Below are 57,671 nucleotides of genomic sequence, written 5' to 3' on the forward strand. Positions count from 1 at the left end.
GATTGATCTTGAAAAAATGATCAAGGGATTAGTTTTATCTATTGACAGCCCCGAGGCTCATATGTGTTATGAGGCATTTCTTAAAACTTCCTCTAGAGCAATTAGCTCATTTTGTAATTGTTCCGGGTTTTCTTCTTTGACAATTACTCCGCCACACCACATTACATCTAGTTTGCCATCGTTTAATGAGGCATAAACAAGCATTGTTTGCCCCTCCTTGAACCAGTAACCAGTACAGCTTGCTCGGTTAAAATTTGTGTCCAAAACTACATCTTTATCTGTACCTTTGAATCGTCTTATTTGCTCAAATGTGACCTCTATTTCAGGTTCATTGAAAGCGTTAGTTGTCCCCTTATTTTTTATTTCTATTAGTTTGCCTAAAAACACTGAATCGAATGTAGCTAATTTGTCTTCCGGAGAACCTAAATCACAAGAACAAGCCTGAGTTTTAAAGGACATAGCAACAAACAAAAAAAGAGAAAAGACTTTAAACATTTACTGTGCCTTATAATAACCAAGATACGGGGCGAAATGCCGTTTAGGTATTTTGTCCCCGTCATCAGCTTGTTCTTGGGAGACAACCTCTTCTCTACTCATGTTTCTCCGATGCTCAGCTTATGCAGTGACGATCTTTGCATGTTACCTCGTCGCCCCACGGGCTTCTATCATAGTTTGATGCCTCACTTTTAGCGGCTGAGTTGTCCGACAGCAAAACGACTGTTTTTCTGCGTGCATCGCAGACGCTAAAAGCGTGTCATAAATGCTCAAACTTTTCTACTGTTCTTCGCTACAGAACGCCAATGCACAATCCTACTCTATAAACAAAAATTGTTCGTGCCCGTGGCCAAGAACGTCGCAATAAAAGGCCGGAGTTGTGTTGGTTGTTTTGTGCTATTAAAGCACAAAACAACCGATGCAACGGAGGTCCAGCCCGGTACGGGCGATTTTTGATTGCCTTGTTAGAAGTTTTTACTTGCATTGAATTGGTTTTAAAACCTCTTTGCCATATATGACTTTGAACTGTCTAGGCTTATCTGCATCAACCACCTTTAAAAATGGCTTTGCCTCATAAAGACAAAATTGTTGCTCATTATCTATAAATACTGGCAATTCATCTGGGTTTTTAAATTTGGCCAAGTTCCCACTGGCTAAAACTCTTAATTTCTCAACGTCAAATCCAACTGATATTTTTATTTTTGTATTATTCTCTATTGCCAAATCAATACACGCATTAGCCCCACAAAACGGAAACAAAAACAATACTGGAATCAGTCTAAGTATCTTCATATGTAACTTCTAACATTTGTTGATATCTGGCGCGCATTCAAAAGTCAAAACAACAACAAACATAGATACGCGTCCAGATTATCCAACTGTTAAACGAATACGAGACCAGCTATAAAACTGTTACTAAGATGCTGTTCCGGTAGGGCAAAAACCCTGCCTGTTACTCCGATGCCACACGGGCTAACGACTAAGTTTGACGCCACACTTTTAGCGCTTGCGGTGTCCGATTGCAAAGCACTTTTCGACGGCACCGCAAGCGCTAAAAGCGTGACATAAAAGCTCAAACTATTCCACTGTACTTCAAAACAGAATCCTTGCCTTAACGTCCCTGCGTCGGTTCCTTCTTTCCTAAGCCCGTGTCGATTTAACAATTTATTGTAAGCGTACCTGTGGATAAGTTTTCTGTCCCAAGGTCGCGTATAAAATTTATTCTTTCTTCACTATATTTCCTCACACCGCTAATCGCAAGCGTTCTGTGGAATGTCGTTTTTTCACATTACGGTGATTGATTTCTAATGTCGCAAAAGTGCTCTTATGCGACAAGGATAACTTTTTCATGGATGTAGTTAATTTTGTCTTCTACATTTTTGACTCAGATCTCTGATTTTATGTATCGAAAACGGTATGCTAAAAGCACGATTGAAAGCTATTTGTTTGTGATTAAGGGCTTTATTCGTTTTCACAACTACAAGCACCCTATAATGCTTACACCAAGCGAAGTAGCTGACTTTTTTGCTTTAGCCTCAGGCGCGCATAAATTACCTATAGCACTGCTTTATGGGAGTGGGCTTCGCTTAATGGAATGCCTTCGCTTGCGCTGCCAAGATATCGATTTTGACTACAAGGCTGTTCGTGTTTGGAATAGCAAAGGTGGCAGACATCGTATTATCACCCTGGCCGATTAACTTACCCTGCTTATTATTGAACAGCTTGAGCCAGCGCAGGTGTGTTTTAATCTACAACGAACAATCCTAACTACAATGGCGTGTGCTTACCACCTCGTCTCAGAAAGAATTACCCAAATGCCGCATATGATATTAAATGGCACTACTTGTTCCCATCATACAAATTGTCAAATGCCCAAGAAAATCGCTGGCTGGACAGATAAATTCAGGACAGAGCTAAATTTTGGGTAAAAATCTGCGGTTGCACCTCTCCTTATCTAGAATATTTATTATATTTATTTGCATATTTATCCATTTTAAATTACCATCCTTTTCCAGTTTAGACCTGTAGCGAGTAAGCCCCTTTTTCGCTGGCTGCAATCTTATTAGAGATTTTTTAAATGACTTTGGTTTCTCCCTCGATACGCTATACGGGTTGGTTGCGACGAGCATAGCTCTACTAACGAAGAATAGCGCTTGGTGCAGCGGTAACACATCACACAAAAAAGTGTTACCATGCACCGTTTTTACCCCTTTTTAAGCACATAGATTTTATAATGAAAGCATGTATTTTTGGTGCCAGTGGATATACTGGTGTAGAACTCGTCAAAATTTTGCATAAACACCCAACATTTGAACTAAGCAATTGCTATGTCTCTGAAGGCAGTGCAGACAAAGATAAACGAGTCAATGATGTTCATGCCTGTCTAGATGCAGATTGCAATTATGTTTTACAAGCTGCTTCAGAACGTGAACTGAGTGAAATAGCCGCGCAGCACGACGCCGTTTTTTTAGCGCTACCTCATGAAGTAAGCCACCACTGGGCACCTAAATTACTTGAACAAAATGTAAGAGTATTTGATTTGTCAGGTGCATATAGGCTCAGTGATTTAGCCATATTTGAGCAGGCCTACTGTTTTGCAAATACGTATCCTGATACAGTCCAAGACGCCGTATATGGCCTAGCAGAGTGGAATAAACAAGCTATTCAAGCAGCATCAATGGTTGCGGTGCCAGGCTGTTACCCAACCGCATCTCTCATTGGCATAAAACCAATAGTGGAAAGTGAGTTATTGGCAGACAATTGCATACCAGTAATAAACGCAACCAGTGGCGTGAGCGGAGCAGGAAGAAAAGCATCATCCACCACCAGTTTTTATGAAGTAAGCCTTACTCCTTACGGTGTACTTAATCATCGGCACACGCCAGAAATAGAAGAACACGCCAAGACAAAAGTGATATTCACGCCGCACCTCGGTGCTTTTAAGCGCGGTATCTTAGCCACTACAACTATGTTTCTAAAAGAAACGGCATGCGCTGAGAACATTGCTCAAGCATACTCAAACGCTTACGCAAACTCACCCATCGTGCGCATCAGAAGCAATTGGCCTAAAGTTGACGAACTTGCTAACACACCATATTGCGACATATATTGGAAATACGACACAGAAAAACGCTGCCTTGTTGTTTGCACTGCCATCGACAACCTACTTAAAGGCGCGGCATCTCAAGCAGTGCAGTGCGCCAATTTAGCATTTGGTATGTCTGAAGAAGTGGGGCTAATTTGATGGCTTCGCAATCTACACTTGCGCCAATTGTCATTAAAGTTGGTGGTAAATTTTTTGAACAACTAAGAGAGCACAATAGTGGTAGTCAACAGCTTTTAGATGCCATCCATGACATGCAACTACGCGGCAGACAAATAGTATTGGTTCACGGTGGAGGCGACCAAGTACAAGCACTCATGAGCGAGCTCAATCGTCCAAGTACTAAACACGAGGGTTTGCGCGTCACACCAAGTAGCGATATGCCTGTTGTGGCCGGTGTGCTGGCTGGCACCTTGAATAAACAATTGGTTGCTGAGATGAAGGCAAAATCTATTGTCGCAGCAGGCATCAGCCTCGCCGATGGTGACATTGCTGTATGTAGTCCGCTTGACGAAGCATTGGGGCAAGTCGGCACACCAGACAGTGGAGATAAGTATCTGCTATCTAGCCTACTAAATAACAATATAGTCCCCGTTATCGCGTCTATTGGCGCAAACGAAACGGGTGATCTATTCAACGTAAATGCTGATCACGCGGCGATTCATGTAGCAAAGATCCTAAGTGCTGAGTTATACTTTTTCTCCGATGTGAAGGGTGTACTGGACGCAAACAAAAACTTGGTGACAGAGTTAAGTCATTCGCTTTGTGATCAAATGTTGGCTGATGGTGTCATCACCGACGGCATGGTTGTCAAAGTAAAGGCGTCTCAGGAAGCCGCCAACCGCTTAGGCAAGCAAATTGTGATCGCAAGTTGGGATAATGCCAAAGTACTGCTGATCGACGGCAAAGCTATGGGAACCGCAGTGTTACCCACAATAAAAAATGCGACGCATTCCTAATTACAAAGGAACCGAAAAATGCACAAAGACTTATTAACGTTTCGTAAATGGACTTCGGAAGAAGCTACCGCGCTTCTGGAGTTAGCGGTCAATTTAAAACAGCAGCAAGACTTCTACCCTCAACCGCTTGCAGGTAAATCAGTTGTTGCCCTCTTTGAAAAGCCGAGTTTACGAACACGCGTGAGTTTTGATATTGGCATCAACAAACTTGGCGGTCACATGGTATACGTTGACAGCCAAGGCGAACCTTTGAAAAAGCGGGAAGATCCAGTAGATGTTGGCGCAAATGTGTCTCAATGGGCTGATGCGATCGTCGCTAGAGTATTTGAACACAATACACTTGAACAATTAGCTGAAGGCGCCAAAATTCCGGTCATCAATGCCTTGTGTGATATGTATCATCCTTGCCAAGCACTGGCTGACTACATCACCTTGTATGAACAAGAAAAGCAAGTCAAAGGCAAAACCATGGCATACATTGGCGATGGCAATAACGTCACACATAGCTTACTTATTTTAGGCATTCTTTTAGGTGTACATCAAATTGTTATCACACCAAAGGGACACGAAATTGATGACGAAATTCATCGATATGTGAGTGAATTAGCCGAACTAATGAACGTGATGGTGACATTTAGCAGCAAAGTAGCCGATCTTAAAGGTGCTGACGTGTTGTACACAGATACTTGGTTGTCTATGGGAGACGATACACCCTTAGCAGAAATCAAAGACGCATTAATGCCTTACCAAGTGAATAAAGCGCTAATGCAATCCTCTGGTGCAAAATACGTCATGCACTGCCAACCCGCACATCGAGATTTAGAAATAACCGGCGAATTGATGGACAGTGACAGTTCATTGCTCATGCAACAGGCAGAAAACCGCATGCATGCACAAAATGCCATTTTGACTTATTTATTAACAGATTTATCGTTAGAAAACGCGTAAGGATTATTCATGACATCCGTGAAAAAAGTTGTACTTGCCTACTCTGGTGGCTTAGACACCTCAGCCATTGTGCCGTGGTTAAAAGAAAACTATAACTGCGAAGTGGTCGCATACGCTGCCGATGTAGGGCAAGGTGATGAAGAACTAGAAGGCTTAGAAGAAAAAGCGAAAGCCAGTGGTGCAAGCGAATGCCACATTGTAGATTTGAAAGAAAAATTTGTCAGTGACGTTATCTACCCAACGATTACTACAGGGGCTATCTATGAAGGTGAGTACTTACTTGGCACGTCCATGGCTCGTCCAGTTATCGCACAAGCACAAGTCGATATTGCCCGTAAAGTAGGGGCAGATGCGCTTTGCCATGGATGTACAGGTAAAGGTAATGATCAGGTAAGATTTGAAGGGGCTTTCGCAGCTCTCGCTCCAGATCTTAAAGTGATCGCACCTTGGCGTGAGTGGGATATGGTATCGAGAGAAGATTTACTCGATTACCTCGCTGAGCGCAACATCCCGACAACAGCATCAGCCACTAAAATATACAGCCGCGATGCTAACGCTTGGCACATTTCTCATGAAGGGGGCGAACTAGAAGATCCATGGAATGCTCCGACCAAACAAATTTGGACGATGACAACAGACCCTGAAGATGCACCTGATACACCAGAAACCGTTACCTTGTCATTTGAAAAAGGCCGTTTAACCCAAGTTAACGGACAAACACTTTCTCCGTATCAAGCTTTAGCAACACTCAATAGTATTGCTGCACCGCATGGTGTTGGACGTATCGATATTGTCGAAAATAGACTTGTCGGGATGAAGTCACGTGGTTGTTACGAAACCCCAGGTGGGACAATTATGCTTAAAGCTTACAAGGCCATCGAAAGCCTAGTACTCGACAAATCCGCATTGAAATTCCGAGAACAAGTCGGTTTAGAGTTTGCTCACGTCATGTATGACGGACGTTGGTTTACCGCGCTCAATGACAGCTTGTTAAACGCTGCGGCTAGTTTTGCTGATTTAGTGACCGGTGAAGTCGTCGTCAAACTATATAAAGGTAACGCGAGCGTTATCCAACGCCAATCGCCAAATAGCTTGTATTCGGAAGACTTCGCAACCTTTGGCGAAGACGACGTATACGATCAATCGCACGCAGAAGGCTTTATCCGTTTATTCAGCTTATCAAGTCGAATTAAAGCGCTAAAAGCACAAGGCAAAGCTAAGTAAAGGGCTAAATAGGAGAAGTACCAATGGCGTTATGGGGCGGCAGATTTGCCGGTGACACCAGTGAAATGTTCAAACGGGTAAACGACTCTTTACCCTTTGACCAAGTCATGGCGAGTGAAGATATATTCGGTTCAATAGTGTGGTCAAGAGCGCTAGCAGAAGCCGGAGTCTTAAGCACTGAAGAACAAGCAAGCATTGAAACGGCGCTCACGGCACTCAAAGCACAAGCCGATGCTGGCGAGATCGATTTTACTCAATCATCAGAAGAAGACATACACAGTTTTGTCGAAGCTTGGTTAACAGAGCAACTTGGCGATTTAGGCAGAAAACTGCACACAGGCAGAAGTCGGAATGATCAAGTCGCGACTGATTTTAGACTTTGGGTCAAGCAACAACTACAAGGTTTAAAAAGCGATCTAGTTGCAATGATTGATGCCCTACTTCAATGTGCTTCCCGCAATACCGATGCGATTATTCCTGGTTATACTCATTTACAACGCGCACAACCCGTTTACTTTGCTCATTGGTGTTTAGCCTATGTAGAAATGCTAAAACGCGACATCAGTCGACTAGACGACTTGAGCAGCAGAATGAATCAGTCGCCGCTTGGTTGTGGCGCTCTTGCAGGCACAACTTTTGCGGTTGATAGACATAAAATAGCGGAACAGTTGGGCTTTGACAGCCCATGTTTGAACAGCTTAGATGCCGTATCGGACCGAGATTTCGTGCTTGAGTTGTTGTTTGTTGCAAGTACCGGCATGATGCATTTATCTCGTTTATCTGAAGACCTGATTTTTTATAACTCAGGCGAGGCTGGCTTTTTGGTCTTAGGCGACGATGTCACGTCTGGTTCATCCTTAATGCCACAAAAGAAAAACCCTGACGCACTAGAGCTTATGCGCGGGAAATGCGGACGCGTATTTGGGCACCTGCAAGCCCTATTGGTTACCATGAAAGGCTTGCCACTCGCATACAACAAAGATATGCAAGAAGACAAAGAGGGCGCAATTGACGCGGTCAGTCAATATCATATTTGTTTGCGTATTGGCGTAGAGGTGATGCAATCACTCGCACTCAACAAAGACAAATGCAGATTAGCCGCACAACAAGGCTACGCCAATGCGACTGAACTGGCAGATTACTTGGTTGAAAAAGGCATTCCATTTAGAAACGCGCATGATTACGCTGGTCAAGCAGTGGTATTAGCCATTGAAGCAAAATCAGCCTTGGAAGATTTGTCTGTTGAACAACTACAAAGCATCCATCCCGAGATAAATGAAGACGTTTATGACTGGTTACAGCTAGAAGCGGTACTAGAAAAAAGGAACCAGCTCGGTGGTACAGCGCATAAACAAGTCACTCAAGCCTTGTATTTGGAGTTAGAAAAACTCGACAAATTAAAGGCAACTAGCTAAGGCGCAAAGGAATGACGCTTTCTCACGACGACAGTATTCATTTATTTAGAAGCTCTGCTCCGTATATAAACGCGCACCGAGGGAAAACCTTTGTGATTATGTTTGGCGGCGAAGCAGCGCTGGATGAGAATTTCCCTCGCCTTATCCAAGACATTGCGCTACTGCATAGTCTTGGAATGCGTATAATCATCACACACGGCGCACGACCACAGATAGATGAAAGACTCAGATTACGCGGCTTACAGGGGCAATTTGTAGATGGCGTGCGTATCACCACTAAAGAAACCTTAGAGTGTGTGAAAGACGCAGCAGGCTCGCTACGCAGTCAAATTGAAGCGCTCTTGAGCATGGGTTTACCTAATTCTCCTATGCATGGTGCCCGTATTCGCGTTTGCTCTGGAAACCTCGTGATATCTAGGCCCATTGGCGTCCAAAATGGCATCGACTTTGAGCATACTGGCGTTGTTCGTCGAATTGATACCGAAGGTATTCAAGATCAACTTAGCGACGGCTCAATTGTGCTACTTTCACCTATGGGCTACTCAGCCACTGGGGAAGTATTCAATCTGTCGCATGAAGATGTTGCAGTTCAAGCCGCGATATCACTGCAAGCTGATAAAATCATCACGTTATCTGAACTCGACGGCCTGTTTACTGAGGAAAAAATGCTGCGTACTGTTGAGCTTGGTCACCTACAATCTCTCATTGAGAAAAAGCGTGTACGAGCCGAGTCTACTTGCCTATCAGCAATGGTTTCAGGCGTAGCAGCAGGTGTTGATCGCACCCACTGCGTTAGCTATAAATCTGATGGTGCCTTATTAAAAGAGTTGTTCACGCGCGATGGTGTCGGCACGCTGGTTATGCAAAATCATTACGAACAACTTCGTGACGCAACTATTGACGATGTTGGGGGTATTTTAAAGCTTATACGCCCACTTGAGGAATCCGGCGTTTTAGTTAAACGCTCTAGAGAGCGCCTTGAGAATGAAATTGATTTGTTTACCGTGATAGAGCGTGACGGCATGATTATCGCCTGTGCAGCCCTTTATACATATGAAGACAAAAGCGGTGAAATAGCCTGTGTCGCCACGCATACAGAATATCGAGGTAAAAGCAGAGGTGAACGTCTACTCGACGCTTTAAAGCGAAAAGCGCGTGATCAAAGGCTTAATCACTTATTTGTATTGACCACTGTGACTTCACACTGGTTTTTAGAGCAAGGCTTTGTTGAAATGAACATTGATACCCTGCCCGAATCTAGAAAACAGATGTATAACTACACCCGCAATTCTAAAGTGTTTAAGCTGACCCTTTAAGTTTTATTTTATTTGAGTGCGTTACAAACTGACTCGTTTGTACGCGCGATACTCGGGCTGCCAAAAGTTTTTGTCAATTCTGCGTTTTAAGACATCGTCGGCAACGGTCAGTGCATAACCCTGTTGCATGGCAACTTTCGCAACCTCAAAAGCAATGGACTTTGACAAAGACATAATATCAGTCAACGGTGGCAGTAAGTGTTTAGACTCGCCATTCGCCATCGGAGAGGCATCGGCTAAAGCATTGCTGGCCGCCATCAGCATTTCATTTGTAATGCGTTTTGCTTTAACAGCAAGTACGCCCAAACCGATACCGGGAAAAATATAACTATTGTTGCATTGCGCAATTGGATAGGCTTGCCCTTGGTATTCCACATCCTTAAATGGGCTACCTGTCGCAATCACAACATTGCCATTAGTCCACTGAATGACCTGTTCTGGACGCGCTTCTACCTGTCTTGAGGGATTGCTCAAAGGGAATATTATGGGCTGAGCACAGTGCGTTTGCATACCCTTTATGACCTGCTCAGTAAAAATACCTGACTGACCAGACACACCAATCAAAATATCAGGCTTTGCGTTGTTGATCACATCCATTAGTGCTGGATAATCTCCCTCGTACTGCCATGCACTCAATTCTCCTTTTACTTGTGCTAAAGCAGCCTGAAAGTCCCTCAAATCTTGCATGTCATCGGTCACCAAACCACAACGATCAACCATAAAGACACGCTTTCGCGCGGCAGAATCTGACAGTCCTTCTTTGACCATTTGTTGAATGAGCATTTCAGCGATACCGCACCCCGCCGATCCCGCGCCAACAAAGGCAACATTTAAGGCGGATAGCTTATCGCCTCTGGCTTTGCAAGCAGCGAGAATGGTGCCTAAGGTCACGGCTGCCGTACCTTGAATATCATCATTAAAACAACATACTTTGTCTCGATATTTTGCCAACAAAGGCATGGCATTTGGCTGAGCAAAATCTTCAAACTGGATCATCACACCAGGCCAACGTTTTTTTGCTTCACGAATAAAAATATCTAAGAACTCGTCATACTGCTCTTGATTGATGCGCTCATGCCTAGCCCCCATATACATTGGGTCACTCAGTAATTTCTGATTGTTAGTACCTACATCCAACATAACTGGCAAGGTATAAGCCGGACTTATCCCGCCACAGGCGGTGTAAAGTGACAACTTACCAATGGGTATGCCCATACCACCAATCCCTTGATCACCTAACCCCAAAATACGTTCGCCATCAGTCACTACAATGACTTTTACTTTGCTCTTTGTCGCATTGCGTAGAATATCCTGCATCATGTGACGTTCTTCGTAGCTTATAAACAAGCCTCTTGAGGAACGATAAATATCAGAAAAACGCTCACAAGCTTCACCAACTGTGGGGGTATAGATTATCGGCATCATCTCTTCAATGTGTGCCTGTAATAACCTGTAAAACAAGGTTTCATTGTTATCTTGAATCGCGCGCAAATAGATGTGCTTATTCAATGGCTCAGAAAAACTGCTGTACTGCTTATATGCTCTCTCCACCTGCTCCTCTATGGTTTCATAGCGCGGCGGAAGCAGACCGAGTAAGTTAAAAGACTTTCTCTCTCGCTCGGTAAATGCACTACCTTTGTTCAACAAGGGTGTTTCGAGCAATGCAGGGCCTGCATAAGGGATATACAATGGTTCGGTCGTTTCGTTGCCAGACATCATTCACCTGATTTTATGCTTTGCACATAGCCCAGCTATGTGCTTTTTTATGGGTTTGTCTAAAAAATATCGTCCGTTATCAGTTTTTCTTCTGTTTGTTCTTTTTCAACGGGCAACAATATTTCATCATCACTAACAAAGGTAGTAGGTTCTGTGCCTTTTACAAAGTATTCAAACATAGAAGAAGCATCCGAGCGACGACTCAGTTTGCCGGTTTTTCTGTCAATTCTGACACGCACAATACCTTCTGGTTGAACATGCGCTTGTTCTGGCACGTCCTGCAATACCTCTTGCATAAATCGGATCCAAGCTGGTTGTGCGGCTTTAGCCCCATCTTCTGCACCTATCATCGCATTCCCAATCCAATTGAATTTTTCGGGATTTTTATTCACCAAATTTTGATTTCTTGAGGCTCGACCTAATTCACGACTATTATCATCAAACCCTACCCATGCTGTGGCTACCAAGCCAGGTACAAAGCCACTAAACCACGTATCGCGAGCATCATTGGTTGTGCCGGTTTTACCACCGATATCAGTTCGACCCAATATGTTTCTGGCACGCCAGCCTGTTCCCACCCAGTATGTTTTGTTATTCCAACTACCGTTAGCGCGCACCGCTGAACGCATCATTTCACGCACTAAAAAAGCTGTTTGCTCGCTGATTACGCGAGGAGCAGACGCCATCGGGGCCTCTTCAACGTGACTATCGCTTTCAGGGTTACTTGCAAGCTCACTACTTAATTCGGCAGCGAGTAGTGCTTCGATATCCACTTGCTCCTGACTGACACTCCCTACTTCTTCAAACTTACTACCTTCATCAAGCTCAGTCTTATTGCCCTTGCAAGGATCACAGGCATAAAGCGGCTCTGCCTCCCAAAGCAGCTCGTTTTCAGCATTTTCAATACGTTGAATAAAGTAAGGCTGCACGGCAAACCCGCCATTGGCGATTATCGCGAGCGCACTCGCCACTTCGAGGGGAGTATGACCACCCGACCCCAAGGACATGGTTTCGTCTCTGGGTATTTCATCTTTTTGAAACCCAAATTTAGTCAAGTACTCGCGCGTCTCATCTAATCCCACACCGCGAAGTAAACGAATCGACACCACGTTTTTAGACCGTCCCAAGGCATATCGCATTCGCACGGGACCATCGTAAATCGAATCAGAATTTTGCGGCCGCCATGCTACACCAGAACTCGCATCCCACTGATTCACAGGGGCGTCATTAATAATACTCGCTATCGTATAACCGTTGTCCAAAGCAGCAGAGTAAACAAAGGGCTTAATGTTAGAACCGACTTGACGCTTAGCCTGTGTCGCACGATTAAATTGACTGTGATAAAAATCATATCCGCCGACGACTGCTTTTGCCGCACCATCAAATGGATCAATAGCAACAAAGGCACCGGTAACATCTGGAAATTGACTCAACTGCCACTGATGATTAAGCATGTTTCGCCGAACGTATACCAGCATCCCTGCACTCACAATATCACTAGCCGTTTCTGGATCTACACCTTGCTTATGATCATTAATATAGGGTCTAGCCCAATCTAAACCATCCCAGTCAATGGTTATATTGCCAAACTCCAATGTGAAGAACTCGGCTTGACGCTCAGCTACATTGGTCACAATGGCAGGGATCAGCTCACCAATGGTTTCGGTGCTTTTCAGTACTTCTGCCATCTCTTCTTCGTTAAGAGGGAGAAAGTTTCCGACTTCGTTGGCAAGTCTCTTTGCATCATCCGATGTTATGGGTAGTTCTATGCCTAAACTGCTTACTAGCTCTTCATCTAATTCTTGCCACAATATGTCGATGGGGCCACGGTAACCATGGCGCTCGTCATAATCATGTAAATTTTGAATAACGGCTCGTTGCGCTGCTGATTGCGTCGCAGCAGTTGCGGCTGAATAAACTTTAAATCCACTCGTTTCGGCGATTTCCTTACCATATATATCAACCATTTCGTTGTAGATGATATCCGCAAGGTAAGGTGCATCTACCTCAATTTCGGCACCGTGAAATTTTGCCGTTACCTCTGCTGCTACCGCTTGATCAAATTCTGCTTTTGTAATGTAGCCTTCATCGAGCATCCTCAGCAAAACGATCCTACGGCGTTTCACAGAAGCTTCAGGATGACTAATTGGATTAAGTCGTGAAGGTGCTTGGTACAAACCCGCAATGGTCGCCAGCTGAGCCAAGTTAAGTTCAGACAAAGCCTTGCCATAATACACCCTGGCGGCTGCGCCCACCCCAAATGCTCGGTGTCCCAACTCAACTTTATTTAAGTACAAGAGTAAAATTTCTTCTTTTGTAAGCTCTTGTTCCATGTGGATAGCGATAAACAGTTCTTTTATTTTTCTGGAAAAAGCTTTTCGACGACTAAGGAAAAAACCGCGTGCTACTTGCATTGTCAACGTGCTCGCACCTTGCCCTTTTTCTCCCGTTACTATCAAATTGATAGCCGCTCTGACCACCCCGATAGGGTCGACACCGTAATGCTCATAAAATCGACTGTCTTCTGTGGCGATCACTGCCTGTATCAGTTTTTCAGGCACTTCATCCATTGTCACCGGTATACGGCGTTTTACACCGTATTGAGAAATTAGCTTGCCATCTTGGGTGTATATCCGCATCGGTGTTTGCAATTGCACATCTTTTAATACATCCACACTAGGCAAGTCAGGTTTGAGATAAAAATACATACCCATGACAGTTGCGACACCGATAAGCCCACCCACCAGCACTAGAATAAATAAGGTTTTAATGTACTTCACGTTATTAAGCGTATCCCTAAAGGCTAACATTCCACTCAATTTTTATACGTATGTGTCGTTAACTAGTACATACGATTTTACAAAAATGAGTAATATCGGTGGGTAATGATACTGTAACTGTCAACGGGTCGCTATTGAATGAAGTCGCTTTTTCGAAAAAAAGCTAACACCATTATTGGTTTGGATATCGGTACCAAGTTTATCAAAGCGGTATGCCTTGATATATCTGATACCTTGCCTAAAGTGTTGAGCTTTTCCTCAGAGCCTATACACGGTATGGCTTTTGCTGAACGAGAGATCAAAGACTTTGAAGCCATAAGCAAATCACTTAAAAAAGTGAGTCTTTCGCTCAAAGCAAAAACTAAAGAAGCCTCAATTGCAGTAGCGGGAACCTCGGTCATTAGCAAACTGGTTTTTATGGATCCTGACCAAAGCGATTTTGAACTTGAGACACAGATTGAATTAGAGGCAGATTCACTGATCCCTTATCCACTCGAAGAAGTGTACCTTGATTTTGAACAATTGCGCCCAAGCCAAGCCCATCCAGGAAAAGTCGAAGTATTGCTCAGCGCGGCACCCAAAGACTTAGTTGATAGTCGCATTACGGTCGTCAGGGAAGCACCGTTCGACCCTGTCATCGTTGATATTGAAAGTAATGCCTTGGCAGACGCTGTGTTGACGTTTTACCCCCTAGAAAGCGACGAGTTAACCGTGTCGGTGAACATGGGAGCAGCGTTGATGCAGCTCTGTGTCATCGAAAACAATGAAGTCATTTACATCAAAGAGCATAGCTTTGGCGTCAACAGCTATATTCAAGACTTAGCACTGATCCACGCTATCGATACACAAGAAGTCGAGCGTCAAATTGCGGACGGGAGTGCGCCAGACGAATGGTTTAAAGATAGTCTCTCGACATTTATCGGGGGCATGCAACAACAAATACAACGGGCTTTGCAAATGTTTGTGGCAACTTCACACAAATCGATGCCAAGTAAATTTTTGTTGAGTGGTGGTGCAGCAAACTTACCCAATATTGCAGAAGAGCTCAGTAACGATATGGGTATGCAAGTCGATATTTTTAACCCATTCAAAAACATGACATTTGACGCAAAGGTGAATGAAACTGAGCTAATGAATATCGCACCACAATTTGCGGTTGCTGCCGGTCTAGCAACAAGGAGGCTGGCTCAATGGCACAAATAAATTTATTGCCTTGGCGCGAATCTCTTCGACAAACACAAAAAAAGCAATACCTCGCTTCACTTGGCGTTGTTGCCGTCATCATATTCATTGTGTTTTGGCTAGCTGGCCAATTCATTGAGCAGCAAATTCGCAACCAAAATTCAAGAAACAATTACCTTAGCCAACAAATCCAATTGTTAGATGCACAAATAGTTGAAATTAAAGCAATCAAAGACAAAAAAGATGAAATTGCACTACGCATGTCACTTATCGAACAGTTGCAAGTTAGCCGGAATCTTGCCCCTATTTTGTTTCAAGAACTCGCCCAGACCGTACCACCAGGGATCGCGTTTTCCAGCTTATCTAGAACAGGCAATCAAATAAAAATCGTGGGTGTAAGTGAGTCAAATAATCGTTTGTCTGACTTCATGCGCGCATTAGACGAGTCGACAGTATTTGTCGCGGCAGAATTATCTTCAATTGTTGCCGATGCAAACGCGGCCAACGCGATAAGTGATTTCGAACTTTCTATGCAAATTAACCCCTCATTTGCGCCAGCATCTGTTGAAGCTAACTCTCAATCTCAGGGGCAGTAAAATGGCGTTTGATTTTAATAAACTGAAAGAATTAAATGAACTAGACTTTGAGCAAGTCGCCATTTGGCCAAAAGAAATAAAGACATTTGTTGCTCTAGTATGCGCCCTAATAGTGGGTGGTATCAGCTATTACGCGATTATCAGTAGTAAACTCCCTATTCTGAGCGCGGCCGAAGCTCAAGAGGAAAAACTCAGGCAGTCCTTTGAAGCCAAATACCGAATTGCCGTGAACTTACAGGCACACAAAGACCAACTAAAACGCATTGAAGAAGACTTTTCTTCGATGCTTAAATCACTCCCCACAAGCAATGAAACCCCAGGTTTACTTGATGACATTACCTACGTCGGCACAGATGCAGGGTTGTCATTCAAGTTATTAAATTGGCAGCAAGACATCCCTAAAGAGTTTTATACAGAGTTACCTATTCAACTCGAAGTGTCAGGTGGTTACCACGAATTTGGGCAGTTTGCCTCAAGTATCGCTAACCTTCCAAGAATTGTGACTTTGCATGATTTTGACATTAAAAGTAGCAATAACGAGTTGACCTTATCGATGCAAGCAAAAACTTACCGAGCAGAAGCAAGCAAAGACGGAGGGGCAAATGAATAGAGTAAGCTTTACCGTATTTGCGACCTTTGCATTAAGCGCTTGTGGTGCCAACATTGATGATCTTGTCGCCTATACAGAACAAGTCAAACAAAGCACTCAAGTCACCATTGAACCGTATCCAGAATTCAAAAAGCTTGAACCGGTTAGCTACGAGGCAGATGGTTTACGAAGCCCTTTTAGACGTGCAAAAAATACGACGATTGCAAAAGAAGTCAAGCAATCACCTAAGTGTAAGCAACCCAATAGCCAACGGAAAAAACAAGCACTCGAAAATTATGGCATTGATGCTTTAAAAATGTCAGGTGTATTCACTGTCGGCGGAAAGCGCTTTGCACTGGTTACCGCAAATGACGGCAGCCTTCACAAAGTCACAGTGGGTAACTACTTAGGCTTGTTTCACGGCCGCATAGAAAAAATTACACAATCAGAAATTCATATAAAAGAAATGCTACCTGATGGCGCAGGTTGCTGGAAAGATAAAACGGCAACACTCGGAATGTCGACGGTAACAGGGGAAGATGACAATGTCTAAGCAATATATTTTTAACCAGAAGCTTAATCGGCGCAGACCAATTTGGTATGTTGTCTTTGTCTTGCTGATTGGCATTTTCACTTTTGGCGTGGTAGCCCAAGAGCCGAGCCCAACGCTCGTCGACCCTAAATCAGCCAAATTTGATGCCGCCACCGTGTTGAACGACATCAGTTTCTCTCGCACAGGCAATAGCGCAAACATCAGTATCGAATTTTCGGGTTCAGTCCCTGCTGTATCAATGATTGAAGCAAAAGGGCAACTAAAGCTTACTTTTGACAAGACCAACTTGAGCGAAGAACAATATGTAGAGATTGATGTCAGCCAATTTGGCACCGCAGTATCGTCTATCGAGACGTTTCAGCAGGACGACCAGTCTCGCCTAGAGATGCGCTATGAAGGTCAAGTCAAAGTAGAGAAACAATCCACTGACAAAGGTTATATATTTGCAGTATCTCCCCTTTCGCAAGAAGAAATAGCAGAGGCGTCGAAAAAAGAATACTCCGGCAAGCCCATCTCCTTGGATTTTCAAGATGTGCCTGTCCGCCAAGTATTGCAAATTATTGCGCAAGTAAACGGCTTTAACTTAGTGACAACGGACACGGTGATTGGCAACGTAACAATTAGCTTAAGCGCGGTGCCTTGGGATCAAGCCCTGGATATGATCTTGAAAATCCGCGGTTTGGATAAGCGTCTCGAGGGCAATATTTTACTCATCGCACCAGCAGAAGAATTGGCAGCTCGTGAAACACAACAACTGCAATCCAAGCAACAAGTGCAACAATTAGCTGAGTTGCGTTCAGCAAATATTTCAGTCAATTACGCAAAGGCGGGAGAACTCGCTAGCATATTAAAATCTGGTGAAGGTGGCATTTTATCGCAGCGCGGCTCTGTCAGTATTGACGAGCGCACGAATACGCTTTTAATCAGGGATACGCAAGAGTCTATAGATGAAGCAAGAAAAGTAGTTGAATCGTTGGATATACCTGTTCGCCAAGTATTAATTGAATCGAGAATGGTCACCGTCCGTGATAACGTTGATGAGCAGCTTGGCGTGCGCTGGGGATTTACTGGCCGCGGCTCAGATAACAGTGTCTCTGGTTCACTATCCGGAGCCGATATTTCTGGTCGAGGCGTTGTGCCGAGCATCACTGACCGACTCAATGTTAACCTACCTGTGACAAACCCAGCCGGTCGAATCGGCTTTCAAGTGGCAAGTTTAATGGATGGAAATATCCTCGACTTGGAACTCAGTGCCCTAGAATCAGAAAACAAAGGAGAAATCATTGCAAGTCCTCGCATCACTGTAGCCAATCAACAAGAAGCTTACATTGAGCAAGGTACCGAAATCCCTTATGTCCAAGCGACCTCAAGCGGAGCCACCTCTGTTGAGTTTAAAAAGGCGGTATTGAGTTTGCGGGTCACACCACATATTACGCCAGACAATAGGATTATTTTAAATCTAGTGGTAACCCAAGATACGCGTGGCGAGACGGTACAGACCTCTACTGGCCCAGCCGTGGCAATAGATACACAAGAAATAAGTACACAAGTGCTTGTGGAAAATGGTGAAACTATCGTGTTAGGTGGCATATTCCAACAAGTCAGCACTAATGACGTGGCCAAAGTACCTTTATTTGGAGACCTGCCGCTCATTGGAAATGTATTCAAATCGACTCAAAAATTAGAACAAAAAAGAGAATTACTCATTTTTGTTACACCCAAAATCATTACTGAGGGTATCTAATTTCAAAGCTATGTTGACAAATTCACGCGGCATATTTGCTTTCTGCACTTGCAAAAGTCATAAGATAACTGAGATAATCCGCCCCACTCGAAATTCCCCGAGGAGTGTCAAGTGCATTTAGCGACCACCTAACTTGTGGTCTAGGCGCAGCAATATGCCTATGTGCACAAGTTGGTGTACATCATTCTGCACCCGCGTAATAGTAAACAACATAGAGATGTGAATTAGGCAAATATGGCTGAAAAACGTAATATATTCCTTGTAGGACCTATGGGCGCTGGAAAAAGCACCATTGGTAAACACCTTGCAGACGAGCTTCACCTCGAATTTTTTGACTCCGACCAAGAAATCGAACGCCGCACTGGCGCTGATATATCTTGGATTTTTGACCTTGAAGGTGAAGATGGCTTTCGCGAGCGTGAAGAAAACGTCATTGAAGAACTGACCGACAAACAAGGTATCGTCTTAGCAACAGGTGGTGGTTCAGTAATTTCAAAAAAAATCCGTAATCGCCTATCTGCGCGAGGCATTGTTGTATACCTGCAAACAACTATCGATAAACAAGTCGCCAGAACACAACGAGACAAGCGTCGTCCATTGCTACAAAATGACGAACCAGAAACCGTATTGAGAGAGCTTGCCGAAAAGCGCAATCCATTGTATGAAGACGTCGCTGACTATATCGTTGAAACAGACGACCAAAGCGCGCGCTCTGTCGCCAACCAAATTATTAATAAAATCGGCTTATAACTAGCCCAAACTGAAAGGACACATCAATGCCAACCATTACTGTTGACCTTGATGACCGCAGTTACCCGATTTACATCGAAACCGGTATCATGACAGATACCGGTTTTTTGTTTTCTGAAATCCGTGGTCAACATGTTGTCATCCTCTCCAATACCACTGTTGCGCCTATTTATTTGGACAATATAAAACAACAACTGACCAATATCGGTAAACGCGTAGATCAAATTCTGATAGAAGATGGTGAAAAGTACAAAACACTCGACTCATTCAACTTTGTGTTGACCAAATTACTCGAGATGCCAGCCGCTAGAGATACCGTGATTGTTGCTTTAGGTGGAGGCGTCATTGGTGACTTATGTGGTTTTGTTGCGGCATGTTATGTAAGAGGTATTGATTTTATTCAAATACCCACAACTTTACTCTCTCAAGTCGACTCGTCTGTTGGTGGTAAGACAGCCGTCAATCACCCACTAGGCAAGAATATGATAGGCGCGTTCTATCAACCGCAAGCTGTTTATATTGATACGCAAACACTGACTACTCTACCTGCAAGAGAGTTTGCTGCGGGTATGGCTGAAGTAATCAAATACGGGATTATTTACGACCCCGCATTTTTTGCTTGGTTACAAGACAACAAGGAGGGCATTAAACAAAAACAAGAGCATATTTTGGCAAGCATGATCGCGACTTGTTGCCAAATAAAAGCCGATATTGTCAATCAGGACGAAAAGGAGCACGGTATTCGCGCACTCCTAAATTTAGGTCATACCTTTGGACATGCAATTGAAGCTGAGCAAGGTTACGGAAACTGGTTACATGGTGAAGCTGTAGGTGCTGGCATGGTGCTTGCTGCTAAGTTATCTAAAATGCGTGGTGACATTAGTTTGACGCAATTGAACGATATTGTTGCACTTATTTCGTTCTTTGAGCTACCCATTGATGGTCCTCAAGAGATGAATGCTAAGACCTACATTCAACACATGAAACGGGATAAAAAAGTATTAAGTGGCAACATGCGATTTATATTACCAATAGGTATTGGTAAAGCCGTCGTTGTTGACGATGTCACCACAGAAGAGTTAACAGAATTGCTTGATTAACTATACCCCTTTACATTCTTGTGGGTGGTATGGGTTACAGGAGTGCGAAAACAAACAGTGTCAGATTTACAAAAACGCTTGGCACATTTGGTGAATTATTCGTCGCAGCTTATTTTTGTAGGCAGCGACGCACTCTCTGACCAACAAAAATACCTAAGTGACTTTCTTGCCCAGCAAAGTGAGCAAACAGAAGTCTCATTTTTTACCGCTCAAAAGAGTGACACCGACAGTGATCATAGACGCACAATCTGCCGGCAACTCGCTAATCACCAAGTGGGCAGTTTTGTAAGGCCGATATCCGAGCTACTCGAAGACTTACCTAATATAGATGGTACTTATCTCGTTTGTATTACCCAAGCAGATTTTATTTCAAACCAACTACTAGAAGAATTATGGTCTTGGATAGCAAATATCCGCAAAAAAAATCATACTCTTCACCTAAATATCGTATTGTTCGGCAGCAGCCAATGGGCTGAACAAGCACAACACTGGTTACCCCAAAATAATCAAGAAAACCCCGTATTGTTGTCATCACACTCCGTGGACGCTGTCGGTTTTGACGTCAATGCCCTTGAGTCATTAATGGCCCAAAAACGCGCCTTTTTTGCCAATAAAGGCTTATTTGGCACGCCCAGTGCAAAAACCTTTGTTGGTAACACATGGTTTATCGGCGCTGTATTTACTGTATTCATACTCGTGTTTTCAACTCTAATAGCTTGGCAGTATCCAGACGAAATAAAACATCTTGTCGAATATGGGGAGTTGCCCAGCCATACGAGTGTAAACAATGTTCCAGTACCAATAGACTTATCCGAAAGAGAAGCCATCATTAATACAAATGATATTAAAGACGCTTCGGTCACCGACACATTGCTCGTATCCGACTGGCAAGTTTATGTAGAAAATAAACAAGAGTCAGGCGGTTCAGATGAACTCGATTCAATGTCTGCGATAGAATCATCTGCTAACAGCTTAGGTGATGAAAAAGACTTAACAACCGTATTGAACGCGAATACCGACAAGCAAGATCTCAAACAAAGGTCAATTAGAGAGCTTGAGGAACCAGAAATTCAGAGTACAGCCTCAAACAATCGTGGCGACTTTCAAGTACCAGACATTCTCAGTGTTCAAGAGCTTGATGCTAAACTTGCACAAAATACACAAGTTGAAAATGAGGCTTTTTCGCAAAATGCTAATGTGCAAGAAAATAGCGAAGCACAAACCAGCTCCACAAGCCAAGTGGAAGGATTTACGCAAACAAATGCAAGAGTAGAAAAAGATATAAACAAAGCATATCTTTACGATGAGGCACTTTTGCTCGATTTGCCAAATGAACTTCTCGTTTTGCAACTATCTGGTATTCAGAACAAGGCAGTACTAGATACTTATATTTCTTCTAATAATCTGCAAGAAAAAACATGGATTTACCAGACTGAACGTTATGGAGGACCTTGGTATGTCGTACTCTACAAAGATACCTTCGAGTCGATTGATGCTGCTCTAGAACAAGTGCAAGCTCTACCTGAGCAACTACAAAATACCCAACCATTTACCAAAAGCATTTCACAAATACGCCGAGAGATCTCACCCTAAACGCTACTCGTGTTCTTATGTTTGAATTGACTACTCACCCTCTGTGCGTAATCTAAGAGTTTAAAGCTGTCTGAGCTCTACGCTTTTGTAAACATTTTATTTAACTGGATTACGGCTCTTCTTGGCATGTTTTTTACCGCAACAACTTCAAGCGCCTTCTCACGGGAGCCATTGCAAGAAATAAATCGGGGCGCATCTACGAGATACAATTTAAAGCCTGCTTGCTTATACAATTTTTTAACTCTAGTGGTTGCCTGATTCGAAATGATTGTTGGGCAATCAGCACTCGAAAGCCAGTCAACTAGTCGTTCTTGGTCACTCCAAACAAAGTCAGTGGAATGATAGTGAGTAAACTCAACGTCATAAGGCGGATCCACATACAAAAAATCATTTGAAGCAATGCTAATATCAGCAAAATCCCCCACGCTTAACTGCCAAGTATCAAATGCCTGCGCGTATTCATCGAACGAGGGCAGATAATTTATTGTTTTATGTCGCCCAAAAGGCACATTGTAGTAGCCAGACTTATTGAAGCGACAAAGGCCGTTGAACCCCGTTTTTATTAAATAATAAAATAGTTGAGCAGACTCTTTGGATAATTGCTGCCTGTCAGCAATCCTATCGTTAAACTGCTCCCTCGCTTGATAATACTCACTTTCATTATTGCCATATGGCAATTCAAACTGTAAACCTAGCTGAATTTGCTGATAAAAATTGATAAGATGTTGATTTGCATCATTTAATAAAGCATCTTTCGGTTGGAGTCCCAAGGCAACTGACATACCGCCTACAAAGGGTTCTACCAAACGGTAGTCTGGAAAAAAGGTATATACCTTTTGCAAAAAAGGGACTAACCAACGTTTTCCTCCAGCCCACTTCAATGGCGGAGTTAGCTTATTTTGCATGATGTTATCGTTATAGTTATAGTTAAATCAAAGGTGACAGGCGCAATAATCACCTAAAAACAATTGCCTAGCGGTCGATAATTCTATCAGAACATTAAATTGTCTTGTAATACTTAAAACCGAATATGTATAACTCTTTCGTTTGGAGTACGAGAGAGCCACCGTCAAACGACAAACTAAACGCCGAGAAACACAATGTTCAAGAGAGTTAAGGAAAGGGTCAAATAAGCAAATGAATATGATGCGTGGTTTGTTGTCTAAGATGCTGCTACTGGTGGTGATTGTCGCGATCATCTCATTAGCCGCCTCGTACACTTTTGTTGGTATACAACAAAAACGCGCCTTAGACGAAAACCTCGATGCCATAAAATCAAATCACTACCGATCGTCGAGAGTACTGTTTAGTAACCGCCTAGACGCACAGGAACTACTTACCGAAGAAATAGTTCAACTTGGGAACGTTAGGCAAAAAAAGCCAGACGCTGTTGAAAGCTTTTTGCAAGAAGTGTGGCCCCGAGTCCAGCTAAGCTTTTATTTCTCCTCTATGTCTTTTTCAAAAGGTGACATGCAATATAGCTTTGGCCGTTTTCCAAAAGCAGAAATGCAAACTCTACAAGAGTTAACTGAAACTAAGCTTCAACCACAAAAAAACATCGTTTGTCACATGGTATGCGAGCTAGCGACTGCCATACCTATTGTGGCGAACGAAGAGACGTGGTCGTTATCTGTATTATCCGATATTTCAAGACCCATATACGTACTCCGCACAGTGCTTAGTAGTGATATAGCGGTCATCAAGCCAGACACCACACCAACGGCAGCGGATATGACACTAAACCGCTACGTGCCAGAGTTTATGACTGGCTTTACCGAAAATAGAGACCTATTCAACTTGGCACTTAGCCAAAAACAGATCACAGCACTCGAAACAAATGGGCTACATTTGTCACAAGGCAAAAAAGATTATTTTATATGGTTTGCAGATTTCACTGATATCGGTAAAAGCTTACGATTGATGTTTATTCGTGATATATCATCAACGCTTGCTCAACAACGTGAACAAAAACAACAAGTTATTGTCACTTTTGTCACCTTGACTTTTGGTGTCTTACTGTTTTTGATGCTGTTTTCGATTATCCCTATATCAAAAATAAATCAACTCAAACGAGCTATTAAATTAATTGGTGCCAAAGAATATAACATCGCTAGATATAGGCTAGGTAAAGCACGGAATCCTTTGTTCCCTGACGAGCTTGACGATCTAGAGGAAGAGTTTAGATATGCCATTGATGTACTTGAAACCTATGAACAAGAATTGAGTAATTCTCAAAAACGCCTAGTAAGGCAGGCAACGATAGACGCCATTACCGGCCTTTTCACTCGGAACGTTTTAGTAGAAGATTTGGCCAAGATGAATCAAGAAGATCATATTGTGAACGTAGCAATATTCTTCTTGGATCTTGATGGTTTCAAACCAGTAAATGACAACCTTGGTCACGAAGCTGGTGATATTATGTTGAAAAAAATCGGCTATCGCCTCAAAGGTGTTATCAATAAATTTATTCGCGTATATAGAATTGGCGGAGATGAATTTGTAATTTGTTATACCAATTACAATGATGACGATGCTCTATTAAAGATGGCTGATGCTGTGGTAGACCTTTTTTCTGCGCCCTTTCACGTCTATGACACCAGTATATCAATCAGTGCAAGCATCGGTATTGCCATGCAAGAAGCAGTGGCTATCGAGCCCGATACCTTACTTCGCTATGCCGACATCGCGATGTACCAAGCCAAAGAAGAAGGCAAAAATCGCTTCAAATTTTTTGATGAATCAATGCGCGAAAATGCACAGCGCCGCTTTACAATCAAGAATGATTTTGTTGCTTCACTCGCCGACGGCCAGCTATATGTCGTTTTCCAACCCATAGTAAGCAGTAGAAACCGAGCAGTCACAAAATTAGAGGCCTTGTGCCGCTGGAATCACCCTGATATCGGTTTTATACCTCCTCCAATCTTCATCGACGTACTCGAAGAAAGTGAAAACATGAATACCTTGTTCGAATGGATAGTTGACAATGTTATTGGTGAAATCCGCTATCTAGACGGCATCGGACTTGACGAGGTTGTGGTTTCTATTAACCTCAGTACCTCACAGCTGGTCAATGACACTGCTTTACTGATTTTAGACAGCAAACTGGCCTCGTTTGATATTGAGCCATATCGAATAGAACTAGAAATTACTGAAACTTCGCTTATATCGAACTTTAAGCAAGCAAAAAAATGGATACAACGAGCAAAAGAACTTGGCTTCAGAATCGCGATAGATGATTTTGGCGCAGGGTATTCCTCCCTATCCTACTTAACCGCATTTCCATACGATACCGTCAAGCTAGACCGTTCACTCCTAAATAATATAGACAAAGATGAGACACAACAAAGAATCGTTGGCTCACTTACGCAAATGTTACATGGCTTATCAGTTCCAATCGTTGCTGAAGGTGCTGAAACTGAAGGGCACTTTGCTAAACTAAAAAGCTTAGGATGCGACTACATACAAGGTTACTTAATTTGCCGACCTGTCGAGCATGAAGAGCTTGTTGTGTTTTTAAGCAAACGCCCGCGTCCCTGATTCGTTTAGAGGCTGTCGCTGCCTACGTGGCAAGATTTACCAAGGCAATAACAAACAAAACAAAGGCTATAAGCATAAACAAGCCGACTAATACAAAAGGAAGAATGGAGTCAAACTGGGAAAAGTCTTTCCTATAGTTTTTTTCACTTTGCACACCAAAAAAACTTGCTAAAACGCTCCAAACAATACTGGGAAGTTGCCTCAAAAAACTGGGTTTGTATTTTTTATTCGACAAAAACTAATTATCTTTTTAGCAGCTCTAATAGCTGTAAATAATGGAATTGCATACTTTCTGGTTTACTGAACATCCATGTGTACCAAGTTAATTTCTGTGATGAAGCCTTACACAAGGCAATAGAACCGGTTGACAAAGTCTTCGCCCCAGATAATGAATCGTCTTGCGCATATTGCGGTGAAGCTGCATTTATACAATGCGAGTCCGTATTGACTAAAAACGTATTGACGGCGAATACCATTGCAGCACAGCTCAATATCACTGTTGAAAACAGACGTTTTAAAGAATATTTACCCGAGTTCATTAGCCTTCTCTCCATTAAAGCTCTGGCAAGTGTACTCGCTTTTTAAGAAAAAGGCTAATTATTAACCGCATTTAGTATGAGGAAAGCGCGGATGGATTATACTTGGCAGTTTCCCTTACTTTTGTCGAAAAATTTATTTTTCATGGAAGAAAAATCAAAGCGTATATGGATATACTCGCAGCGATTTTACGACAAAAGTAAGGGAAACTGCCAAGTATAATCCCTCCGCAATTAAGAAAATTGTTTCGCCCATAAAAAAGCCCCGAATCCATGAGGTATCGAGGCTGAAATTAAAAGCTATTTTATTGCTTAGAAGCTAGTTGACCATGAAGCAACAAATTTAAGGTCGCCGTCAGCGATACCTTCATCTTGCGCCTTAGATACAGAAAACGTGAAATCGCCTTTTGCGATATCGATTTGAACGTGGCTGTAGTCGTAGTCACCGCCTTCACCGTCTGCATCAAACATGTATGAGCCAGCAGTTAAGCCAAGTTCAAATTCGTTGCCCAAAGCAATACCGCCATAGCTAATGCTTGCATAGATGTCGCCGCTATCAAATGCAGAACCATCGTCAACTTGGCTGTTAACGGTGTAAGCAACACCAAAACCAAAGTTACCTACAGAACCGTTGAAGTAAACTTCTCCGAAATCACTATCATCAAGGTCTGTGTAAGCATAATAGATATAGCCAACGTCATAAGCAAAGCTGCCGCTTTCACCACCAAAACCTAGATAAAAGTCAGTTTCTGCACCGGCACCATCACCTAATGAACCGACCCAAGTACCTGCATAAAAACCACTTTCAGCAGCATAATCAAGGCCGCCCGATACCGAAGCAGAGTCACTGCTTTGGCTAACGCCGCGCCATAAATAGTTTGAAGTAGCGCCAATATTAGCACTTACTTCGGCTAAAGCAGATTGGCTTGCCATTAAACTAGCAGACAAAGTAGCAGCTACTAGAGTTAACTTAGCAAATTTTTTCATGTGTGTTCTCCGATTTATATAGTAATAAAATTTAAATCTGCCGCTATTATTATTATTTTATTGCTAACAGCATGTTAAGCAAAGCAGATGCCATAAAAAATAAAACGCTAAATGACTGATATATATAAATAAACCATAACACCAAGCTAATTAAAAAAAAGATACTGCACCAAATAAACTCAAAAATAATATATAAATGCACCAAATTAGAGCTCGCTCCCAAAAATGGCGCACAACAAACACTTTTGTCTGGTGCACTAATTCGATAAACTTTCTCCTTTGAATTTAAGAGGACAATTAGCATGCAAATAGCTCCTTCCATTCTCTCGGCTGACTTCGCTAGGCTGGGTGCAGAAGTGGATGCTGTACTAGATGCGGGTGCAGACATCGTACATTTTGACGTGATGGATAATCATTACGTACCCAATTTAACCTTTGGTCCAATGATCTGCAGTGCCCTCAGAGATTACGGCGTGCAAGCAGATATTGACGTACATCTAATGGTAGAGCCCGTCGATGCCATGATTGAAGCATTTGCAAAAGCCGGCGCCAGTATGATCAGTTTTCACCCTGATGCCACACCACACATGCACAGAAGTATATCGCTCGTCAAAGACTTAGGCTGTAAAGTTGGCATTGCACTAAACCCCGGAACACCGCTGCATGAATTGGAAGAAGTTATTCAATACCTCGACTATGTATTGCTGATGACAGTAAATCCCGGTTTCGGCGGTCAACAGTTCATACCTCAAAGCACTGATAAAATTAAGCGCTTAAAGCAAATGATTGAAACGCGCAAGCTAAGTACCTTGATAGAAGTAGATGGCGGAATCAATGCCGAAACAATAAAACAAACATACGATGCAGGTGCCGACATTTTCGTCGCCGGTTCAGCGATATTTAACGCAAAGGACTACAAACATAGTATTGATTCACTCCGTCAAGCAGTAAAATAGGAACATTACGTGACAACAAACAATAAACCAAAAGTATTGAGTGGCTGTCAACCCTCTGGACAATTGACGATCGGCAATTATATGGGCGCACTACGGCAGTGGGTCAAGATGCAAGAAACACATGATTGCGTTTATATGATTGTAGACTTGCACGCTATTACGGTACGCCAAGAAGCCAAAGCTTTACACGAAGCTTGCCTAGATGGATTGGCTTTATACATTGCTTGTGGTGTCAACCCCAATAAAAGTACGCTTTTTATGCAGTCTCATGTGCCTGAACACGCGCAACTCGCTTGGGCACTCAATTGTTTTACCCAAATGGGTGAACTCAACCGCATGACACAATTTAAAGACAAATCGCAAACGCACAGTGGAAACATCAATGTCGGTTTGTATACCTACCCTGTACTTCAAGCCGCTGACATTTTGCTTTATCAGGCAAACGAAGTGCCTATTGGCGAGGATCAAAAGCAACATCTAGAACTAACACGTGATATAGCAACGCGATTCAATAATATTTACGGAACCACGTTTACTATACCTGAACCACATATTCCTGAATCTGGTGCTCGCGTGATGAGTCTGCAAGATCCCATGAAAAAAATGTCGAAGTCCGATGCCAACGTAAATAACTTTGTCGGTTTACTGGAAGACCCTAAAAAAGTTGCCAAAAAAATTAAGCGTGCAGTAACCGACAGTGATGAGCAAGCTCGCATCTATTTTGACCCAGTAGAAAAGCCTGGGGTATCAAACTTATTGTCCTTGTTATCATGTGCAACTGGCCAAAGTATTAAAGATCTAACACCCACATACGAAGATAAAATGTATGGCCATCTAAAAACAGATGTAGCTGATGCTGTCGTTGCACTTATTGAACCGATCCAACAGGAATACGCAAAAATACGACAAGACCATGCATACTTACAAAGTGTCATGCAAGCAGGTAGCGCTAAAGCTCAAGCCATCGCGTCCGATACATTAGCTAAGGTTTATGCTGCACTAGGGTTTGTAGGTAAGGTCTGATCATTGATCGTCATTATTGATAACTATGATTCTTTTACTTACAACTTAGTTAGGTATTTTGAAGAACTTGGTCAAAAAGTTGAAGTACACAAGAATGACGCAATCAGTGTTGAGTGTTTGCACAATATCGATTTTAGTCATCTCGTTATTTCTCCAGGGCCGTGTTCGCCAAACGAAGCCGGGCTGAGCCTAGCCATAATACAAGCGTTTTGGGGAAAAATTCCTATGCTTGGAGTATGTTTAGGCCATCAAGCCATTGCCCAGTATGCTGGTGCCAGCATAGTGCGAGCGGCTGAAATTAGGCATGGCAAAATATCAACGATTTCTATTGCAGAGCAGTCAACACTATTCAAAGATTGTAAGCGCCAGTTTAATGCCACGCGCTATCACTCATTAATTGTTGACCCGAGTACTTTGCCAACTAGTTTTAACATTACCGCGTGGTGCAGTGATTTTAAGCATAGGGAAATCATGGCTATAGAGGACAGTATAAACAAAGTTTATGGCGTTCAGTTTCACCCTGAATCATTGCTCACTGAGCATGGCCATACCATACTAAATAACTTTATTTTATCTGGGTAGTAGATGAAACAGAGCGTATCACAACTTGCAAGTGCCTTTAATGACCGTTTTCTTCAACTATTGATCTCTCTGGATGAGGCCATTGTCCTCTCAGGTAAAAAAACAGCCCAAATGAAAATCTTTGAAGATTCTGAACAGCAAGATGCTCGACGCGAACTGTTAATGGTTGAGGAAATAGCCAATAGAAAACGAGAAATTGAAGCTGACGCGGAAATGACTCACCACCTTAAAATTGAAGCCCAGTTCCATCAAAGGCTTTTAGTTGATATCGAAGAGCGCCTGCAAGACACCGATAACATCCTCTCGTCAATTTTAAATGTCAATGAGCATTTAGGGAAGCTACTCGACGTTTTATACACAGAGGCCTGCACGCTATCTAAGTTAGTCGACCATATCGATGCGCTTCCCTGGTTACAGCGCGCAATATTACAATTTGTTAAACAACCTAAATATCGACGAGTAGACGCCAAAGGACACGCAGTAATCATTAGCACTACGAAAGCCGCTTTGAGTTTCATCGGTATTGAAAGCTTAAGGCAGCTCGTGCCAGTTTTGGTATCCAAACACGTCATGCCGCCAAATTCAGAATTTACCCCTGATCTACAAAGACATCTTTGGCTATACACCATTGGTACCGGAAATGTAGCACGTGAATTATCAAAGGAGTTTGGTGTTAAACCACACTTGGGATTTAATCTCGGCTTGTTAGCATCAATCGGACATTCTGTAGTTGCAACAATTTACCTCAAGGCTTTCGATATTCAGCTCAGAGAGGAAATTATTGATGCAAAAAACAACAACAATCATGTATTAGCGCAATCTATTGCCAAACTCACACCTTCACACAAATACATTCGGAGTTTGTGGAAAATGCACGCTGCCAAAGTTGCTTATTCTATTATCGCAGCGTTGAAACTCCGATGGTTGAATATCACACCCGGTGTGGCGGGTATCGCCAGTATCAAAGAAATTTCTTACAAGTATGTTGAAAAGCACAACCTTCATCCATTGGCGAAACTTCTATTCAAATCTGCCGGTTATATGCAGTTTAAACTTATGCAAAAAAACCAACTGATGTCGAAGGAGGCATCCATGTTATATTTGCGAAACTTTGGCATCGCCGCATCTGATCTCAGCAACTTGCGCAATGTCAATCTAACAGGTTTAGAACTCAAGATCGCTCAAAACGCATAGCAAAAAGGAATTTTTTTAAATTTTTTTCAGCATGTTTATTCGCTACGCCAATTCCTCTTATTTAGTGTTTTAATAACCAGCAAGACAAAGGTCTCATATCACTCAAGCTAGAGACAAATATAAGAACAAAAGAGCGTCATGCATAATTATGCATGCATTATGCAGATAACTGCATAACCCTTATTTTTACTGGCTATGAACAATGTTTATAGTGAGGACGAATGCTAATTTTTCTGGCATACTGCGCCTATTCAATGATTCCAAAAATACATTTTCCATGTTTTTTGTGTAGCAAATTTTTTTTAAAAGAGGCCATATCAATATGCAAGTGACCAGAGATACCTTTAATGATGTAATGGTGCCCAACTACAACCCAGCTGCAATGGTACCAGTGCGCGGTGAAGGATCGCGAGTATGGGATCAAGACGGTCGTGAATACATTGATTTTGCGGGTGGTATCGCCGTAAATGTGCTCGGTCACTGCCATCCTAAACTTGTTAGTGCTTTACACGAACAAAGCAACAAAATTTGGCACTTAAGCAATATTTTTACTAACGAGCCAGCACTTCGCCTCGCAACAAAATTAAGCAGCGCGACCTTTGCAGATAAGGTCTATTTTGCCAACTCGGGCGCCGAAGCAAACGAAGCTGCGCTCAAACTTGCAAGGCGCTTTGCTCTTGATAACTTCGGCGAGAATAAGAACGAGATTATTGCTTTTAAACAAGGTTTTCACGGCAGAACGTTTTTTACGGTCACAGTAGGCGGACAAGCAGCCTATTCAGATGGTTTTGGCCCTAAACCTGGCGGTGTCGTTCATGCAGAATACGGCAACTTAGAGATGTTAGCATCGCTTATGTCTGAAAAAACCTGCGCAGTGATGATGGAGCCTATGCAAGGTGAAGGCGGTATCATTGTTCCCGATGAAGATTTTGTCAGTGGTGTTCGCGCTTTATGCGACAAACACCAAGCTCTACTAGTTTTTGATGAAGTGCAATCAGGTATGGGACGCACAGGTGCCCTTTTTGAATACATGAATATTGGCGTAGTGCCAGACATCCTAACTTCCGCTAAATCGCTGGGTGGCGGGTTTCCCATAGGCGCAATGTTGACTACCAACAAGATTGCTGCGTCTTTAGTACCCGGTTCACATGGCAGTACATATGGTGGAAACCCTTTGGCCTGCGCTGTAGCAGAAGCGGCCTTTGATATCATCAATTCCCAAGAAATATTCGAAGGCGTAAGGAAAAAAGAAAGCCTGTTTCGACAAAAACTTGAAGAGATAAACAGTAAGTACCATGTTTTTTCAGAGATTCGAGGCAAAGGAATGTTGTTGGGTGCGGCATTATCGCCAGAATACCAAGGACGTGCTCGCGACTTCATGCTAGCGGCAAACCAACAAGATTTAATGTGTTTGATCGCAGGCGCAAATGTGGTGCGCTTCGCGCCCTCGCTCATCATTCCTGACGAAGACATTGTCGAGGGTTTGGCTAGATTCGAACGTGGTATCGCTACACTGTTATCTAAGTAGTTTTATCAGAGTTACAGGTTGGTATTATGCTTATTGTTCGCCCCATCGAAGAACGAGACTACCCTGCTTTGTATGATATCGCAGTGGAGTCAGGTGTTGGCTTTACGTCTTTACCGGTAAACGAAGCCCTGCTCAAACAAAAAATTGAGCGCGCGCAAGAGGCCTTCAAAGCACAGATTACGCATCCGGGTAACGAGAGCTATCTATTTGTCTTGGAGGATACTGATACCGGTGAAGTACTGGGCACTTCTGGTATAGAAGCCTCTGTAGGTATGAACGATGCTTTTTACCACTATCACCTTGGAAAAGTAGTGCATGCCTCAAGAGAACTCGGTATCCACAACACAGTGGAAATACTCACTTTTTGCAACGACTACACTGGGGTCAGCGAACTCTGTAGCTTGTTTTTAAGGGAAAAAGCTCGTAAAGGGCTTACTGGTCGACTGTTGTCTAAATTTAGATTTTTGTTCATGGCAGAACATGATCAGCGTTTTTCTAATACTGTTATTGCGGAAATGCGCGGTGTATCTGACGAACAAGGCAAGTCGCCTTTTTGGGAGTGGCTAGAAGCGCATTTTTTCTCTATGGATTTCCCGACTGCAGACTACCTCACAGGTATTGGCAAAAAGGTGTTTATTGCTGAATTAATGCCTAAATATCCGATATATGTGAACTTACTGTCTAAAGAAGCGCAAGCCTGTATTGGCCAAGTCCATGAAAAAACAAAACCTGCACTGCGTTTGTTAGAACAAGAAGGCTTTCGCTGCCGAGGATATGTAGACATTTTTGATGCGGGTCCCACGGTAGAAGCAGACATCCATAACTTGACTACTGTTCAAAACGCTCAGCACTCATCCGTTAAAATATCAAACACCGAAATGACTGCTGACAGCATGGAAAACCGTCTAGTAATTAATAATAAAGTATCGGGTTTTAGAGCCTGTATTGTCCCTATTCAAAATAGTTTACATACTTTTGACGAGCTGCCCATACCCGCGGAATACGCCGATGCACTGCAGGTCGAAAACGGTGATTCAATCTATCATGCGCCCTGCCCTAAACGCAGATAACTCAGTTTGTGGAGTACAAGTACATGCAAAGTAAAGTACATTTAATAAATGGTGAATGGGTCGAGGGTGAAGGCATACTCTTCTCTTCTCTAGACCCAGCAAAGAACCAAGAAATTTGGCAAGGTCATGAAGCGACAATTGAGCAAGTAGACCAAGCGGTGATGGCTGCAAGGGCAGCCTTTCCTGATTGGTCGTTGCGTTCTTTTGACGAACGCCTTGGTTTCGCGAAACGTTTCGCAGAATTACTAAAAGAAAATAAAGATCAATTGAGTAAAGTCATCGCGCAGGAAACAGGTAAACCGCAATGGGAGACCGCAACAGAAGTAGCAGCGATGATAGGTAAAGTCGGTATTTCTGAAAAAGCCTACCACGAACGCACTGGCACGGTAGAAAATCCAATGCCAAAAGGTAAAGCGATGTTGAGGCACCGCCCTCATGGCGTTGTTGCCATATTTGGGCCCTACAATTTTCCCGGACATTTACCCAATGGGCATATTGTGCCTGCATTGTTGGCTGGCAATACAATTGTTCTGAAGCCCAGCGATCTCACGCCACTTGTCGCTGAGCACATGGTGAAACTTTGGGAACAAGCGGGGTTACCTAATGGCGTACTCAACCTTGTGCAAGGGCAAGTAAACACAGGAAAGGCACTAGCCAGTCACGCACAAGTTGATGGCTTATTTTTTACCGGTAGTTCAACCACAGGTAAACTGTTACATGAACAATTTGCTGGACAGCCCGGTAAGATTCTAGCGCTGGAAATGGGCGGGAATAACCCGTTAATTGTCACTAAGGTCGCCAATGTTAAAGCGGCGGTACACGATATTATTCAATCAGCGTTTATTTCTGCTGGTCAGCGCTGCACCTGTGCTCGTCGTCTATTTTTGCCAGACAATAGTTATGGCGAAAACGTGCTAAGCGAACTAATCAGCGCTACCAAAGCAATAAAAATTGGGCATTACGACGATCCGGCACAACCCTTTTTTGGTTCGATGATTTCAAGTCAAGCAGCCAAACTCATGGTACAAGCCCAACAATCCATTGTTTCCATGGGGGGCAAGACTCTACTTGAGTTGACACATATGGATACGCAAACCGGCTTTGTTACGCCGGGCATCATCGATGTGACCAAGGCCAGTGAATTACCTGATGAAGAACACTTTGGCCCTCTGCTTAAGGTCTATCGATACAAGACATTCGACCAAGCGATTGACGAAGCAAACAATACAAAATACGGCTTGTCAGCAGGATTACTTGCTGATGACCGCAGTGAATATGAGTACTTTTTACCTCGTATACGCGCCGGAATAGTTAACTGGAACCGCCCAATTACAGGCGCCAGTAGTGCAGCACCATTTGGCGGCATTGGTGAAAGCGGTAATCATAGAGCCAGCGCCTACTACGCCGCTGATTATTGTGCCTATCCGGTAGCATCAGTTGAGCTTGAAGAAATCGAGCTTCCAGACAACTTAAGCCCAGGGCTCACACTATAAATATAGGGTAAAGGGTAGTATTTAACTAAATATTACCCTTGCAAAGCACGATTTAACGGGCGCTTTCAATTGCGACGACCCAAAGGAACATTAAGATGCATACTTCAATCGACGAATTGTTTGCAGGTCTATGGCAAGACTACGTGTCAATCACGCCATCGGCTCATGCTATTCACCACTTGCTCAGTGAAAAAACAGGTAATAAAGTTATAGTTAATGACCACATTGCGCTCAGGACCTTTAATCACCCAAAAGTTGAGCTAGGCGTATTAGCTAAGCATTTTGAAACGCTTGGGTATGAAGCCAAAGGCGAGTATGACTTTAAAGCCAAAAAGCTCAATGCAAAGCACTTTGAGCATAAAGACCTAACAAAACCCAAAGTATTTATTAGTGAGCTTAAAGTAGAAGAGCTTTCGAATAACGCACAACAAGTGATTGAAAAAATAGTTTTGCAAATCTCTGCTGACGCTACATCCACAGATACCTTTTTGTATTCTGGTCGTCATTGGCAGGTTTCAAGCACTGAGTACCAAAACTTACTTGAAGAATCGGAGTATGCTGCTTGGTTGGCTGCTTGGGGTTTTCGTGCCAACCACTTTACCGTAAGCGTAAATCATTTAAAAAACGTAAGAAACCTACAAGAAGTGAATCAACTTCTAAAAGAAGCTGGTTATACGCTTAACACTGCGGGAGGCGAGATTAAAGGTGGAAGAGACGTCTGTTTGGCACAATCTTCAACCATGGCAGACAAAGCTTCTGTTGATTTTAGTGATCAAAGCCTAGATATTCCGAGTTGTTTTTATGAATTTGCAGAGCGTTTCCCACTTGCAAATGGAGAAATTTACCAAGGTTTTGTCGCGGCATCAGCAGATAAAATCTTCGAAAGCACACATACCTCCTAAATAATTCGCCGCGAATGATAGTCCAGCGCGAGTTAGGTTTGCTATGGCGTATTATTGCCAGCCCTAAAACGAGCTGGCAAACTTAATCTTCATGTACATCATTGGCTTCAACCACTTGTTCTGGCAAGACAATTTCAATCTCATCAACACGTTGCAAGCCTCTAGGGAGTTTGTTTCCTCGTCGCCCTCTTTCCCCTTGATAGTGAACTAAGTCGCTGGGAGACAGGGTCATTCCCCGTTTACCGGCGATAATTTTTAAGCTGGCTTCCGCGGGTACAACACTCAATTGCGTTAAATACTCTTCTCGTGTCTTCGCTTTTGCCGAAGGTATATTCATTAACTTGTTACCTTTTCCTTTGCCCAGTGCCGGTAAATCTTTTAATGGGAAAAGCAACATTCTGCCTTGGTTAGAAATACTCAAACACCAATCAGACTCAATGTCATAAGTCAGTTGAGGATTCATTACCTTTGCGCCAACCGGCAAGGATACAAAGGCTTTACCCGCCTTATTTTTAGTCAACATATCAGAAAATTTACCGACAAACCCATAACCAGCATCCGAGCCAATCAAGTAACGCTGGTTTTCATCCCCCATAATCACGTACTCTGCATTTTCGCCAGCAACTAAACTAAATCGCCCTGTAATTGGCTCTCCTTGGCTACGAGCAGAAGGCAAGCTGTGGGCATCACACGAAAACGTTCTTCCAGAAGAGTCTAAAAATACAACAGGCTGATTACTGCGCCCTTTTGCACTGTGTAAATAGGTATCGCCAGACTTATAACTTAGGTTTGGCGCATCAATGTCATGCCCTTTCGCACACCGTGCCCAACCTTTCTCTGAGAGCACAACAGTAACGGGTTCGGACGGCACAAGCTCTTTCTCGCTTAGTGCTTTTGCTTCGCCTCTTGCGACAATTGGGCTTCTGCGTTCGTCTCCGTATTTCTCGGCATCAGCTAATATTTCTTTTTTGATCAGTGTTTTTAAGCGTCGGTCAGAGCCCAATAACAACTGCAGAGAATCTCGCTCTTTGGCAAGCTCATCTTGCTCACCTTTGATCTTGATTTCTTCCAACTTTGCCAATTGGCGTAGTTTTAACTCCAGTATAGCTTCAGCTTGCTTGTCACTTAAGCCAAAGCGCAACATGAGCTCTTTTTTGGGCTCTTCTTCATGTCGAATAATGGCAATCACTTCATCGATATTGAGAAAAGCGACCAGCAAACCATCAAGAATATGTAGCCTAGCCAATACCTTGTCTAATCGATACTGTAGGCGTCGCGTCACCGTATCTTTGCGATAAGTCAGCCACTCAGACAAAATAGTCAATAAATTTTTAACTTGTGGCCTAGCGTCTAATCCGATCATGTTTAAGTTGACGCGATAGCTTTTTTCTAAATCAGTCGTCGCAAATAAGTGTTGCATGAGCTGTTCGACGTCGACTCGATTAGAGCGCGGCGTAATCACTAAGCGAGTTGGGTTTTCATGATCAGATTCATCTCTAAAATCACTGACAAAGGGCAATTTTTTTGCCTGCGTCTGCGCACCAATCTGCTGCAATATTTTTGCACCGGACGCTTGATGTGGCAAAGCAGTAATAACTACCTCTCCATTCTCTTCATGAAATACAGCACGCATTTTCAAACTACCGCGACCGCTTTCATAGATTTTCTGGATTTCTTCTTTCGGTGTGATGATTTCTGCTTCCGTGGGGAAATCAGGCCCCTGAACAAACTCGAACAAGTCATCTAAACTTGCCTTAGGGTTATCCAGCAAATGCGCGCAAGCATTAGCAAGTTCTCTCACATTGTGAGGCGGAATGTCCGTCGCCATACCCACAGCTATACCAGTGATACCGTTAAGCAAAATATGAGGCAATCTAGCGGGTAATACTTTTGGCTCATTCAATGTGCCATCAAAATTGGGGGCCCAGTCGACCGTTCCTTGTCCTAATTCAGTCAGTAATACCTCTGAAAATTTAGACAACCGAGCCTCAGTGTAACGCATAGCAGCGAAAGATTTAGGGTCATCAGGCGCTCCCCAGTTTCCCTGTCCATCGACTAAGGGATAGCGATATGAAAACGGTTGTGCCATTAGCACCATCGCTTCATAGCAAGCAGAATCCCCGTGGGGGTGGAATTTACCCAAGACATCGCCGACAGTACGCGCTGATTTTTTGTATTTGGCACTAGCACTCAAACCCAAATCAGACATGGCATATACAATACGCCGTTGTACCGGCTTTAAACCATCCCCAATATGAGGAAGTGCGCGATCCATGATCACGTACATCGAATAATTTAAATATGCATCTTCGGTAAAGCGTCCAAGTGAAACTTGCTCAACGCCATCGCTGTTTATTGTAATATCGTTATTCATGAACTAGGGCTACTTTAATTCCAACTTGAGCTGTATACATCTTGTTGTATACCCACTATATTAACTCACATAGTATCTTAATTTATTTAAAAGCTTAACGTTCCTTTGCGTATTTTAGTGTGTAAATTCATAGTATTGCTCTCATTTACCTTTTTTTTTGAAAAAGGCGAAGCAGCAGATCCTGAAAAACACATTTATCTGAGTTATAATACCGAGCACGAAGAAATTACTTCAAAAATGCTGGCTCAAGAGTGGCGTAGCGAAAATGTAAGCGCTACAAACTATATTTACAATCGACAACTGCTGCCGGTCATTGACGCCTCTCACGCACATTTTGGATTTCAAGAACGCGGTTTATGGCTACATGCAAATATCAGCAATTTATCGTCAAATACTAAATGGATTGTCAGCTTGCGTGGCTCTCAAATTCAGGATGCGCGATTTTTTTTGTACGAGAACAACAAAGCGCTTGTCAATGTCACCGATGGTAACACCAACAAAAGCAGCTCATACAGTTTCCCAACTTTCCCCATTTCCTTAGAAACCAATAAAACTTACGATATCTATATATACGTATTATCCTCTAGCCTTTCCACACGTATTCCCGTTTATATATCGCAAGCAAGCCAACACAAGACTATTAATCACTTAGACTTTTTATTGTGGGGCGTTTTTTACGGCGCCATGTTTATACTCGCCGGCTATGCAACATTTTACTCGCTGAGTAACCCCAGTATCAACAACGTACTGTTTCTCTTTCATATCGCGTTGATTTTAGCTCTGCAGTTACTGTGGAGTGGTCACAGTGTCATTTTACCTAATCATTTTTATCTACTTCAATCATTAGTAAAAATCGAAGAGTTATTTTTGCTTATCAGCATGAGTTGTACCGTATTTAGTTTAAAGCTTTTACCCAAAAAAAATTATAGATATGAGCTAAACTATGTCTTGAAGGCAAATTTATTCATAACCGCCGTCATTCTCATTCTTTTGGTGAGTGACAGTATCACACCCGCTTTAAGATTATGGCTTTCTGTAGGAGCAGTCGTATTAAGTATCGCCAGTAATACTTGGATAGTATCCTCTTCACTTGTTCGATCTTATGCGCCTGCAAAGCCACTTTTGGTAGCGTGGTGCGTGTGTATCTTGGCGGTAGCCGCATATTCTGCATACTATGCTGGTTGGCTTCCGACCTCGACATTTGGTACACAAATTTATCAGGCCATCCTCGTTTTTCAAGCTTGTGCGTTCTTATATGCCATCGTCGATAAAAACCAATACGAGTTAAAGTTAGAAGCCACACAAGCAAAAGCAGATGCTGAAAACAACTTCTTAATTATTGAAGAACAAAATGTGCATCTCGATATTTCTCGAAAAAAAGCGGAAAAAGCTAACGAAGTCAAATCCCAATTCTTAGCAAACATGTCACACGAAATTAGAACGCCTCTTAACGCTATCGTGGGATTTAGCAAAGAACTGGAAAACCGAAGCAATCCATCGGAGAGTGACGAACACGTAAAAATAATTAACTCCTCTGCCAACGACCTGTTAACTATCGTTAACGACATACTTGATTTTTCAAAAATGGAAGCGGGTCAATTAAGCTTGAATGAACGGCCATTTTCTCCCAAGGAGTTGTTTGAAGATATTGCCGCAACAATGTCGAAAACCGCGCATTTAAAACAACTTGAATTTTTGTATGAAGTAGAAGCCACACCACCTCGGCTTATTGGAGACGCATTTAAAGTTAAACAGCTGATTACCAACTTAATTAGTAATGCATTGAAGTTTACCAACTACGGTTTCGTCGGATTAAAAGTACAAACGCTTTCAGAAAGCAGTAAATCTGCCAAGTTACAGATCCAAGTTTCGGATTCAGGCATTGGTATCAACGAAGACGATATCCATAAAATTTTTAAAGCATTCCATCAGCTAGACGATGACTTGAACCGCTCTTATCAGGGCACGGGTCTTGGCTTAGTCATTTGCCAAGAATTGGCGCATCTGATGGACGGCAATATAGAGGTAAGTAGCGTGCCCGCCGAAGGCTCAAATTTTACCGTTACTCTGCCATTTAAAATAGAAGAAGGATCAAATGACAATATACATGTCGTCCCTTTCGCCAACAAACAAGCTGTTGTTGTCGATACCTGGGGGGCTTCACGAAGAGCTATCGTCAAACAACTAATGCAGGCTGGATTCGAAGTGTCTTCTTACGAATCGTTAAGCATCGCAACACAATTTATTCATTCAGATACTTTTGTATTTTTAAGCTTACCCCAAAAACATATGAATTATCGCGCAAAATGGATGAATATATTAAGTAAGGTTAAGCCTGTAGCCATTGTCTTGCTCTACTCGGGACCGGTACCCAACTCCCAATTGTTGGGGCATGTGAATACTCTACCTTACATGTTGAGACTGCCACTCACCGACAGAAAGTTAGATATATTGCAAGGACCATCCTCAAAAACTCACAAGTCTGCATCCGCTCCAAGTGTGTTTAATTTACCTCCAATTAGAATGCTTGCCGTAGACGATATGGAACTCAATTTAAGGCTAATCGAAACTTGGCTTAAGAATTCTCCAGTTACTTTAGACTTGGCCTATGACGGCCCTTCTGCGATAAAAAAATGTGAGCAAATTGAATATGACCTCATTTTAATGGACATTCAAATGCCTGACATGGATGGCATCGAAACAAGCAAACATATTCGAAAAACGACATACAATATCGGTACGCCTATTGTTGCAGTTACTGCGCACGCGTTAAGTGAAGAAAAAGAGAATTTTCTAAATAGTGGTTTAGATGATTTTCTTTCTAAGCCGATTAAAATTAATCAGTTGATCAAAGTAGTTAACCTTTGGTGTGAGGCTGACGCGGGTATTCAAAACGGGAGTGAAAACAAGGACGCTGCGATATGTAATTTAACAATGGAGACAATCGATTGGCAGCTGTGTATTGCTCGCTCTAACAACAGCGAAAGTTTGGCCATATCTTTTATGGACGATTTTGTGGAGTACCTGAAACAAGTACTAAGTAATATCGATCCGCTTTTAAACAAAAATGACCATCAAAGCTTACTTGCAAATGTGCATAAACTGCATGGCGTATGCTGCTATACAGGTGTCCCCAAATTGCAGAGCTTTTGCCACAACTTAGAAGTTAAACTGAAGGAAGCAACTAAAGAAAGCTACGATGAAGAGTTAGCTCAAGTGATACTGGAGATACAACTTATTCTCAACCAATGGCCAAAGCGCAAAGCGAGGATTTACAAGTAAATTAGATTGTATTGCCTGAATATCGGGGCGGAATGCCAAAGCAAAGCCTAAAAGGCATGGATGCCTTTTGGGAGTCCCCATGGATGGGCTTGCGGCGACTTTGTTTTGGCATTCCGCCCCGATATTCAGGCAGTAAAATCTAACTTACCTTATTGCTGCTTAATTCTTGCCTCCTGACATTGTCTCAACAACGAAATAAAGGCTTGAGGGCTTCTGTCAAGTTCGTTTGCAGATATAAAAATATCATAACCAAGGCCTTCTTGTAGTCTTCGCATACGGTTGGCAAACATAGCTAAAATACCATTAATCGTTTTGCCACTTTTCATTTTAAATCGGGTATCTTCGATTAAATCATCTCCGTAACACTTTCCTTCTGCGCAACGACTTGCATTAATCTGCGTCACCAAAGGACGTTGCTCCATCAACAAGTGCGTAATTAAACGAGGAGAGATAGTGTTAAGCACTTGTTCAGGATCTTTTAAACGAAAACCTATCATCTCTAATTCCACTTGCGACAACCCTTTGTGTACACGCGGTACATCAACGCGTTGTATGTTGTCCCAAGATATTTCCCAAACACCACGACGATGAAAATAGACGAGTGAATCTCGAGTAATTGACAAACTATATTTAGGCTCTCGAAGCTTAAAAAAGCCCATAACTACGCCGACAATACCAGCCGCCATCACTAAAATTCCAGCAAAAAAGAAGATGTCTGGCAAAAATATACACGTTGCCAAACCGATAAAAAACAAAGCACTACCTATTAAACAACTCATCATGCCGTTATTGGCAGAAGAAGCTCGAATGAGAATTTCATCACTTTTCTGAGACGTCACAGCACGCTCACCATAATGTTCACCAGATTTACGTAAATCATTGCCAAATATAAAAATATAAAATTAACATGAGTAGCCCCCATATTATAATATACCGAGTACGTCGACAAAAAGCGCAATTGGTGTTCCACCAATTAAGGAAATGTTGCAATAAGCCCTTCAAATTGTGTTTATCTACAAAGCCTCTTTATTGCGCAAATTATGCATGATTCGCCGACGTTTTTCACGTAGTCGACACAACAAACAAATCAATGTTGGCGTGAAAAAAAGCGAAAGTATGACAGAAAAGCCAACCCCTCCAGCCAACACAACCGCTAATGGTGGCCAAAAAGATCCTTCGCTGAACAGTAACAAAGGAATCAAGCCACCCACAGTCGTAAAAGTAGTAGAAAGAATGTGACGACTACAACCCATTACTTCTTCGACAAGCGCATGTATTTCCCCTCTCATCGCTTCGTGATTACTGGCAATTGCGGCAATAACAACGATAGACCCATTGATCGCCACCCCAATCAGACCCGCACTACCTAATAAAGGGTTAAATCCGAATGGAAGACCCGATAACCACAGACTGAAAAAACCTAGGCCGACTGACAAAATAGCGACCAAGCCAATAACAATCGCAAAACGTACACTTGAAAAACTAAGTATTAGGGACGTAATCATCATTACCAATAAGACCGGTGCGTAGGTAGCTAGTTTTCCCAGAGCTTGTGCTTGTTCATCTGCGTCCCCCGCCATTTTTAGCCTGTAACCATCTGGCAAAACAAAGCCATTCTGCTTAAGTTTATCCCTGAGCGCTTCACTTGCAGAAACTGCAGGTATATCAGGAAGTAAATAGGCGGTTACCCGATTGAGTCGCTCTCCATTTAAGCGAGTAATAGCACTTGTGCTTGGTACTAATTGCCAATCCCCCAACGCAGCAAGGCTAGAATCGGTATCCCCCAGCACGGGCAAACTTGTTGTTAGTTGCGGACTGGCTCGTGTTATATCGCCGACTCTCACCACAATTGGCAGTTCTTCCGTGTCTTCGAGCACAGAGCCACTGCGCGAACCTGCAAGTAAATTTTGCAGTTGTAAGGCAATATCCCTTAAAGTCAGGTGATTCAAAAGCGATGCACTTTCGTCTACAGACAGGGCAATTTCAGCCTCACTTTGATCGATGGAGCTTATCGAATTGCTTATGCCATCTATTTGCGTCATGGCTAGTCGCACTTCTTCACCTAAACGAGTGAGCACTTCAATGTCAGGCCCAAAAATATCGACCTCTATCGGTGCTTTTATTGGAGGACCTTGGCCAAATTTCCGCACAACAACTTTGACCTCAGGAAAAGCATCTTGTAATTCATACTGAAGTGTTGTTATCAAGCTACTGGCTTGTTCCACTGAATCAGCTGTCACCACAGCATTGGCAAATTCAGGGCTGTTATCTCGATTCATAATTTGGTTGTAGTAGACAGAAGGTGTTGACCCACCTACTAACCAGCTTACTTGTGCCACACCATTTTTTTTCCGAATGTAGTCATCTATGCTGAGTGTTTTCGAAAAGGTGTGTTGAATGCTACTACCCACCGGATTAAATATGTAAATCTCAAATTGATCGCGGTCTGCACTGGGAAAGAACACATTGTCCAAACGCGACGACAAACCAAAGCCACTAAAACAAAAAACAGTAATAAGTGGCAAAACGATCATTGGTCGAGCGACAGCAACAGTCAGCAGCTTACGTAAATATGCGGATATATCCGGCATCTGTATCCCTTGCTGATACCACTTTGTTTCTGCCTCTGTATTTCGAGGTAAAAATCGTGCAGCAAGAGCCGCAATAATCGTAAGTGAAATACTGAGCGAAGCAATTAACGCCATAACAACACTGATTGCAATAGGCCCAATGAAGTCACCAATATTGCCGTTCAATAAGAAAATCGGCATAAACCCCAATATCGTAGTAAGTGTCGAAGCAAGTAAGGGGGAAAATAAGTGTTTAATACTCTTTTCCAATACTTCAAGGCGCGAGAACGACGGTTTAAGTAAGTTGATTCTAATCTCATCAGTGATGACGATTGCGTTGTCTATCAAAAGACCAATTGCAATGATAACGCCGAATATAGACATTTGATGGATTTGTTGGTTGAGCAGACTCAGTGAAAAAAACGTAAACGCCGCACATAAAGGTAAGGCTAGACCGACAATCCAAGCCGCTTTTAACCCCATAAAAAACAAGATTACTGTCATGACGACCGCACAGCCCATAAGGAGATTATTGGTTAGTTCATTTAAACGTGCTTCTGTGTATTTGTTCTGCTCAAAAACTATCTGAGCGCTCACACTCCCTTGAAACCTATGATTAAACTCGTCCATGACTGTTTTTATATTTTCAGTCCAAGTATCGACTCGAATAGACGGCTGCATTCTGACGGCTACAAAAATTGTGCGTTGTCCATTCAGAATGGCAATATCTTTTTCTGGTTGTTGAGCTTGCTGTGATACCTGAGCAATATCCCCTAAGCGAAGATAACTGTTTTCTGCAGCCAGAATGGGAATATTGGCGACCAGCGCTGCCGAAGACAAGGGTTCATCAACTTGAAATCTTATGTTTTTTTCGACACCAATTAAGGTTCCGGCTGGAAGTTTGGGATCTGCACTTTGCACACGTTGGCTAATATCTTGAATCGTCAAACCCGCATCGACCAATGAGTAAGAATCAATCGTCACTGTTATTTGGTCTTCAGGCGCGCCATAAATTCTGACAAGCTCGGTACCATTTACGTTTCTCAGGCGATCTGCAATTTCGTCTGCCAAACGACCTTGCAAGGATAGGTTTGGTGTATGTCCGGTTGCGGCATTCATTGCAAGCAAGATTGTAAAAGCAGCCGCACCGCGTTTGTCTTCTAAAACTGGCGTCTGCGCACCTTGTGGAAACCTCTTTGCTGCATCATCAATGGCATCTCTTATTTTTGCAAAAATCTGTTGATTGACACTGGCGTCTGTCCAATCTTGTAGTTCGATTGCAATAGCAGAAAAACCCGCTTTTGAGCTCGAATCAAGCTTTTTAATTTCGTGTAATTGCCGTAATTCGTCTTCGAGCACATCGGTAACCAAGGCTTCAACGCGCTCCGCCGAAGCACCGGGAAAACTAGTGAGTACACTGACATTTCTCAGGTCGATTCGGGGATCTTCAAGTCGAGGGAGGGTTTGGATGGCTGAAATACCTGCAACCAAAATAATCACGATACTCAATACAAGTAAATGTCCGCGCCGAAAAAATGCGGTAAACCATTTTTGCTGTGAAGCTGTTGATTGCACCATTTTTTGCTAACCCTGCCCGTTTTATTGGGCGTTGCTCGTTTTTTTGTTTAAAACTTCACTATCAACAATAGTGATATTTTTTACTTGTTGATTAGGTGTCAAACGATGGGTGCCACTCACCACCAGCAAATCCGTATTTCGTATTGCACCGCTCACATATGCACGACTTTCTTCAAGGTACTCAACGGAGACTAACTTAGATCGTAGGGTGCTAGTGGATTCGTCTACAACATAAATCGTCCACAAACCTCTTACACCACTTGACAGGCTGGACAACGGCAACCAAGCGCCACGATTTTCAATAGTTGTTGAAACAGAAAGAGAAACTAAATCTCCAGAAAGTATGTTTAAGCCTGTATCGTCGAGAGAGTGGCTGTCTGACGGTAGGAGTACAAAAATGCCATCAACTGTCCTGCTTTTAGGATGTCGACTTGACTCTACAAATTTTAGTTTCGCTAACCTTGCCTGCTGATTGATTTCAAGAGGCATGACTTCGCCCACACGCAATGTAAAGGCGAGATTTTGTGGTAATCCTACTCGCGCTTCTAATTGCTCATGATTGATAATTTCAAAAATTGCTTGCCCTGAACCAACGACTGCCCCCAAATCTTGATATTGCTGAACAACTTGACCAGTAAATGGCGCGACCAGCGCAGATTTTTTTATCTCAATCTGCAAACTATTCAGTTTGGCTTCTACCGCTTCTACCTGAGCTTTTGCAGCGTCATATCGCGCGCGCTGTTCATCGTAAGCTTGCGCCGATTCGAGGTTGTCTTGGAGCAAACGGTCAATTCGTTGTAAGCTCAACTCTGCGATTCTGGCATTGGCTTGTGCCACGTTCAACTCGGCTTGTAATTCTTGCTTTTTTGCACGCAAACGCTCGGTATCTAGCCTCGCAAGCACATCACCCTTAGTGACTTTTTCACCGTCTTCGACCAGTATTGCAGCTAAGACTCCCCCTTGATCAAAACCGATATTTGTTCTTTGAGCAGGTAAAACCATCCCACGAATGATTTGCTTTTGCTGATAGCTATCTTGGATGCGAATACGTGAGACATGCGTTTTTGCGTGTGCAATGGCTTTTAAGTCTTGTCCTTCAATCCTGAGCTGATCTCTTTCGCCAGAAAAAACCATAAGTGCAGTGAGCATTGAAAAACATACCAACGCTATAACGAAGAATTTACGTTTATTGTCAATCATATCTTTTTAGCTCAAATGCATCAGAGGACATTGTTTAACTGTATTTTGCTTATCCTAGAATATTAATACTAGACTGTCTAGTTTGATAATGTTAAATTTTATTTAACCTGCAACTGAGAGTTAGTCCTAAGCTGCTCGGTGTTGCTCATTTTTGGTTGAGGTTTATTTTTCAAACAAGGCTATTTTTGTTAGGGTCTGATGACCTTTGGTGTGCAATTTCACAGTCAAAAAACAGTAAGTGTAGGTTAAACATGACAACAAAAAGTCTCGGTAGACCTAAAAGTGCCGAGAAACGGCTACAAATTTTGCAAAGCGCAGGGCAATTGTTCTTGTCAAGCGGCTATGAACGCACATCAATGGATACCGTAGCCAAACACAGTGGGGTAAGTAAACAAACCGTCTATTCTCATTTTGCCAACAAAGATGCTTTGTTTAACGCAGTTATCGAATTAAAGTGCATCACCTACCAAATTGATGAAACAAATATTTGCATACGCACAGCCCCGCTAAAGGAGATACTCGAAGAAATCAGTATGCGCTTTCTCGCGCTATTTACCGATCCTGAAATTATCAATATGTTCACGGTTATCATTGGTGAGTCAGTAGTCAACCCTCATGTCTCAGAGTTGTTTTACAAAGCGGGACCAGAACGCAGTCTTCAGCTCGTCGCGGAGATATTGCAGGCTCATCCAGAAAGCGCACTCGCGCCCGAGCAAGCAAGGGAAGTCGCCGTGGACTTCTTCAATTTACTTGAGTTTGATTTTCATATGAAAAGCTTACTTCACTTACCCTTTGACATGCCGCCTGACAAATTTGCATTACATGCGAAAAAAACAGCCAATAAGCTCATTGCCATTATTAGGGGCTGTTGACCTTTACCACTCAGTGTCCCACTTAAACTAATCATGCCTATACTTAGTTGCAACAAAATCAGGTATTGAGCTCTATCTAAAGTATCTTTAGAGATTAGAAAAAATAGCATGCCAACACCAAAATTTGCTACACTCCGGCATCGTCTTAAAAAATGTAAAACTTATGCAAAGCTTTATTGGACAACATATTTTAAGTGTCAATCAGTTTGACAGAGAAGCCGTTGAGCGAGTTTTTGCAGTTGCTGATACGATGACCCCATACGCAAAAAGAGAGAAAAGAACGACCGTGCTTGAGGGTGCAATCTTAGGCAATCTTTTCTTTGAAGCGAGCACACGAACCCGAGTGAGTTTTGGTACTGCATTTAACCTATTAGGTGGTGAAGTCAGAGAAACAACCGGCATGAGTACCTCCGCTTTAGCCAAAGGCGAATCATTGTATGACACAGCGAGGGTGCTCAGTGGTTATAGCGATATTATTGCAATGCGCCACCCCCATGCAGGCTCGGTTGCAGAGTTTTCTGAGGGCAGTCGTGTGCCGGTCATCAATGGCGGCGACGGTGCCAATGAGCACCCCACTCAAGCCTTGCTCGACTTATACACGATTGCTAAAGAGCGCGGCTCATACGGGCAATCAATAGATAACTTGCATATTGCGATGATAGGTGATTTAAAGTTTGGGCGTACCGTCCACAGTTTGGCAAAAATGCTCACGCATTTTGACAACATACGGTTTACTCTGATTTCGCCTAAAGAGCTTGCCATGCCGCAAAGCATTTGCGATCTGATTGAAAAAGCGGGTCATCAATTAGTGATCAGTGATCAATTAGAGGGAATTGTTGAGGCAGACATTTGCTATCAAACCCGCATTCAAGAAGAACGATTCCCCTCTCAAGAAGAAGCAAACAAATACAGGGGTAAGTTTAGATTAAATCAACAAATCTACACCCAACACTTTAAGTCACAAACGGTCATTATGCATCCTTTGCCAAGAGATTCACGCGCTGAGGCGAATGAACTCGACAATGATCTAAATAAAAACCCCAATCTTGCTATTTTTCGGCAAACTGACAATGGTGTACTCGTACGTATGGCTTTATTTGCACTCACATTAGGTGTAGCCGATAAAATCAGTGATTTTGACCGTCCGGTACATTGGTATTCAAATAAGAGTAAATAATACATGAGTAAGTCTGAAACCCTTTTTGCACGTGCGCAGCAAACAATTCCGGGCGGTGTAAACTCGCCCGTTCGCGCTTTTAAAGCTGTTGGAGGTACTCCACGGTTCATTCAAAAAGCCGATGGCCCTTACATGTGGGATGTAGATGGCAAACGCTACATAGACTATATTCAATCATGGGGGCCTATGGTACTCGGGCACAACAATGCAGAAGTAAGAGAGGCTGTGATTTCAGCCGCTGAAAATGGCTTAAGCTATGGCGCGCCAACCGAAGCTGAAATTATCATGGCAGAATTAGTCAGTGAAACGGTGCCTTCGATGGAAATGGTTCGTATGGTGAATTCTGGTACCGAAGCAACAATGAGCGCAATAAGGCTGGCAAGAGGCTACACCAATCGAAACAAAATCCTCAAGTTCGAAGGGTGTTACCATGGGCACGCAGACTCTTTACTGGTTAAAGCCGGTTCTGGTGCCTTAACTCTTGGTGTGCCGTCTTCGCCGGGTGTACCTGAAGACTTTGCGCAGCATACATTAACAGTCGAATTCAATAACTTGGCATCCGTGCAAGCAGCATTTGATCAATACCCAGAGGATATTGCCTGCATAATTGTAGAGCCGGTCGCTGGAAACATGAATTGTATTCCTCCAGTACCAGGCTTTCTAGAGGGTTTAAGAAGCATTTGCGACAAATACAAAAGTGTACTCATTTTTGATGAAGTCATGACTGGTTTCCGTGTAGCAAAAGGTGGTGCACAGGCACACTATCAAGTTACACCTGACTTAACCTGTCTCGGGAAAGTCATTGGTGGCGGCATGCCAGTGGGGGCATTCGGAGGCAAACGCGATATTATAACACACATTGCGCCAACAGGACCGATTTATCAAGCGGGTACCTTGTCTGGTAACCCTGTAGCAATGGCGGCAGGATTAGCAGCATTGAGTCAAATCACTGCAGAAGGCTTTTATGATTCAATTTTTGAAAACACAAAAATACTGGCGGAAGGCATCAGAGATTTAGCACACTCGCATGGTATACCCATGACGATAAATTACGCGGGCAGTATGTTTGGTTTCTTTTTTACTGATGTAGAGAAAGTGACCAACTATCAGCAAGCCATAAACTGTAATACCAAACAATTTAATCAATTTTATCATGGTATGTTAGAACAAGGTGTATATTTAGCGCCCGCTTCATTCGAAGCTGGATTTGTATCGAAGCAACACACCAAAGATATTGTGGACGCCACCTTACAAGCGGTTAACACTGTTTTTGCGTCTATCGAGAAGTAATAAATGGAAGTATCCCTAGCTTCAATGCTTATACCTTTGTTTTTGGGCGTGGTGTTGTTAGTTTTGTTTGCCGTATACTCGCTCGTTATCACCATTATGTGGTTGCGACTAAGGCGCCAACAAGAATACGAAGCCGATAGTTTGTCTAATTCAATACAAGATATTGATAAAACCGCCCTCATTCAAAAGAAAGCAGACGAAGCGATGGCGCTTCACCAGACCTTTCAAAAATTTGTGCCGCGGCAATTTGTCGCCCACTTCACAAAAACAGGGTCGACTACCCTCGAACTGGGTAGAGCGGATGAAGATAAAGTCGCGATTATGTTTTGTGATATTCGTGGCTTTACGGGTTTGTCTGAAAAAATGACGCCACAACAGCTGATGAATTTTTTAAATTCATACTTTTTAAGAATGAACGCGCCAATTCACGAAAACAACGGCTTTATTGACAAATTTATCGGCGACGCGATCATGGCTGTATTCGACAACCCAGCGGGTGCAGAGGCAGACAAAGCCCGCGATGCACTAAGTGCCGCGGTCGGTATTCAAAAAGCGCTAAAACTCTACAATATGCATCGTCAAAATGTGGGGTACCCACCCATTCGCAATGGCGTCGGTATTCATTTTGGTCCAGTGGTAATTGGAACAGTCGGCTCGGATGACCGCATGGATACAACCGTTATCGGCGACGCCGTTAACGTTGCACAACGCATAGAAACACTGAACGATTATTTTGGCAGTGATATACTAGTAAGTGAAGAATGCGTCACAATTACGCCCCCCTCCTCTGGGATTGAGTATCGTATTGTTGAAAACATTCGTTTGAAAGGCAAATCAGTAGATGTATGCGTTGCAGAGGTCTTATCCCATTTTAGTGATGAAGAGCGCAAAGCAAAACTGGCAACAAGTGAACCAATTTTAGAAGTGATTCAACTAAGAAAAGCTGGCAACGTCGATAAAGCGGAAGACATTATTCATAAATTACTCGCAGAACATCCAAGCGATAAGGTGATTCTTCATCATGCAAAAATCATTCAACAAGCTAAACAAGACAGCAAATGGAATGGCATTGTTGCTTTGTAAAACAATTTATTCACTTCACTAGCCAGCTTGCCGTCGGATGTAAGCAATGGACGGGGCAAAAAATGCCGCGCCTGTCTCAGCGTTTGTGTAATCAAGTAAACGGTCGTAGTGCCCGTGTTGATCACCATAAATGCGACTATGCAGATAGTTTCGAAAGGCCATTGGGTCACGCGCGCAACTCACAAAATACAAACCCTGGACACTCATGTTTCCATACGGCATGCTTTGATTGAGCAAGGTAGGATATTCACCATTTGGACCTGTCACTTTGGTTCTAAAAGCATGAGTAGAGAGCCCAGAATCGACGACGGGCAAGTTGTGCTCTCTAGTTCGCCCAATGACTTTTTCTTGCCTGGCATCAGACAAAGCATCCCAACGCACCATGTCGTGCCTGTAGCGCTGAATATGTATGTAGCTGCCCCCTGCATATTCGGGGTCATTATCACCTACCACAGCAATATCAAATTTCTTTATTCCTCTCGGATTGTCATCGGTAATCACATAGCCTGTGAGATCGCGACCATCTAAATAGCGAAACGCTCTTACTTGCTCTACCATTTCGGTATGCATTTTAAGTAGTTCGACAATTTTAATACCCATTTCGTGACAAATATCGAGACGATCAGCCCTAATTTGTATAAAAATGTCAGCTAACATGACAGGTGCACATCGGTCATCGCATTGCATATCAGGAAAGGGTAATAACCCTTGAGGCTTACTTTCTGGGTAGATGTCTGACCAAAAATTACTGCCTATTCCGATTAAACCCGATACCATGGCTTCATAATGTTCATCTTCATAGTAGTCGAATATATCAAGGCATGCCGCGAGTTTGCTTCTAATAGTCGCAAAGTCGTCGTCTACTACATTAAAAAGCAGATATTGAGCATGCAAGTTGGGTTCTGCACATACCCCCTTTTGTGCCTGGCTCATATATGCTTCTCTATATTATTTGAACACATAGACTTTCCCGCTGAGTACGGTCTTTTTCGCTTAATCTTAATAACCAACAGCTTGCCCATCCTTGCGTGATTCAGATGCGCCATAATACACACCTTGTTCTTGGTCAAACAAAATTGCTTGGTACCCGCCGTAAGCGCCTACTACGTCTTGTAGTTTATGCCCTTTTTTCATAAGCTCTCGTCGTGTTTTTGCAGAAAATCCCGACTCTAAGCTGACATATCCGCCGTCTGTCATAAGATCACCCTCGGGCGTACTAGACCCAGAATGTAAAATACGCGGCGCATCACCGGCTTCTTGTAAGTTCATACCAAAATCTATCATGTTCACAATAATTTGGGCATGCATCTGGGGCTGAGTGCCCCCACCCATTACGCCAAAGCTCATTAAGGGTTTGCTATTTTTTGTCACAAAAGCAGGGATAATTGTGTGAAACGGGCGTTTCCCTGGTGCGAATTCATTGTAATGCCCGTCTTTCAAGGCGAACATTTCACCGCGATTTTGCAACATAAACCCCAAATCCGTCGGTATCATGCCCGACCCCATGCCTCGGTAATTGCTTTGGATCAGTGACACCATATTGCCAAACTTATCTGCTACTGTGAGGTAAATGGTATCGCCTTCGTTTAGCCCTGCATCTACGCGTTTGGCCGCGCGATCAGGCGATATTAATTGTTGCCGCTCCTTCGCATAATCTTTAGAAATGAGCTTACCAACAGGTATCTCATTAAACATCGGATCCGAGTAAAATTTAGCACGATCTTCGAATGCGAGTTTTTTAGCTTCGACAAAGGTGTGGATGAATTCAGGAGAATCTCTTCCCATACCTTCAATATCATATAATTCGAGGACATTTAAAATTTGTAGCGCCGCAATCCCTTGTCCATTAGGCGGTAACTCCCAAACATCATAGCCCCTGTAGCTGGTTGAAACCGGGTCTACCCATTCAGAATAATGCGCGGCCATATCTTGATACGATAAAAAGCCTCCCTGTTTTTTCATGAAAGCATCAATGGTGCGCGCAATATCACCTTTATAAAAAGCGTCACGCCCGCCACTGGCGATTTTTTCATAGGTCGCCGCCAAATTGGGATTGGAGAAGATCTGTCCCTTGCTCGGTGTTTTTCCATCAACCGTGTATGTTTCTGTAAACCCTGGGTAATGACCGAGTCGTTCTTGACTAAGTGAAAGATAGTGTGCAATGAGTTCAGAAACAGGAAATCCATTTCTGGCATACTCAATGGTAGGGGCGAGCAATTCTGCCATATCACGTGAGCCAAATCGCTCGTTTAGCATAAACCACCCGTCAACTGCACCGGGTACGGAGACAGGCAAAGAGCCATACTTAGGTATCTTACTCAAGCCCTGTTCTTTAAAATATTCTTTTGTCAGACTTTGTGGACTTCTGCCAGATGCATTCAGTCCGTACAAACGTTTGCTTTTTGCATCCCATACGATCGCAAACAAGTCGCCACCAATACCGCAGCCAGTTGGTTCTACCAAACCCAACATAGCGTTAGCAGCAATGGCAGCATCTATTGCATTCCCGCCATTTTTTAGAACATCTAAGCCCACTTGGGATGCCAGTGGCTGGCTTGTCGCGACCATGCCATGCTGTGCAATGACTTCTGAACGTGTCGCAAACAACTCGCCTGTTACCCTATCGTAAGCACGTAGTTCAAAACAAACCAACGCTAACAAAAAAACGAACAACAATCTTTGTTTCATAAGTTACTTACTTATTGTTTTTATTATTAAACATAGCATAACAAAAGGAACGGTGCACGACGAGAATGTCTTGTATACATACAGAAAACCCCGCTTATTTGCGGGGTTAACATTAGCACTAAGGAATAAAGTAGGCGACTGAGTTTTTCTTCTTCTGTCTTATTCTTATTATTTTCAGTCTGCCCTTTACACTTCCCTAAGTATATTAAGAACGCTTAGTAGTAAAATCTGGGTAAGCTTCTAAACCACACTCGCTCATATCCACACCTTCGTACTCTTCTTCTTCAGAAACACGTACGCCGATGATAGCTTTGATGATCGTCCAAGCAATGAAACTGGTGACGAACACCCAAACAAAGATAGTTAAAGCACCAATGATTTGACCAGAGAAAGTAGAGTTTTCGCCATTAGTGATAGGCACTAATAATAGACCTAATAAGCCCACTACGCCGTGAACAGAAATCGCACCCACTGGATCATCAATCTTAAGCTTATCTAGACCAATAATGCTAAATACGACAAGTACGCCACCGATTGCACCAAAAATAGTCGCTTGTAAAGCAGTAGGCGTTGAAGGCTCAGCAGTGATTGCAACTAGGCCAGCTAAGGCGCCGTTTAATGCCATAGTTAAGTCAGCCTTACCGAATAAAACACGAGCAATAAGTAGAGCTGCAACAGAACCACCGGCCGCCGCTGCATTGGTGTTCATAAATACTACCGCTACCGCGTTAGCACTTTCTACCGATGCAGTTGCTAATACAGAACCACCGTTGAAACCAAACCAGCCCATCCACAAGATGAATGTACCAAGAGTAGCAAGTGGTAAGTTAGCACCTGGGATAGCAACAACTTTGCCATCAGCAGTGTATTTTCCTTTACGTGCTCCTAACACAAGCACACCTGCTAAAGCAGCAGCCGCACCAGCCATGTGCACGATACCAGAACCCGCAAAGTCTGAGAAACCAAGGTCACCTAGTGTGTACATACCAAACACAGGGTTTCCGCCCCATGTCCAAGAGCCTTCCATTGGGTAAATGAAACCTGTCATCACAACAGCAAATAACAAGAAAGCCCATAGCTTCATACGTTCTGCTACAGCACCAGAAACAATTGACATGGCAGTAGCAACAAATACTACTTGAAAGAAGAAGTCAGCTGAAGGCGCATAAGTTGCAGGTTCTTCTGCACCCGTCGCACCGTCCGCAGTGATACCGCTTAAGAAAATGTCGCCGCCATACATAATCGCATAGCCGCAGACCATGTACATGATACAAGCGATAGAATAAAGCGCGATGTTCTTGGTTAAAATTTCAGTTGTGTTTTTTGCGCGAACAAGTCCGGCTTCTAACATAGCAAAACCGGCTGCCATCCACATGACTAAGGCGCCGCAAATTAAGAAGTAAAAGGTATCTAATGCATACCCAAGTTCGAATGTGATTTCCATTATTGTTCTCCGTAGTTAGTTAACGCATTAAAGCGCGTCTGCGTCAGCTTCACCGGTACGGATACGCACCGCTTGCTCAAGGTCGTATACAAACACCTTACCGTCACCAATTTTGCCCGTTTTAGCTGCACCAACAATGGCTTCAACTAAGCGCTCAACTTGGTCGTCTTGTACTGCGATTTCAAGCTTAACTTTTGGAAGAAAGTCAACTTGGTACTCAGCACCACGATAAAGCTCAGTATGCCCCTTTTGACGACCAAAGCCTTTAACTTCAGTCACGGTTAAACCGTCGATACCAATTTCAGATATCGCTTCACGAACATCATCTAGCTTGAAAGGCTTAATGATTGCAGTGACTAATTTCATAGATTGCTCCTGCTATTATTGAATGTGTAACAAATTATTAAGAAACCGAATTCAAAGAGAGTGCCAACTTTGTAAAAGCAATATAATCATACACTTACAAAAATAGACATTAAAAAAGTAACAGACAGAGGGCATATATTGGTGCAAAACAAAAAATAAGCACCATTTTGGTGCCGCCTTATGTTAGTTAAACAGCTTTTCCCACCATGGCTTTTTATTGCTTTTCTTTGGCTGAGCTTCTTCTGTTAAAATATTGTTACATTTGCTTTGTAAAGGCAAGTAAGATTTGATTGCGGGTAGGCTCACCACTTCCCCGCAACCAGGTGAGGTTAATTCTCCTGAGCTCGCATTAAAATGAGCAATCGTTAAACTAGGAGGAAAACGTTGTGAAAGGCTTTTAGGTGTTTGTCTGCGCTGAAAATCACTAAAAATCTCCATAGCACCGGTCGCACCAGACATATTTACCGGTTTATTTTCATCGTTGCCTAACCAAATAGTCGTAAGCAAATTGCGGTCAAAGCCAGAAAACCAACTATCTCGATAATCGTTTGTAGTGCCCGTTTTTCCAGCCATATTCACTTTTGGGAATCGTTTACCTAGACGCTTAGCCGTACCTTCCTGCGTAACTTTGTGCAGAGCATAGCTTAACAAATATGCAACATCGCTATTGATACTTTGAGATTGTTCAGTATTTCGTCGCCAAATGACTTCATTGCTATTATTCACAACTGCACTAAGTGAGTGCAATTTAATCTGTTCTCCCTGATTAGCTAAGGTTTGGTAGCTTTGATTTACTTCAAGCGGTGATAGTTCGATGGCACCGAGCGCAATGGAAGGTAACAAGTCAACTTGTTTACCTACCCCTAGGCGCGTAAGCGTATTGATCACCTCCTCCAATCCGATATCCATTGCAACATTGACTGCCGGAATATTGTAAGAATGCACCAATGCATCGATTAACAAAACCTTGCCTCGAAACTGTTTATCGGCATTTTGCGGTTGCCATGTTTTCCCCGCCTGATTGGCAAGTGTTATTGGTTTGTCTTCGATTGGCGAGGCCAAGTTATATCGCTCGGGACGACTGAGTGCAGTTAGGTAAACAATCGGTTTGATCAAGGAACCAATAGGGCGCGAGGCATGCAAGGCTCGATTGAACCCCGCATAAGCGGTATCTTTACCCCCTACGATCGCACGAATCCCGCCAGTGTCAATATCACTCACTATCATCGCCGCCTCAAGCTCAGGTAATGCAGTATTTTGCTTATCATTTAGCACTTTTTGTACTGCCCCTTCAGCCCGCCTTTGCACGTTAATATCCAAAGTCGTATACAGCTTAATGCCTGACTCTCGTATTTCTTGCGTATCAATCGCTTGCTTTATTTCACTTTTGAGTTTATCCATAAAAGCGGGATGTTTGCCCGAAGCCAAGCTTCCACTCTTATAGGTCACAAGTGGTGCATTAATTGCTGTTTCATATTCACTTGCGTCTATATGTTGAGCATCAAAGAGCATGCGCAAGACCAAATTCCGGCGTTCTTGCGTGCGCGCGTTGTAACGTACTGGATTGTAATAAGAAGGTCCTTTAACCATCGCGACAAGAGTGGCAACTTCTTCCAAAGCTAATTCTGGCACCGGTTTGTTAAAATAGAAGTGGCTCGCTAAGCCAAAACCATGTACGGCCACTGCGCCATTCTGCCCTAAAAATACTTCATTAATGTATGCATTAAGTATTTCTGCTTTGGAATACCTAGCATCGATAACAATTGCCATCGCTGCTTCTCTTATTTTTCTGAGGTAACTGCGCTCTCGTGTTAAAAAAAGATTTTTAACCAGTTGCTGGGTAAGGGTACTGCCACCTTGTACTGTCTTACCCGCC

Annotated in this window: 46 protein-coding genes (1 of these 46 running past the window's edge); 30 read left to right on the top strand and 16 right to left on the bottom strand. The window is 43.0% G+C overall.

Annotation, left to right across the window (positions count from 1 at the left end; translation table 11 throughout):
- Positions 1–66: 66 nt before the first annotated feature.
- Together ACFOHL_RS15085 and ACFOHL_RS15090 are read right to left on the bottom strand one after the other, a co-directional pair.
- Entirely contained in the window at positions 67–495 is a 429-nt protein-coding gene (locus ACFOHL_RS15085) for a hypothetical protein (RefSeq protein ID WP_376921074.1), read from the bottom strand.
- Positions 496–969: 474 nt separating this feature from the next.
- Positions 970–1,287, bottom strand: coding sequence for a hypothetical protein (locus ACFOHL_RS15090; RefSeq protein WP_376921075.1), 318 nt, complete (start codon positions 1,285–1,287; stop codon positions 970–972).
- Positions 1,288–1,859: 572 nt separating this feature from the next.
- Between ACFOHL_RS15090 and ACFOHL_RS15095 the strand changes: the two genes are divergently transcribed.
- The 7 genes from ACFOHL_RS15095 to argA all read left to right on the top strand — a co-directional run bounded on the left by ACFOHL_RS15095 (position 1,860) and on the right by argA (position 9,460).
- Positions 1,860–2,192 (top strand): phage integrase N-terminal SAM-like domain-containing protein, encoded by a 333-nt coding sequence (locus tag ACFOHL_RS15095; RefSeq protein WP_376921076.1) that lies wholly within the window; start codon positions 1,860–1,862, stop codon positions 2,190–2,192.
- 533 nt (positions 2,193–2,725) lie between these two features.
- On the top strand, positions 2,726–3,739 hold the full coding sequence (gene argC, locus ACFOHL_RS15100) for an N-acetyl-gamma-glutamyl-phosphate reductase (protein ID WP_376921173.1): 1,014 nt from the start codon (positions 2,726–2,728) through the stop codon (positions 3,737–3,739).
- Positions 3,739–4,557: an acetylglutamate kinase gene (argB, locus tag ACFOHL_RS15105; RefSeq protein ID WP_376921077.1), complete on the top strand. Its 819-nt coding sequence runs from the start codon at positions 3,739–3,741 to the stop codon at positions 4,555–4,557. The genes argC and argB overlap by 1 nt, the downstream gene beginning before the upstream one ends.
- A gap of 18 nt (positions 4,558–4,575) precedes the next feature.
- The gene (locus tag ACFOHL_RS15110; RefSeq protein WP_376921078.1) at positions 4,576–5,505 is read left to right on the top strand and encodes an ornithine carbamoyltransferase; all 930 of its coding nucleotides are present in this window, start codon (positions 4,576–4,578) and stop codon (positions 5,503–5,505) included.
- Between the two features lie 9 nt (positions 5,506–5,514).
- Positions 5,515–6,729 (top strand): argininosuccinate synthase, encoded by a 1,215-nt coding sequence (locus ACFOHL_RS15115; protein WP_376921079.1) that lies wholly within the window; start codon positions 5,515–5,517, stop codon positions 6,727–6,729.
- A 23-nt stretch (positions 6,730–6,752) separates the two neighbouring features.
- The gene (gene argH, locus ACFOHL_RS15120; protein WP_376921080.1) at positions 6,753–8,144 is read left to right on the top strand and encodes an argininosuccinate lyase; all 1,392 of its coding nucleotides are present in this window, start codon (positions 6,753–6,755) and stop codon (positions 8,142–8,144) included.
- A gap of 11 nt (positions 8,145–8,155) precedes the next feature.
- Positions 8,156–9,460 carry an amino-acid N-acetyltransferase gene (argA, locus tag ACFOHL_RS15125; protein ID WP_376921081.1) on the top strand — a complete coding sequence of 435 codons (1,305 nt, stop codon included), beginning with the start codon at positions 8,156–8,158 and terminating at the stop codon, positions 9,458–9,460.
- A gap of 21 nt (positions 9,461–9,481) precedes the next feature.
- Here the strand turns inward: argA and ACFOHL_RS15130 are convergent, their stop codons facing one another.
- Entirely contained in the window at positions 9,482–11,176 is a 1,695-nt protein-coding gene (locus tag ACFOHL_RS15130; RefSeq protein WP_376921082.1) for an NAD-dependent malic enzyme, read from the bottom strand.
- A gap of 59 nt (positions 11,177–11,235) precedes the next feature.
- Complete coding sequence (locus tag ACFOHL_RS15135; RefSeq protein WP_376921083.1) at positions 11,236–13,956, bottom strand: penicillin-binding protein 1A; 2,721 nt, start codon at positions 13,954–13,956, stop codon at positions 11,236–11,238.
- 138 nt (positions 13,957–14,094) lie between these two features.
- Between ACFOHL_RS15135 and pilM the strand changes: the two genes are divergently transcribed.
- The 8 genes from pilM (at position 14,095) to ACFOHL_RS15175 (ending at position 22,063) form a co-directional block, all read left to right on the top strand.
- The gene (gene pilM, locus ACFOHL_RS15140) at positions 14,095–15,159 is read left to right on the top strand and encodes a type IV pilus assembly protein PilM (protein ID WP_376921084.1); all 1,065 of its coding nucleotides are present in this window, start codon (positions 14,095–14,097) and stop codon (positions 15,157–15,159) included.
- Positions 15,147–15,734: a PilN domain-containing protein gene (locus ACFOHL_RS15145; protein ID WP_376921085.1), complete on the top strand. Its 588-nt coding sequence runs from the start codon at positions 15,147–15,149 to the stop codon at positions 15,732–15,734. Before pilM ends, ACFOHL_RS15145 begins: the two co-directional genes overlap by 13 nt.
- 1 nt (position 15,735) lies before the next feature.
- Positions 15,736–16,344, top strand: a complete 609-nt coding sequence (gene pilO / locus ACFOHL_RS15150) for a type IV pilus inner membrane component PilO (RefSeq protein WP_376921086.1) — start codon at positions 15,736–15,738, stop codon at positions 16,342–16,344.
- Positions 16,337–16,876, top strand: a complete 540-nt coding sequence (locus tag ACFOHL_RS15155) for a pilus assembly protein PilP (RefSeq protein ID WP_376921087.1) — start codon at positions 16,337–16,339, stop codon at positions 16,874–16,876. Before pilO ends, ACFOHL_RS15155 begins: the two co-directional genes overlap by 8 nt.
- Positions 16,869–18,620 carry a type IV pilus secretin PilQ gene (locus ACFOHL_RS15160; protein WP_376921088.1) on the top strand — a complete coding sequence of 584 codons (1,752 nt, stop codon included), beginning with the start codon at positions 16,869–16,871 and terminating at the stop codon, positions 18,618–18,620. Before ACFOHL_RS15155 ends, ACFOHL_RS15160 begins: the two co-directional genes overlap by 8 nt.
- A 234-nt stretch (positions 18,621–18,854) precedes the next feature.
- Positions 18,855–19,370: a shikimate kinase AroK gene (gene aroK / locus ACFOHL_RS15165; RefSeq protein WP_376921089.1), complete on the top strand. Its 516-nt coding sequence runs from the start codon at positions 18,855–18,857 to the stop codon at positions 19,368–19,370.
- Between the two features lie 26 nt (positions 19,371–19,396).
- A complete protein-coding gene (gene aroB, locus ACFOHL_RS15170) occupies positions 19,397–20,470 on the top strand; it encodes a 3-dehydroquinate synthase (protein ID WP_376921090.1) in 1,074 nt (357 codons plus the stop codon).
- Between the two features lie 42 nt (positions 20,471–20,512).
- Complete coding sequence (locus ACFOHL_RS15175) at positions 20,513–22,063, top strand: SPOR domain-containing protein (RefSeq protein WP_376921091.1); 1,551 nt, start codon at positions 20,513–20,515, stop codon at positions 22,061–22,063.
- Positions 22,064–22,140: 77 nt separating this feature from the next.
- Here ACFOHL_RS15175 and ACFOHL_RS15180 read toward each other — a convergent pair whose 3' ends face one another.
- Positions 22,141–22,968 carry a DNA adenine methylase gene (locus ACFOHL_RS15180; RefSeq protein WP_376921092.1) on the bottom strand — a complete coding sequence of 276 codons (828 nt, stop codon included), beginning with the start codon at positions 22,966–22,968 and terminating at the stop codon, positions 22,141–22,143.
- 238 nt (positions 22,969–23,206) lie between these two features.
- On the opposite strand from ACFOHL_RS15180, the gene ACFOHL_RS15185 reads away from it, so the two are divergent.
- Positions 23,207–25,600 carry a putative bifunctional diguanylate cyclase/phosphodiesterase gene (locus tag ACFOHL_RS15185; protein WP_376921093.1) on the top strand — a complete coding sequence of 798 codons (2,394 nt, stop codon included), beginning with the start codon at positions 23,207–23,209 and terminating at the stop codon, positions 25,598–25,600.
- A 22-nt stretch (positions 25,601–25,622) separates the two neighbouring features.
- On the opposite strand, the gene ACFOHL_RS15190 is transcribed toward ACFOHL_RS15185, so the two are convergent.
- A complete protein-coding gene (locus tag ACFOHL_RS15190) occupies positions 25,623–25,835 on the bottom strand; it encodes a DUF2970 domain-containing protein (RefSeq protein ID WP_376921094.1) in 213 nt (70 codons plus the stop codon).
- Between the two features lie 77 nt (positions 25,836–25,912).
- Between ACFOHL_RS15190 and ACFOHL_RS15195 the strand changes: the two genes are divergently transcribed.
- Complete coding sequence (locus ACFOHL_RS15195) at positions 25,913–26,185, top strand: hypothetical protein (RefSeq protein ID WP_376921095.1); 273 nt, start codon at positions 25,913–25,915, stop codon at positions 26,183–26,185.
- Positions 26,186–26,448: 263 nt separating this feature from the next.
- Here ACFOHL_RS15195 and ACFOHL_RS15200 read toward each other — a convergent pair whose 3' ends face one another.
- Entirely contained in the window at positions 26,449–27,123 is a 675-nt protein-coding gene (locus ACFOHL_RS15200) for a TorF family putative porin (protein ID WP_376921096.1), read from the bottom strand.
- 302 nt (positions 27,124–27,425) lie between these two features.
- Here ACFOHL_RS15200 and rpe point away from each other — a divergent pair, with 302 nt between their 5' ends.
- From rpe to ACFOHL_RS15240, 8 genes are all read left to right on the top strand, one after another.
- Positions 27,426–28,079, top strand: coding sequence for a ribulose-phosphate 3-epimerase (gene rpe, locus ACFOHL_RS15205; RefSeq protein ID WP_376921097.1), 654 nt, complete (start codon positions 27,426–27,428; stop codon positions 28,077–28,079).
- A 9-nt stretch (positions 28,080–28,088) separates the two neighbouring features.
- Entirely contained in the window at positions 28,089–29,102 is a 1,014-nt protein-coding gene (gene trpS / locus ACFOHL_RS15210) for a tryptophan--tRNA ligase (protein WP_376921098.1), read from the top strand.
- A gap of 3 nt (positions 29,103–29,105) precedes the next feature.
- Positions 29,106–29,684: an anthranilate synthase component II gene (locus ACFOHL_RS15215; RefSeq protein WP_376921099.1), complete on the top strand. Its 579-nt coding sequence runs from the start codon at positions 29,106–29,108 to the stop codon at positions 29,682–29,684.
- A 3-nt stretch (positions 29,685–29,687) separates the two neighbouring features.
- On the top strand, positions 29,688–30,878 hold the full coding sequence (locus ACFOHL_RS15220; RefSeq protein WP_376921100.1) for an HDOD domain-containing protein: 1,191 nt from the start codon (positions 29,688–29,690) through the stop codon (positions 30,876–30,878).
- A 322-nt stretch (positions 30,879–31,200) separates the two neighbouring features.
- A complete protein-coding gene (locus tag ACFOHL_RS15225) occupies positions 31,201–32,406 on the top strand; it encodes an aspartate aminotransferase family protein (RefSeq protein WP_376921101.1) in 1,206 nt (401 codons plus the stop codon).
- Between the two features lie 26 nt (positions 32,407–32,432).
- Positions 32,433–33,476: an arginine N-succinyltransferase gene (astA, locus tag ACFOHL_RS15230; RefSeq protein WP_376921102.1), complete on the top strand. Its 1,044-nt coding sequence runs from the start codon at positions 32,433–32,435 to the stop codon at positions 33,474–33,476.
- A gap of 23 nt (positions 33,477–33,499) precedes the next feature.
- Positions 33,500–34,969 (top strand): succinylglutamate-semialdehyde dehydrogenase, encoded by a 1,470-nt coding sequence (astD, locus tag ACFOHL_RS15235; protein ID WP_376921103.1) that lies wholly within the window; start codon positions 33,500–33,502, stop codon positions 34,967–34,969.
- A 95-nt stretch (positions 34,970–35,064) separates the two neighbouring features.
- Positions 35,065–35,871, top strand: a complete 807-nt coding sequence (locus ACFOHL_RS15240; RefSeq protein ID WP_376921104.1) for a DUF1338 domain-containing protein — start codon at positions 35,065–35,067, stop codon at positions 35,869–35,871.
- 82 nt (positions 35,872–35,953) lie between these two features.
- Here the strand turns inward: ACFOHL_RS15240 and parC are convergent, their stop codons facing one another.
- Complete coding sequence (gene parC / locus ACFOHL_RS15245) at positions 35,954–38,245, bottom strand: DNA topoisomerase IV subunit A (protein WP_376921105.1); 2,292 nt, start codon at positions 38,243–38,245, stop codon at positions 35,954–35,956.
- Between the two features lie 117 nt (positions 38,246–38,362).
- Here parC and ACFOHL_RS15250 point away from each other — a divergent pair, with 117 nt between their 5' ends.
- Complete coding sequence (locus ACFOHL_RS15250) at positions 38,363–41,527, top strand: hybrid sensor histidine kinase/response regulator (RefSeq protein WP_376921106.1); 3,165 nt, start codon at positions 38,363–38,365, stop codon at positions 41,525–41,527.
- A gap of 149 nt (positions 41,528–41,676) precedes the next feature.
- Here the strand turns inward: ACFOHL_RS15250 and ACFOHL_RS15255 are convergent, their stop codons facing one another.
- From ACFOHL_RS15255 to ACFOHL_RS15265, 3 genes are all read right to left on the bottom strand, one after another.
- The gene (locus ACFOHL_RS15255; RefSeq protein ID WP_376921107.1) at positions 41,677–42,366 is read right to left on the bottom strand and encodes a DUF2982 domain-containing protein; all 690 of its coding nucleotides are present in this window, start codon (positions 42,364–42,366) and stop codon (positions 41,677–41,679) included.
- A 174-nt stretch (positions 42,367–42,540) separates the two neighbouring features.
- Entirely contained in the window at positions 42,541–45,675 is a 3,135-nt protein-coding gene (locus ACFOHL_RS15260) for an efflux RND transporter permease subunit (protein ID WP_376921108.1), read from the bottom strand.
- A 21-nt stretch (positions 45,676–45,696) separates the two neighbouring features.
- The gene (locus ACFOHL_RS15265) at positions 45,697–46,875 is read right to left on the bottom strand and encodes an efflux RND transporter periplasmic adaptor subunit (RefSeq protein WP_376921109.1); all 1,179 of its coding nucleotides are present in this window, start codon (positions 46,873–46,875) and stop codon (positions 45,697–45,699) included.
- 251 nt (positions 46,876–47,126) lie between these two features.
- Between ACFOHL_RS15265 and ACFOHL_RS15270 the strand changes: the two genes are divergently transcribed.
- The 4 genes from ACFOHL_RS15270 (at position 47,127) to ACFOHL_RS15285 (ending at position 51,297) form a co-directional block, all read left to right on the top strand.
- Positions 47,127–47,747, top strand: a complete 621-nt coding sequence (locus ACFOHL_RS15270; protein ID WP_376921110.1) for a TetR/AcrR family transcriptional regulator — start codon at positions 47,127–47,129, stop codon at positions 47,745–47,747.
- 163 nt (positions 47,748–47,910) lie between these two features.
- The gene (locus ACFOHL_RS15275) at positions 47,911–48,924 is read left to right on the top strand and encodes an aspartate carbamoyltransferase (RefSeq protein ID WP_376921111.1); all 1,014 of its coding nucleotides are present in this window, start codon (positions 47,911–47,913) and stop codon (positions 48,922–48,924) included.
- A gap of 3 nt (positions 48,925–48,927) precedes the next feature.
- A complete protein-coding gene (hemL, locus tag ACFOHL_RS15280) occupies positions 48,928–50,214 on the top strand; it encodes a glutamate-1-semialdehyde 2,1-aminomutase (RefSeq protein WP_376921112.1) in 1,287 nt (428 codons plus the stop codon).
- 3 nt (positions 50,215–50,217) lie between these two features.
- A complete protein-coding gene (locus tag ACFOHL_RS15285; RefSeq protein ID WP_376921113.1) occupies positions 50,218–51,297 on the top strand; it encodes an adenylate/guanylate cyclase domain-containing protein in 1,080 nt (359 codons plus the stop codon).
- Between the two features lie 18 nt (positions 51,298–51,315).
- Here the strand turns inward: ACFOHL_RS15285 and ACFOHL_RS15290 are convergent, their stop codons facing one another.
- From ACFOHL_RS15290 to mrcB, 5 genes are all read right to left on the bottom strand, one after another.
- Positions 51,316–52,230: a Dyp-type peroxidase gene (locus ACFOHL_RS15290; RefSeq protein ID WP_376921114.1), complete on the bottom strand. Its 915-nt coding sequence runs from the start codon at positions 52,228–52,230 to the stop codon at positions 51,316–51,318.
- Positions 52,231–52,296: 66 nt separating this feature from the next.
- Entirely contained in the window at positions 52,297–53,985 is a 1,689-nt protein-coding gene (ggt, locus tag ACFOHL_RS15295) for a gamma-glutamyltransferase (RefSeq protein ID WP_376921115.1), read from the bottom strand.
- A gap of 205 nt (positions 53,986–54,190) precedes the next feature.
- Entirely contained in the window at positions 54,191–55,429 is a 1,239-nt protein-coding gene (locus ACFOHL_RS15300) for an ammonium transporter (RefSeq protein WP_376921116.1), read from the bottom strand.
- A 27-nt stretch (positions 55,430–55,456) separates the two neighbouring features.
- Positions 55,457–55,795 (bottom strand): P-II family nitrogen regulator, encoded by a 339-nt coding sequence (glnK, locus tag ACFOHL_RS15305; protein ID WP_136251396.1) that lies wholly within the window; start codon positions 55,793–55,795, stop codon positions 55,457–55,459.
- Between the two features lie 183 nt (positions 55,796–55,978).
- On the bottom strand, positions 55,979–57,671 hold the 3' portion of the coding sequence (gene mrcB / locus ACFOHL_RS15310) for a penicillin-binding protein 1B (protein ID WP_376921117.1). The gene runs 617 nt beyond the window's last position; 1,693 of the gene's 2,310 nt are visible here — the last part of the coding sequence; the start codon falls outside the window, past its right edge; it ends in the stop codon at positions 55,979–55,981.

Origin of the sequence: Agaribacter flavus, from assembly GCF_042646125.1 — a bacterium.
Classification (GTDB): Bacteria; Pseudomonadota; Gammaproteobacteria; order Enterobacterales; family Alteromonadaceae; genus Glaciecola; species Glaciecola flavus.

Bases quoted from the DNA above. Each gene is read 5' to 3' on its own strand.
- ACFOHL_RS15180 (WP_376921092.1), bottom strand. From the start codon at position 22,968: ATGCAAAATAAGCTAACTCCGCCATTGAAGTGGGCTGGAGGAAAACGT.
- ACFOHL_RS15275 (WP_376921111.1), top strand. From the start codon at position 47,911: ATGCAAAGCTTTATTGGACAACATATTTTAAGTGTCAATCAGTTTGAC.
- ACFOHL_RS15270 (WP_376921110.1), top strand. From the start codon at position 47,127: ATGACAACAAAAAGTCTCGGTAGACCTAAAAGTGCCGAGAAACGGCTA.
- ACFOHL_RS15155 (WP_376921087.1), top strand. From the start codon at position 16,337: ATGAATAGAGTAAGCTTTACCGTATTTGCGACCTTTGCATTAAGCGCT.
- ACFOHL_RS15285 (WP_376921113.1), top strand. From the start codon at position 50,218: ATGGAAGTATCCCTAGCTTCAATGCTTATACCTTTGTTTTTGGGCGTG.
- ACFOHL_RS15110 (WP_376921078.1), top strand. From the start codon at position 4,576: ATGCACAAAGACTTATTAACGTTTCGTAAATGGACTTCGGAAGAAGCT.
- hemL (WP_376921112.1), top strand. From the start codon at position 48,928: ATGAGTAAGTCTGAAACCCTTTTTGCACGTGCGCAGCAAACAATTCCG.
- ACFOHL_RS15130 (WP_376921082.1), bottom strand. From the start codon at position 11,176: ATGTCTGGCAACGAAACGACCGAACCATTGTATATCCCTTATGCAGGC.
- rpe (WP_376921097.1), top strand. From the start codon at position 27,426: ATGCAAATAGCTCCTTCCATTCTCTCGGCTGACTTCGCTAGGCTGGGT.
- ACFOHL_RS15090 (WP_376921075.1), bottom strand. From the start codon at position 1,287: ATGAAGATACTTAGACTGATTCCAGTATTGTTTTTGTTTCCGTTTTGT.
- pilO (WP_376921086.1), top strand. From the start codon at position 15,736: ATGGCGTTTGATTTTAATAAACTGAAAGAATTAAATGAACTAGACTTT.
- aroB (WP_376921090.1), top strand. From the start codon at position 19,397: ATGCCAACCATTACTGTTGACCTTGATGACCGCAGTTACCCGATTTAC.
- ACFOHL_RS15260 (WP_376921108.1), bottom strand. From the start codon at position 45,675: ATGGTGCAATCAACAGCTTCACAGCAAAAATGGTTTACCGCATTTTTT.
- ACFOHL_RS15265 (WP_376921109.1), bottom strand. From the start codon at position 46,875: ATGATTGACAATAAACGTAAATTCTTCGTTATAGCGTTGGTATGTTTT.
- ACFOHL_RS15290 (WP_376921114.1), bottom strand. From the start codon at position 52,230: ATGAGCCAGGCACAAAAGGGGGTATGTGCAGAACCCAACTTGCATGCT.
- ACFOHL_RS15145 (WP_376921085.1), top strand. From the start codon at position 15,147: ATGGCACAAATAAATTTATTGCCTTGGCGCGAATCTCTTCGACAAACA.
- ACFOHL_RS15240 (WP_376921104.1), top strand. From the start codon at position 35,065: ATGCATACTTCAATCGACGAATTGTTTGCAGGTCTATGGCAAGACTAC.
- ACFOHL_RS15160 (WP_376921088.1), top strand. From the start codon at position 16,869: ATGTCTAAGCAATATATTTTTAACCAGAAGCTTAATCGGCGCAGACCA.
- ACFOHL_RS15220 (WP_376921100.1), top strand. From the start codon at position 29,688: ATGAAACAGAGCGTATCACAACTTGCAAGTGCCTTTAATGACCGTTTT.
- ACFOHL_RS15085 (WP_376921074.1), bottom strand. From the start codon at position 495: ATGTTTAAAGTCTTTTCTCTTTTTTTGTTTGTTGCTATGTCCTTTAAA.
- ggt (WP_376921115.1), bottom strand. From the start codon at position 53,985: ATGAAACAAAGATTGTTGTTCGTTTTTTTGTTAGCGTTGGTTTGTTTT.
- parC (WP_376921105.1), bottom strand. From the start codon at position 38,245: ATGAATAACGATATTACAATAAACAGCGATGGCGTTGAGCAAGTTTCA.
- argA (WP_376921081.1), top strand. From the start codon at position 8,156: ATGACGCTTTCTCACGACGACAGTATTCATTTATTTAGAAGCTCTGCT.
- astA (WP_376921102.1), top strand. From the start codon at position 32,433: ATGCTTATTGTTCGCCCCATCGAAGAACGAGACTACCCTGCTTTGTAT.
- ACFOHL_RS15185 (WP_376921093.1), top strand. From the start codon at position 23,207: ATGATGCGTGGTTTGTTGTCTAAGATGCTGCTACTGGTGGTGATTGTC.
- aroK (WP_376921089.1), top strand. From the start codon at position 18,855: ATGGCTGAAAAACGTAATATATTCCTTGTAGGACCTATGGGCGCTGGA.
- astD (WP_376921103.1), top strand. From the start codon at position 33,500: ATGCAAAGTAAAGTACATTTAATAAATGGTGAATGGGTCGAGGGTGAA.
- argH (WP_376921080.1), top strand. From the start codon at position 6,753: ATGGCGTTATGGGGCGGCAGATTTGCCGGTGACACCAGTGAAATGTTC.
- ACFOHL_RS15225 (WP_376921101.1), top strand. From the start codon at position 31,201: ATGCAAGTGACCAGAGATACCTTTAATGATGTAATGGTGCCCAACTAC.
- ACFOHL_RS15300 (WP_376921116.1), bottom strand. From the start codon at position 55,429: ATGGAAATCACATTCGAACTTGGGTATGCATTAGATACCTTTTACTTC.
- argB (WP_376921077.1), top strand. From the start codon at position 3,739: ATGGCTTCGCAATCTACACTTGCGCCAATTGTCATTAAAGTTGGTGGT.
- ACFOHL_RS15200 (WP_376921096.1), bottom strand. From the start codon at position 27,123: ATGAAAAAATTTGCTAAGTTAACTCTAGTAGCTGCTACTTTGTCTGCT.
- ACFOHL_RS15115 (WP_376921079.1), top strand. From the start codon at position 5,515: ATGACATCCGTGAAAAAAGTTGTACTTGCCTACTCTGGTGGCTTAGAC.
- pilM (WP_376921084.1), top strand. From the start codon at position 14,095: ATGAAGTCGCTTTTTCGAAAAAAAGCTAACACCATTATTGGTTTGGAT.
- glnK (WP_136251396.1), bottom strand. From the start codon at position 55,795: ATGAAATTAGTCACTGCAATCATTAAGCCTTTCAAGCTAGATGATGTT.